At 35.1% G+C, this 57,671-nt stretch carries 50 protein-coding genes, 4 tRNA genes and 3 rRNA genes (2 of these 57 running past the window's edge); 7 read left to right on the top strand and 50 right to left on the bottom strand.

The window, feature by feature from the left end; all coding sequences use genetic code 11:
* Nucleotides 1-1,021: the beginning of a DNA helicase RecQ gene (gene recQ / locus LQ189_RS02610; RefSeq protein ID WP_230154128.1), read on the bottom strand. It extends 1,175 nt beyond the left edge of the window; the window shows 1,021 of its 2,196 coding nt (coding positions 1-1,021); it begins with the start codon at nt 1,019-1,021; its stop codon lies off the left edge, out of view.
* Between the two features lie 85 nt (nt 1,022-1,106).
* Here recQ and LQ189_RS02605 point away from each other — a divergent pair, with 85 nt between their 5' ends.
* From LQ189_RS02605 to lptB, 4 genes are all read left to right on the top strand, one after another.
* Nucleotides 1,107-2,072 (top strand): SIS domain-containing protein, encoded by a 966-nt coding sequence (locus LQ189_RS02605; RefSeq protein ID WP_230154127.1) that lies wholly within the window; start codon nt 1,107-1,109, stop codon nt 2,070-2,072.
* The gene (gene tatC, locus LQ189_RS02600) at nt 2,072-2,887 is read left to right on the top strand and encodes a twin-arginine translocase subunit TatC (protein ID WP_230154126.1); all 816 of its coding nucleotides are present in this window, start codon (nt 2,072-2,074) and stop codon (nt 2,885-2,887) included. The genes LQ189_RS02605 and tatC overlap by 1 nt, the downstream gene beginning before the upstream one ends.
* Nucleotides 2,880-3,233 (top strand): carboxymuconolactone decarboxylase family protein, encoded by a 354-nt coding sequence (locus tag LQ189_RS02595; RefSeq protein WP_158727947.1) that lies wholly within the window; start codon nt 2,880-2,882, stop codon nt 3,231-3,233. Before tatC ends, LQ189_RS02595 begins: the two co-directional genes overlap by 8 nt.
* Nucleotides 3,234-3,342: 109 nt before the next feature.
* Nucleotides 3,343-4,083 carry an LPS export ABC transporter ATP-binding protein gene (gene lptB, locus LQ189_RS02590; protein WP_086452666.1) on the top strand — a complete coding sequence of 247 codons (741 nt, stop codon included), beginning with the start codon at nt 3,343-3,345 and terminating at the stop codon, nt 4,081-4,083.
* Between the two features lie 31 nt (nt 4,084-4,114).
* Here lptB and LQ189_RS02585 read toward each other — a convergent pair whose 3' ends face one another.
* Nucleotides 4,115-4,981 (bottom strand): glycoside hydrolase family 25 protein, encoded by an 867-nt coding sequence (locus tag LQ189_RS02585; RefSeq protein ID WP_230154125.1) that lies wholly within the window; start codon nt 4,979-4,981, stop codon nt 4,115-4,117.
* Nucleotides 4,982-4,989: 8 nt separating this feature from the next.
* The gene (locus LQ189_RS02580; protein WP_221916445.1) at nt 4,990-5,706 is read right to left on the bottom strand and encodes a phosphatidylcholine/phosphatidylserine synthase; all 717 of its coding nucleotides are present in this window, start codon (nt 5,704-5,706) and stop codon (nt 4,990-4,992) included.
* Between the two features lie 320 nt (nt 5,707-6,026).
* On the opposite strand from LQ189_RS02580, the gene LQ189_RS02575 reads away from it, so the two are divergent.
* Both LQ189_RS02575 and LQ189_RS02570 read left to right on the top strand, forming a co-directional pair.
* Nucleotides 6,027-7,013 (top strand): PorV/PorQ family protein, encoded by a 987-nt coding sequence (locus tag LQ189_RS02575; protein ID WP_230158614.1) that lies wholly within the window; start codon nt 6,027-6,029, stop codon nt 7,011-7,013.
* Between the two features lie 126 nt (nt 7,014-7,139).
* Complete coding sequence (locus LQ189_RS02570) at nt 7,140-8,285, top strand: DUF4105 domain-containing protein (protein WP_230154124.1); 1,146 nt, start codon at nt 7,140-7,142, stop codon at nt 8,283-8,285.
* A gap of 21 nt (nt 8,286-8,306) precedes the next feature.
* On the opposite strand, the gene LQ189_RS02565 is transcribed toward LQ189_RS02570, so the two are convergent.
* The 47 genes from LQ189_RS02565 to LQ189_RS02335 all read right to left on the bottom strand — a co-directional run bounded on the left by LQ189_RS02565 (nt 8,307) and on the right by LQ189_RS02335 (nt 56,220).
* Complete coding sequence (locus LQ189_RS02565) at nt 8,307-9,701, bottom strand: exopolysaccharide biosynthesis polyprenyl glycosylphosphotransferase (protein WP_230154123.1); 1,395 nt, start codon at nt 9,699-9,701, stop codon at nt 8,307-8,309.
* Between the two features lie 167 nt (nt 9,702-9,868).
* Nucleotides 9,869-11,209, bottom strand: a complete 1,341-nt coding sequence (locus tag LQ189_RS02560) for an O-antigen ligase family protein (RefSeq protein WP_230154122.1) — start codon at nt 11,207-11,209, stop codon at nt 9,869-9,871.
* The gene (locus LQ189_RS02555; RefSeq protein WP_230154121.1) at nt 11,206-12,282 is read right to left on the bottom strand and encodes a glycosyltransferase; all 1,077 of its coding nucleotides are present in this window, start codon (nt 12,280-12,282) and stop codon (nt 11,206-11,208) included. The genes LQ189_RS02560 and LQ189_RS02555 overlap by 4 nt, the downstream gene beginning before the upstream one ends.
* Nucleotides 12,279-13,397, bottom strand: coding sequence for a glycosyltransferase family 4 protein (locus LQ189_RS02550; RefSeq protein ID WP_230154120.1), 1,119 nt, complete (start codon nt 13,395-13,397; stop codon nt 12,279-12,281). Before LQ189_RS02550 ends, LQ189_RS02555 begins: the two co-directional genes overlap by 4 nt.
* Nucleotides 13,394-14,323 (bottom strand): methyltransferase domain-containing protein, encoded by a 930-nt coding sequence (locus tag LQ189_RS02545; protein ID WP_230154119.1) that lies wholly within the window; start codon nt 14,321-14,323, stop codon nt 13,394-13,396. The genes LQ189_RS02550 and LQ189_RS02545 overlap by 4 nt, the downstream gene beginning before the upstream one ends.
* A gap of 86 nt (nt 14,324-14,409) precedes the next feature.
* Nucleotides 14,410-15,429 (bottom strand): glycosyltransferase family 2 protein, encoded by a 1,020-nt coding sequence (locus tag LQ189_RS02540; RefSeq protein WP_230154118.1) that lies wholly within the window; start codon nt 15,427-15,429, stop codon nt 14,410-14,412.
* Entirely contained in the window at nt 15,419-16,438 is a 1,020-nt protein-coding gene (locus LQ189_RS02535) for an exostosin family protein (RefSeq protein ID WP_230154117.1), read from the bottom strand. The genes LQ189_RS02540 and LQ189_RS02535 overlap by 11 nt, the downstream gene beginning before the upstream one ends.
* A 10-nt stretch (nt 16,439-16,448) precedes the next feature.
* Nucleotides 16,449-17,237 carry a glycosyltransferase family 2 protein gene (locus LQ189_RS02530; RefSeq protein ID WP_230154116.1) on the bottom strand — a complete coding sequence of 263 codons (789 nt, stop codon included), beginning with the start codon at nt 17,235-17,237 and terminating at the stop codon, nt 16,449-16,451.
* 3 nt (nt 17,238-17,240) lie between these two features.
* Nucleotides 17,241-18,770: a glycosyltransferase family 2 protein gene (locus LQ189_RS02525; protein WP_230154115.1), complete on the bottom strand. Its 1,530-nt coding sequence runs from the start codon at nt 18,768-18,770 to the stop codon at nt 17,241-17,243.
* Nucleotides 18,767-19,918, bottom strand: a complete 1,152-nt coding sequence (locus tag LQ189_RS02520) for a glycosyltransferase family 4 protein (RefSeq protein ID WP_230154114.1) — start codon at nt 19,916-19,918, stop codon at nt 18,767-18,769. The genes LQ189_RS02525 and LQ189_RS02520 overlap by 4 nt, the downstream gene beginning before the upstream one ends.
* 207 nt (nt 19,919-20,125) lie before the next feature.
* The gene (locus tag LQ189_RS02515) at nt 20,126-20,857 is read right to left on the bottom strand and encodes an FkbM family methyltransferase (protein WP_230154113.1); all 732 of its coding nucleotides are present in this window, start codon (nt 20,855-20,857) and stop codon (nt 20,126-20,128) included.
* A gap of 58 nt (nt 20,858-20,915) precedes the next feature.
* Nucleotides 20,916-21,794 carry a hypothetical protein gene (locus LQ189_RS02510; protein WP_230154112.1) on the bottom strand — a complete coding sequence of 293 codons (879 nt, stop codon included), beginning with the start codon at nt 21,792-21,794 and terminating at the stop codon, nt 20,916-20,918.
* 49 nt (nt 21,795-21,843) lie between these two features.
* Complete coding sequence (locus LQ189_RS02505; RefSeq protein WP_230154111.1) at nt 21,844-23,277, bottom strand: MBOAT family protein; 1,434 nt, start codon at nt 23,275-23,277, stop codon at nt 21,844-21,846.
* A 1-nt stretch (nt 23,278) separates the two neighbouring features.
* Entirely contained in the window at nt 23,279-24,676 is a 1,398-nt protein-coding gene (locus LQ189_RS02500) for a UDP-glycosyltransferase (RefSeq protein WP_230154110.1), read from the bottom strand.
* A gap of 362 nt (nt 24,677-25,038) precedes the next feature.
* On the bottom strand, nt 25,039-26,157 hold the full coding sequence (locus LQ189_RS02495; protein WP_230154109.1) for an acyltransferase: 1,119 nt from the start codon (nt 26,155-26,157) through the stop codon (nt 25,039-25,041).
* A gap of 51 nt (nt 26,158-26,208) precedes the next feature.
* The gene (locus tag LQ189_RS02490) at nt 26,209-27,090 is read right to left on the bottom strand and encodes an N-acetylneuraminate synthase family protein (protein WP_230154108.1); all 882 of its coding nucleotides are present in this window, start codon (nt 27,088-27,090) and stop codon (nt 26,209-26,211) included.
* Nucleotides 27,091-27,302: 212 nt separating this feature from the next.
* Nucleotides 27,303-28,463 (bottom strand): acylneuraminate cytidylyltransferase, encoded by a 1,161-nt coding sequence (locus tag LQ189_RS02485; protein WP_230154107.1) that lies wholly within the window; start codon nt 28,461-28,463, stop codon nt 27,303-27,305.
* Nucleotides 28,423-29,367, bottom strand: coding sequence for a DUF1574 domain-containing protein (locus LQ189_RS02480; protein ID WP_230154106.1), 945 nt, complete (start codon nt 29,365-29,367; stop codon nt 28,423-28,425). The genes LQ189_RS02485 and LQ189_RS02480 overlap by 41 nt, the downstream gene beginning before the upstream one ends.
* A 1-nt stretch (nt 29,368) precedes the next feature.
* Complete coding sequence (locus LQ189_RS02475) at nt 29,369-30,808, bottom strand: MBOAT family protein (RefSeq protein WP_230154105.1); 1,440 nt, start codon at nt 30,806-30,808, stop codon at nt 29,369-29,371.
* A 1-nt stretch (nt 30,809) separates the two neighbouring features.
* On the bottom strand, nt 30,810-31,688 hold the full coding sequence (locus LQ189_RS02470; protein ID WP_230154104.1) for a glycosyltransferase family 2 protein: 879 nt from the start codon (nt 31,686-31,688) through the stop codon (nt 30,810-30,812).
* Nucleotides 31,689-31,700: 12 nt separating this feature from the next.
* Nucleotides 31,701-32,846: a glycosyltransferase gene (locus LQ189_RS02465; protein ID WP_230154103.1), complete on the bottom strand. Its 1,146-nt coding sequence runs from the start codon at nt 32,844-32,846 to the stop codon at nt 31,701-31,703.
* 53 nt (nt 32,847-32,899) lie between these two features.
* Nucleotides 32,900-33,823 (bottom strand): glycosyltransferase, encoded by a 924-nt coding sequence (locus LQ189_RS02460; RefSeq protein WP_230154102.1) that lies wholly within the window; start codon nt 33,821-33,823, stop codon nt 32,900-32,902.
* The gene (locus LQ189_RS02455; RefSeq protein ID WP_230154101.1) at nt 33,823-34,647 is read right to left on the bottom strand and encodes a glycosyltransferase; all 825 of its coding nucleotides are present in this window, start codon (nt 34,645-34,647) and stop codon (nt 33,823-33,825) included. Before LQ189_RS02455 ends, LQ189_RS02460 begins: the two co-directional genes overlap by 1 nt.
* Nucleotides 34,631-35,461 carry an FkbM family methyltransferase gene (locus LQ189_RS02450; protein ID WP_230154100.1) on the bottom strand — a complete coding sequence of 277 codons (831 nt, stop codon included), beginning with the start codon at nt 35,459-35,461 and terminating at the stop codon, nt 34,631-34,633. The genes LQ189_RS02455 and LQ189_RS02450 overlap by 17 nt, the downstream gene beginning before the upstream one ends.
* Nucleotides 35,462-35,485: 24 nt before the next feature.
* Nucleotides 35,486-36,508, bottom strand: coding sequence for an acyltransferase (locus LQ189_RS02445; protein WP_230154099.1), 1,023 nt, complete (start codon nt 36,506-36,508; stop codon nt 35,486-35,488).
* Nucleotide 36,509: 1 nt separating this feature from the next.
* Nucleotides 36,510-37,295 (bottom strand): glycosyltransferase family 2 protein, encoded by a 786-nt coding sequence (locus LQ189_RS02440; protein WP_230154098.1) that lies wholly within the window; start codon nt 37,293-37,295, stop codon nt 36,510-36,512.
* Complete coding sequence (locus LQ189_RS02435) at nt 37,292-38,152, bottom strand: glycosyltransferase family A protein (RefSeq protein WP_230154097.1); 861 nt, start codon at nt 38,150-38,152, stop codon at nt 37,292-37,294. Before LQ189_RS02435 ends, LQ189_RS02440 begins: the two co-directional genes overlap by 4 nt.
* Nucleotides 38,149-38,991 (bottom strand): glycosyltransferase family 2 protein, encoded by an 843-nt coding sequence (locus LQ189_RS02430; protein WP_230154096.1) that lies wholly within the window; start codon nt 38,989-38,991, stop codon nt 38,149-38,151. The genes LQ189_RS02435 and LQ189_RS02430 overlap by 4 nt, the downstream gene beginning before the upstream one ends.
* Before the next feature lie 7 nt (nt 38,992-38,998).
* On the bottom strand, nt 38,999-39,958 hold the full coding sequence (locus LQ189_RS02425) for a glycosyltransferase family 2 protein (RefSeq protein WP_230154095.1): 960 nt from the start codon (nt 39,956-39,958) through the stop codon (nt 38,999-39,001).
* 28 nt (nt 39,959-39,986) lie between these two features.
* Complete coding sequence (locus tag LQ189_RS02420) at nt 39,987-40,940, bottom strand: glycosyltransferase family 2 protein (RefSeq protein WP_230154094.1); 954 nt, start codon at nt 40,938-40,940, stop codon at nt 39,987-39,989.
* A 3-nt stretch (nt 40,941-40,943) separates the two neighbouring features.
* Nucleotides 40,944-41,855 (bottom strand): glycosyltransferase family A protein, encoded by a 912-nt coding sequence (locus LQ189_RS02415; RefSeq protein ID WP_230154093.1) that lies wholly within the window; start codon nt 41,853-41,855, stop codon nt 40,944-40,946.
* Between the two features lie 24 nt (nt 41,856-41,879).
* Entirely contained in the window at nt 41,880-42,602 is a 723-nt protein-coding gene (locus LQ189_RS02410) for a DUF1796 family putative cysteine peptidase (protein WP_230154092.1), read from the bottom strand.
* A gap of 57 nt (nt 42,603-42,659) precedes the next feature.
* Nucleotides 42,660-43,586 (bottom strand): glycosyltransferase family 2 protein, encoded by a 927-nt coding sequence (locus LQ189_RS02405; protein ID WP_230154091.1) that lies wholly within the window; start codon nt 43,584-43,586, stop codon nt 42,660-42,662.
* Nucleotides 43,573-44,502 (bottom strand): glycosyltransferase, encoded by a 930-nt coding sequence (locus tag LQ189_RS02400; protein ID WP_230154090.1) that lies wholly within the window; start codon nt 44,500-44,502, stop codon nt 43,573-43,575. The genes LQ189_RS02405 and LQ189_RS02400 overlap by 14 nt, the downstream gene beginning before the upstream one ends.
* Nucleotides 44,499-45,152: an acetyltransferase gene (locus tag LQ189_RS02395; protein WP_230154089.1), complete on the bottom strand. Its 654-nt coding sequence runs from the start codon at nt 45,150-45,152 to the stop codon at nt 44,499-44,501. Before LQ189_RS02395 ends, LQ189_RS02400 begins: the two co-directional genes overlap by 4 nt.
* On the bottom strand, nt 45,146-46,222 hold the full coding sequence (locus LQ189_RS02390) for a DegT/DnrJ/EryC1/StrS aminotransferase family protein (RefSeq protein WP_230154088.1): 1,077 nt from the start codon (nt 46,220-46,222) through the stop codon (nt 45,146-45,148). The genes LQ189_RS02395 and LQ189_RS02390 overlap by 7 nt, the downstream gene beginning before the upstream one ends.
* A gap of 9 nt (nt 46,223-46,231) precedes the next feature.
* Nucleotides 46,232-47,455 (bottom strand): glycosyltransferase family 4 protein, encoded by a 1,224-nt coding sequence (locus LQ189_RS02385; protein WP_230154087.1) that lies wholly within the window; start codon nt 47,453-47,455, stop codon nt 46,232-46,234.
* Nucleotides 47,456-47,463: 8 nt separating this feature from the next.
* Nucleotides 47,464-48,726 carry an ABC transporter ATP-binding protein gene (locus tag LQ189_RS02380; RefSeq protein WP_230154086.1) on the bottom strand — a complete coding sequence of 421 codons (1,263 nt, stop codon included), beginning with the start codon at nt 48,724-48,726 and terminating at the stop codon, nt 47,464-47,466.
* Nucleotides 48,727-49,053: 327 nt separating this feature from the next.
* Nucleotides 49,054-49,923, bottom strand: a complete 870-nt coding sequence (locus tag LQ189_RS02375; RefSeq protein WP_230154085.1) for an ABC transporter permease — start codon at nt 49,921-49,923, stop codon at nt 49,054-49,056.
* Nucleotides 49,924-50,142: 219 nt separating this feature from the next.
* A complete protein-coding gene (locus LQ189_RS02370) occupies nt 50,143-50,619 on the bottom strand; it encodes a hypothetical protein (RefSeq protein WP_230154084.1) in 477 nt (158 codons plus the stop codon).
* A 141-nt stretch (nt 50,620-50,760) separates the two neighbouring features.
* A tRNA-Leu gene (locus tag LQ189_RS02365) sits at nt 50,761-50,846 on the bottom strand.
* A gap of 8 nt (nt 50,847-50,854) precedes the next feature.
* Nucleotides 50,855-50,927: transfer RNA gene (locus LQ189_RS02360), tRNA-Phe, on the bottom strand.
* 56 nt (nt 50,928-50,983) lie between these two features.
* Nucleotides 50,984-51,093 (bottom strand): 5S ribosomal RNA (gene rrf, locus LQ189_RS02355).
* A gap of 172 nt (nt 51,094-51,265) precedes the next feature.
* Nucleotides 51,266-54,151, bottom strand: a 23S ribosomal RNA gene (locus LQ189_RS02350).
* A 178-nt stretch (nt 54,152-54,329) separates the two neighbouring features.
* Nucleotides 54,330-54,403, bottom strand: a tRNA-Ala gene (locus tag LQ189_RS02345).
* A 97-nt stretch (nt 54,404-54,500) separates the two neighbouring features.
* Nucleotides 54,501-54,574: transfer RNA gene (locus LQ189_RS02340), tRNA-Ile, on the bottom strand.
* Between the two features lie 132 nt (nt 54,575-54,706).
* Nucleotides 54,707-56,220, bottom strand: a 16S ribosomal RNA gene (locus LQ189_RS02335).
* Together the 16S, 23S and 5S rRNA genes with 4 tRNA genes alongside form the textbook arrangement of a ribosomal RNA operon.
* Before the next feature lie 1,213 nt (nt 56,221-57,433).
* Here LQ189_RS02335 and LQ189_RS02330 point away from each other — a divergent pair.
* On the top strand, nt 57,434-57,671 hold the beginning of the coding sequence (locus tag LQ189_RS02330) for a tyrosine-protein phosphatase (RefSeq protein WP_086454872.1). Its footprint extends 500 nt past the window's final position; 238 of the gene's 738 nt are visible here — the first part of the coding sequence; its start codon is at nt 57,434-57,436; the stop codon falls past the right edge of the window.

Genomic DNA, 57,671 nt, shown 5'->3' with positions numbered 1-57,671 from the left:
AAGAATAGTAGGCTAGGCAGTGTCCTTCTCCTCCATCACGACCCGCACGACCCGTTTCTTGATAATAACTTTCAAGTGATTTAGGGATGTCATGGTGAATTACAAACCGAACATCGGGCTTATCAATACCCATCCCAAAAGCAATAGTTGCAACCACAACATCAACATCTTCCATTAAAAACATGTCTTGGTGTTTGGCTCTAGTTTTTGCATCTAGACCCGCATGGTAAGGAACAGCAGATATACCATTAACTTGCAAAACTTCGGCAATTGCTTCAACTTTTTTACGACTCAAGCAATAAATAATACCTGATTTTCCTTTGTGTTGTTTTATAAATCGAATGATATCCGACTCTATATTTTTTGTCTTTGTACGTACTTCGTAATATAAATTTGGTCTGTTGAACGAGGCTTTAAAAGTTGTCGCATCAGACATATCCAAATTTTTCAAGATATCCTCTTGTACTTTTGGCGTAGCCGTAGCCGTAAGTCCTATAATAGGTACATCACCCAATTGCTTGATAATGTGTTTTAAATTTCTATACTCGGGTCTAAAATCATGACCCCATTCTGAAATGCAGTGCGCTTCATCAATGGCAACAAATGAAATGGTGACACTTTTTAAAAAAGTCACATATTCTTCTTTTGTTAAAGACTCGGGAGCCACATACAAAAGCTTGGTTAAGCCTGATGAAATATCTTTTTTTACCTGAGTAATCTCCGTTTTATTTAACGATGAATTCAATACATGCGCAATACCATTCTCTGAAGAAAGGCTTCGTATAGCATCGACTTGGTTCTTCATTAATGCAATAAGAGGCGAAACCACAATTGCAGTTCCCTCTTGAATTAAAGCTGGTAATTGATAACAAAGTGATTTTCCTCCACCAGTAGGCATTATCACAAATGTATTTTGCTGATTAAGGATGCTCTTAATCACCTGCTCTTGCAATCCCTTAAATTGGCTAAAGCCAAAATACTTCTTTAATTCTTTGTGTATGTCAATTTCGTTTGAATTCATTCTTTATTACGTGGTATTTTGTATAAATTTGCAATATCTAAAGGTACAAATTTCTTTTACACTTACAAATTTTAATTATTCTGTTTTGAATTCAAAAGAAAATATATTGGCTAGTGCCAAAAAAACCATTTTATCTGAAAGTCAATCAATAGCAAAACTCACTGATTATCTGGATGAAAACTTTGTCAATGCAGTAACCGCAATCTTCAATTCTAAAGGAAGGCTGGTTGTTACAGGAATAGGTAAAAGTGCGATAATAGCACAAAAAATGGTTGCTTCCTTCAATTCTACTGGAACACCATCATTGTTTTTGCACGCCGCAGAAGCTATTCACGGTGATTTAGGCATGATACAACATGAGGATGTCATTATTTGTATTTCAAAAAGTGGCAATAGTCCTGAGATAAAAGTGCTCGTTCCATTACTAAAACGTTTTGGAAATACATTGATTGCAATCACTGGAAATACAGCATCATTCTTAGCAAAAGGTGCTGATTATGTTTTAGACACTACTGTTGATGCCGAATCTTGCCCTAATAATTTAGCTCCTACAAACAGTACAACCGCACAACTTGTAATGGGTGATGCACTTGTGGTATGCTTAATGGAACTCCGCGATTTTAAACCAGAGCATTTTGCAGTTTACCATCCTGGAGGCGCTCTAGGCAAAAAATTATTACTGCGCGTAAAAAATATGCTAGAACACAGCTTAAAACCTGCTGTAGCCCCCGATGCATCCATAAAAAAAGTTATTTTTGAAATATCAGAGAAAAGATTAGGGGTAACTGCTGTGGTAGAGAATGACATTGTCATAGGAATAATTACTGATGGTGATATCCGACGCATGTTGAGCGAAAGAGACACCTTTACAGAGCTGACTGCTAGTGATATTATGACTAAGAATCCTAAAATCACAACTTCTGATGCTATGGTGGTTGATGCCTTGAACACTATGGAAAATTTTACCATTACCCAGCTTGTTGTTGTTGATGAAGGAGTTTATAAAGGAGTGTTACATTTACATGATATTTTAAAAGAAGGAATAGTATAATGGCAAAAAAAAATCTAAACGAGATGTCGTTTTTAGACCATCTTGAAGAGTTGAGATGGTTATTGGTACGCAGCACTATAGCCGTATTAATTCTTGCTACGGTTGCATTTTTAATCAGTGATTATATATTTGATGTCATTATTTTTGGACCTACAAAAGCTGATTTTATAACGTATAGATTCTTTTGCGATTTATCCAGTCAGCTGGGAAATTCGGAATTGATCTGTGTTAAAGAAATGCCGTTTATTATCCAAAACACAAATATGGAAGGGCAAATAAATGTACTTATTTGGTCTTGCGTCACTGCGGGTTTCATCCTTTCTTTCCCTTTTATTCTTTGGGAAGTCTGGAAATTCATCAGTCCTGCCTTGTATGAATCAGAAAAAAAACATGCTAAATTGTTTATTTTTTCTTCTTCTATGCTGTTTTTTATAGGTGTTCTTTTTGGGTATTACGTAATAGTTCCAATGTCTGTCAACTTCTTTGCTACATTTACAGTAAGTAATGTAGTGATCAACCAGTTTAGTATAGATTCTTATATAGGCATGGTAAAAACTAGTGTTATAGCTTGTGGCTTATTTTTTGAGTTACCCATAATCATTTATTTCTTAACTAAGGTAGGTCTTGTGACTCCTGAGTTTTTAAGAAAATATTGGAAATACGCCGTAATTATTATTCTTTTTGTGGCAGCAATTGTGACACCGCCAGATGTAGTGAGTCAAATTATAGTAACCATACCTATGCTAATCATTTATGAAGCAAGTATCTTAATATCAAAAATAGTAGTAAAAAATCAAAACAAACAAAATGGCTGATATCATTCAAGAATTCAATGAGTACCGTTCAAAAATGAACGAAAAATTACTAGCAGATAACAATAAAATTGTAAAAAGAATTTTTAATCTTGATACCAATGCTTATGCTGCAGGCGCATTAGATGTAAAAACAAAAGAGCTACTAGGTCTTGTGGCATCAGCTGTATTACGTTGTGATGATTGCGTTAAATACCATTTAGAAACAAGCCACAAAGAAGGCGTTACTAAGGAAGAAATGATGGAAGCTATGGGAATTGCTACCCTTGTGGGAGGTACTATTGTTGTTCCTCATTTGCGTAGAGCTTATGAATTTTGGGAAGCATTAGAAGAAAACGAAGCTAAATAATAATTTCTTAAACAGCTTTTTTTTTAGAAATCAAAAAGAATAAATCAACTAAATAATTTGAAAGTACCCATTTCCAGTGGACTACAAACCCATTAAACGAATAATGTAAATGCAATTAAGAGCCGAAAATTTAATTAAAACCTATAAAGGTAGAAGCGTAGTAAAAGGGATTTCTGTAGAGGTAAATCAAGGCGAAATTGTGGGTTTACTGGGGCCAAATGGCGCTGGAAAAACCACTTCATTTTATATGATAGTAGGATTGGTTAAACCCAATTCGGGAAATATTTTTTTAGATGATTTAAACATAACAGATTATCCTATGTACAAGCGTGCGCAGCAAGGCATAGGATATCTTGCTCAAGAAGCTTCGGTTTTTAGAAAACTAAGTATTGAAGATAATATTCTCAGTGTTTTGCAATTGACTAAACTTTCTAAGGCAGAACAAGAAGCTAAAATGGAAAGTTTAATTGAAGAGTTTAGTCTAGAACACATTCGTACAAACCGTGGTGATTTACTTTCGGGTGGGGAACGACGCAGAACCGAAATTGCACGCTGTTTAGCCACCGACCCTAAATTTATTTTATTAGATGAACCTTTTGCAGGTGTAGATCCAGTGGCGGTAGAAGATATTCAAAGAATTGTGGCGCAATTGAAAAACAAAAATATTGGTATCTTAATAACTGATCATAACGTACAAGAAACTCTTGCCATTACTGACAAAACCTACTTAATGTTTGAAGGCGGTATTCTTAAAGCAGGAATTCCCGAAGAATTAGTAGAAGACGAAATGGTACGAAGAGTGTATCTTGGACAAAATTTTGAATTGAGAAAAAGAAAATTAGAATTTTAATTTATCACTAATTACAGTAAAATTCTTTTGGTTATTCCTCTAAGGTAATGTGTTGTAATTGTTGCAAATCTCCGTTGTAAATATTTACGTCTACATTGCCTTCTATTCCTGGTACCGAGGCTTTCTCTGTAAATTGCCAAAACAACCAATTGTCTTTCATTTCCTCTCTATAAAAATTGTAATTGGCTATCCAAAAAAGGTAATCACTAAATTCCTCTTTCAAAAAATCATCGTAATAACGTTCTCCAGTATAAATGATGGGTTTTACTTGATAATGCGCTTCAACCGCCTGCAACCACCTTCTCAAACCTAGTTTTAAATTTTGAATGGATTGATTTTTTGGGAGTTTTTCAAGGTCAACCACTGGAGGTAAATCTCCCTTTTGCAGGTTAACCGTCTTTATAAAAAGTCGGGCTTGCTCTATTGAATTTTCATTGGGACGGTAATAATGATAGGCTCCTCGAATCATTTTATTTTTTTTGGCGCCAGCCCAATTTTGATCAAATTTTCTATCCTTTCGATCTTTTCCCACCGTGGCTCTTATAAATACAAACTGAATAGGATATTGCTGCTCTAACGTATCAACATACGACCAACTTATTTTTCCTTGGTATTCAGAAACATCTATACCTACACTTTTTCCGTTACTTTTTTCAAGAACTTGAACGTTTCTTATATCAGAAATTCGCTTTTCTTCGGCAGTTTGGGAATTTGTTTTATTGGATTTAAATCCTAAATAATACGCAAGACCTCCTCTATAATGATAGCCCAGATATAAAATTAGACCAAAAAAACAAACAACTAAAAACCACCAAAAAAGATTGCTTTTAGAGCGCTTCGTTTTTCTAGTCGTCGTTCTATTGTACGAATGCTTTCTTGTGCTGACTTTTTTTTTCATTACAAAAATTACTTCTGTAAAAATTTATTTTGAATTACAGAAAGAAGGATATAAAAAGTAATTAACAACGGAATTCCTAGAAACCCGAAAAATAGCATAAGGCAAAGTGAAACTACAAGAAATACTATTTGTAATGCATTCTCTCTAAAGCTAAACTTTTTGATTTTCAATGAAAACAGTGGAATCTCAGCATTAAGCATAAAAGCACTCAATAGTGTGATTACTAATAAAAACCAATCATTAGTTATCAATTCAATTACAATTAATGAATCAGTACTTGCTAATACAAGAGGTAAACTTAAAATAAAAAGTGCATTTGCTGGAGTGGGAAGTCCTATAAAAGAATCAGATTGACGAGTGTCTATATTGAAATTAGCCAATCTATAGCAAGAACCTAGTGCAATTATAAAACCTAAATAAGGGAAATACTGCCATGGCGCAGCTGACGCAGTACTTAAATTACTAATCATCATGTGATACATAACCACTGCCGGAACTACACCGCTCGTAACCATATCTGCCAATGAATCAAGCTGTAAACCTAATGGACTCGATACCTTGAACAAACGAGCAAAAAAACCATCAAAAAAATCTAAAAAAATCCCTAGGCAAACAAAAAAGAAAGCCATTTTAAAATCTTGATGAAAAGCAAAAACAAGCGCAATACAACCAGAAAAAAGATTGAGTAATGTGATAATATTAGGAATGTGTTTTTTAAGCATCATCTGTGAAGCGTTATAAATTATTAGGACAAATTTAGTACAATATGTCTATGAAATACATGTTTTTTTTAAAAGAGTAGCTATAAATAATAACACTACACATTTATTAAAATTATTTTACCAATACCTGTCATACTATTACAAGTGCATTAACGTTATAATTCAGTTTACATATAGCATGCAGCTCATTAAAAAATTCTATTTTTGATAAAAAATAGCACTACATAAAAACCATATACTTGAAAAAAAGTCTTTTACTGCTGGTACTTTGCACAAGCGCCATTGTTAGCGGTCAAACAGTTCGAAAATATTCTAACGAGTTTATGAATATTGGTGTTGATGCTGCGGCACTAGGCCGATCAAATACGGTCGTAGCCTCTACAAAAGATGTAAACTCTGGATACTGGAATCCTGCTGGATTGATGGGTCTTGAAGATCATCAAGCCTCATTTATGCATGCTAATTATTTTGCCAATATAGCTCAATACGATTATCTTGCCTATGCCAGTCCTATTGATGAGCGCAGTGCATGGGGAATTTCTTTGATCCGTTTTGGGGTGGATGATATTTTAAACACCACTGAACTTATTGATAGCGAAGGAAATATTGACTACAATAGAATCAGCTTATTTTCAACAGCTGATTATGGTTTTACCTTTTCGTATGCTCGAAAGCTACCCGTACCCGGATTTCAATATGGGATTAATGCAAAAATAATTCGGCGTATTATAGGGAAATTTGCCAATTCTTGGGGATTTGGTTTTGATGCTGGAATACAATTTAAAAAAAACGATTGGCAATTTGGATTGATGGTTAGAGACATTACCACTACCTACAACGTATGGGATATCAATGAAAAAGAATACCAAAAAATTGCGAATGCTATTCCAGATGAAAACCAAGAATTGCCCGAAAGCGCCGAAATTACTGCACCAAAAGTCCAACTAGGACTTGCAAAAAAAGTAACATTTAGATACGATTACAGTATTGAAGCGGCGGTTAATATGAACATGCGGTTTGCTAAAACAAATGATTTGATTTCAACAGATGGCATTAGTATAGATCCTGCTGTAGGACTAGAATTTGGCTATACCGATTTGGTTTTTATCCGAACTGGAATGGGGAATTTTCAAAACGTGATGCAACTTGACGGCAGTGAAAAAGTAGGTTTTCAGCCTAATGTGGGATTAGGATTCAAGTACAAAGGCATTCAAATAGATTATGCTTTGACAGATATTGGCAATCAAAGCACGGCTTTGTATTCTAATATCTTTTCCTTAAAGGTTGACTTAAGCATGTTTAGAAATTAAAATTTCTTCACAGATTATTAATTTTGTAAAGGTTTTCAAGTTTGTTTTGAACAAAAATATAGAGGTCAAAGCTTATTATTTTTATATTTGTTTTCTGTTTCATTACTACAAATCCAACTAAACTACATGAACATGCTAGCATCAATGATTAAAAAAAATGCACTTTTACTTTGTTTTTTAATCGCGTCTCAATGGATTTTCAGTCAAAAAAATTTAATATCAAATAGTTCTAAAGTAAGTGTAATTACTTGTGGCACTGGAAACGAGTCGTATTCACTTTTTGGTCACACAGCATTGAGAATACAAGATCCTGCAAACGCATTGGATTTGGTTTATAATTATGGTGCATTTGATTTTCAAACCCCAAATTTTGTTATGAAATTTGTAAAAGGAGACTTGCAATATTTTGCTGCAGTCCATACATTTCCCGAATTTATATCTCAATATCAATATGAAGAAAGAGCTGTTTTTGAACAAGAATTACGACTTTCTACCACCCAAAAACAAGATTTATTTAATGCCTTGAACGAGTCCCTTACATCAGGATCTAGCTATTACACCTACAAATTTATAGATAAAAATTGCACCTCAATGGTGGTTGATTTGATCAATAAAACGCTCCAAACGAAACTAATTGTAAATAAATCCCACGAAGACGAGACATACAGAGCTATTTTGTTTCCCTATTTTCAAAATCACTTTTACGAAAAACTGGGAACAAGTATCATTTTTGGAACCAAAGTAGATCAACAAGGAACGCAGCTTTTTTTACCCTTTCAATTATTGGAAAGCTTGAAAAAAATTCAATATCAAAATAACCCAATTGTATCAGAAACTAAAACACTGCTTTCACTCAACAAGGAAGCTCCGTTTTCCTATTGGAACAATCCTTACACTTATTTCGCTTTACTTTTTTTTATAGTGGTACTCAACAAGCGATTTGTAAATATATTTTTCTTGAGTATAATGGCTTGTATTGGGTTATTTTTCTCTTTTGCATGGTTCTATTCCTTGCATCTTGAACTAGCAAATAATTATAATATTTTTCTATTTAATCCTACACTACTTGGATTTTTATTATTTTTTTGGAGAAAAAATAAAAGAGGGATCTATAGACTTGCTCTTTTTAACCTACTTTGTCTATTTGTTTATCTGGTAATAATGATCAACAAAGTGCATCTAATTCTTGTGTTGCCATTACTTGTAACTTCTGGAATCATTTTAGTGAGAATTGCCATTCAAAACAAACGTAGAATTCCAATTATTATCTAAGGCTTCAATCATAATTATAATTTACTGCCCGCGATAAAACAAAACGGTTGTAATGGTTTTAAACACTATATTAAGATCAAGATAGATACTACGGTGTTTGATGTAGTATAAGTCATATTGCAACTTTATAACACTATCTGATATGGTATCGCCATAGGAATAATTAACCTGTGCCCAACCCGTAAGGCCCGGTTTTATAATATGACGAGTATCATAGAATGGCATTATAGCTCCTATTTCTTTGACAAAAACAGGACGTTCCGGACGCGGACCTATAACTGACATATCGCCTTTTATAATGTTGACAAACTGCGGGAATTCATCAATTCTAGTTTTTCTTAAAAATTTTCCAAAAGCTGTTACGCGACAATCATTTACAGTTGTAAAAACAGCTCCATCTTTTTCGGCATTTTCAATCATTGTACGAAATTTCAAGATTTGAAAAACTACTCCATTTTTTCCAACTCGTTCTTGAAAATAAAATAAACTCCCTTTGTTACCCAAACTATTTCCAATCAACAAAAATGGAATCAAACACAAACCAATAAAAACACCTAACAAAGCAATTGCAATCTCACAGAATCTCACAATTAATAAATACAACTTGTTATGATTGCTTCGACTAAAAGGAAAGCAGCGGTAAAAATCTTTTTCCATGTACTGAATAGGAATACGCTGGGTTTTACTTTCGTATACTTGAGTGTATTCTCTAATTACTGTTCCCGACTCTAAAACATGAAGTAAATTTTGATACAAGATAGTATCCATACCCTCTTCATGATTTGTAGCCACAACAATTTCGGATACTTTATTTTCTTTGACAAATTGCAACAGATCATTGGCCGTGATTTCAGGCACATAGTTGTAATGTTTACTTTCTGTATCAGGTTGTGAAACATTAGCATACCCTAAAATTTTATAATGCGGGTCTATATCTTCAAGACCATCTATAAGTTCTTGAACTCGTTTTTGGTCACAAATTAAAACTGCATTTTGATAAAATCTAGTAGAAGCTAAAAAAACAACATACAAGATGCGCCAAGCATATAAAGAGAGGAAAGTAACACTGAAAAACAATAAGATTTGAAGCCTACTACTTGGTAAAACAGGCGAGAAAAAAGGTGTTAACAGATATACCAGCGCAGTAACAGAGGCGGTAATTAAAGTACTTTTTAAAACTTGAAATTGATTGCTTGCTACCTGCAAATTGTACATTTCGAAAATGGTACCAAAGAAATTGATATATACCGCAAGAACTATTGTCCAATAATAATTTGTTGCTGAAATGCTAAAATAATCGAACACAAAAAACTGACCCAATACGTATAAGGCCGTTAAAACAAACAGAACATCAAATAGGCGTAGAATTAACTTTCGCTCTGAAATTTCAAAATGTATTTTGCCAATAGAAAACATAAATCGTATTATGATTGGTACTGCAAGATAGCACTTTTAAGAGGAGATAAATTTAGAAAATCTTTGTTTTTTTTTAACAAATATAGCGACTCGAAAAAAGGAAGCGAAAACTATAATATTAAAGAATATCGCATAGAATATAAACTATGCTGCTAACATACACATTATTACGTTTCATCTCTTGACGAAGTGCGTAGTTGTACATTTAACAGTGCCAAAGAATAAATAAACGCAGGTGCCGCTGTACGCATAGCCGCGTGGTTGATTGTGAGAAACCAAAACACTACAAAACAAATTAAATACATGTTAAACTTGTTTTCAACAAATAAAACAAAAGGTGTTACTAGCAAAATTAATAATCCTACCAAACCTAAGGATCCATGCTCAGCAAGCATTCTAGTTATTTCATCATGTGACGCTATTTTAATGCCCATTTCCTGTTCCCGAATTTCTACTCCTTTTCCAACCCCAACGCCCAATATCGGATTTTTAAAAAACATATTAATTTCGTTTTGAGCCACATCTTCTCTTCCGGTAAACTGACTTTCTTTGGATCTTCCTGCAGCATCTTGATTGGCATAACGTTTATCAATAAGTCCACCCGTTTGATAGGACGAGTAAGACCAAATAGCCATCATAGCAAGTGATATAATAATAAATATATAACTCAATTTAACCTTTCCCGCTCCATTTGATTTGAAATATAAAAACAGAAGCAACATGATAATCATTAAAAACCCAGTAATCATACCTCCTCTTGAAAAAGTAACCATACCCCTGTAACTAATATTTAAGGCTACTATTAAATTAAGTATTACCAAAAAAGTGCTCTTTGACTCTAAAATAATTCTCGAAAAAAAGATAAACATTCCAAGGCCTAGAAAAGTAGCAACTTGATTAGGCCCAAAACCTCCTGATGTTTCAAAACTAGAAGCTGTACCTGTAATTACATCCCTAACATTAGGGGTATAAAAAATAAGATAAACCGTGCAACTCAAGATAGGTAATCCCACACAAAGAAGAATGGAATTCATTTGTTCCAAACTTATTTTTCTCCGATAGGTATATAAAGAGGCAAAAGCCAAACAAACAGGACCAGAAATGTTAAACGCAATAGCATTATTTATATTCGAATTAAAATTAAGAACAAAGGTGGCCATGATTACACCTGGAATGAGTAACAGTAAAAAAATCCAATACGGAAAAGCAGATCGTGAAAACCCCTTGAAATACATGCCTAAAAACAAAAAAATAATAACTTCATATTTTGAAAACTCATAGGATATATTACCTCCTGTCATTCTTAAAATGATTTCGCTACCCACAACATAAGCGGCAACTTTTAAGCATTCATTATTTACATTTTGAGTTTTGATAATGTAATAAGCACCTACTACAAAAATGGCAAAACCATAAATTTTAGCCACAAAAGGAAGCATAAATATCAGCATGCCAATTACAACATGCAAGACAATTAAAAACAAATAGGATCTATCTTCTTTTTTCATGTATTGCGCTTTTCCAACCAACTTAAATAACGTGAAATCACATGCTCCTCTGAGAATTTTGCATGAACAGTTTCTTTCAGCTTTGCGCCAAAAGTACTTCGTTTTACCGCATCCTGCATCAAAAGCAGTAGTTTTTCATAGATTTTTTTTGAATTTTGATCTGCGAGATACCCATTTTCACCATTGCTAACTACTGCTCCATTTTCCCCGACATCAGTTACAACGGTGGCCAAGCCTGCAATACCATACTCTAACAAAGCGAGAGGTAGCCCTTCAGAAGATGAAGTTAATATCCCAATTGTAGCTTGGTGTAAAACATTTGAAACATCACTTCTGGATCCATAGATAAAAACGGTTTGCTCAAGATTAAGAGCTACAATGTTTTTTTTTAAATCATTCGAATAATCATCATTAAAGTCTTTCCCAACAAGATGAAAGGTCCAGTTAGGATGGGAATTCTGGACTAATACTGCAACTTCTAAAAGTAGAGCATGGTTTTTTTGAAGCCGCAAATTAGCTAAGGATACTATTCGTTTTCCTACTTCACCATGTAACTCACCTGTGTTTTGCTCGAGCTTTTGGGGCGTAGTAAAATTTTCTAAATAAATAACATTAATACCAAACCCTTTAGTTTCAGCCCAATTTTTTAATTTTTGGTTTACTGCGATAATCCCACTAAAAAATGGCAAGGTTAACCGCAATGCCAGTGTGGGTCTAGCCTTTAAAAACTCACTATCTCCATAATGATCATGCCAAACCAACTGCAAAGAAGGACGTAACAGTTTTACCATAAAAGCTAAAAAGAAGGAAGTACTATGCGCATGAATGACTTCAATATTATGTTGAGTAACATATTGGCGCAAAGCCCAAATAGCTTTAAAATCAAGGGTTCTTTTTTTGTTTAAAAAAAAATAAGCGGTTTTAGATTCAATATGCTCTCGCAATGGTCCTTCCTGACGCGTGCATACAATCCCCGAAAAATCTATTCTTGTGTTGAGTGCATTAGCATAATTCACAGCCATTCGTTCAGCACCTCCAGCAGCAAGTGTATCTATGAGTTGTATGATTCTCATGGTTGTAAAAGCAATTGTATTTCGTTTTCAAAACGCTCTATTGTATATGCTCTGGACCAATCAGTTGCTGCTTTGCGTTGTATTTCTTGCTTAGTGGCATCTTGTAAAAGAGCAAAAATCTCTTTACTATCCTGCTCTAATTGCATGTTAAGCAAAACTCCTCTTTTACCATAATCTAACATAGTTGAAACACAAGATACAGCAGTTGCCAGTGGAATACAGCCCCAAAACATTCCTTCGGCGATTGCTTTGGGCCAACCCTCACTATTTGATGGTAATATCACAAAATGACTGGATTGATAGGCCTTTTTTACCACTTCACTACTTTGATTCCCCATTACGGTAATCCATTGAGACAAATTATTAGAATTAATATACTCTTCTAAAGAAACTTTTAAAGGTCCGTCACCATAGATTTTTAAAGTAACACTACAATCTTGATATAGTAATTTTTCGATAAGTTTTATGGCGTAAAGAGGATTTTTTCCCGGTACCAATGCACCCACAAAGACAAACGTAAAGGCAGCATTTGGGCTCCTTGGTTCAAGTGGAACTATTTCGTTTTCTGAATAACTAGCTGTAAAAAAAGGTTTGCAATTTAAACTGGCATTTTTCCATTCACCATACACCAAAATATTCATGTTCTTGGTCCAGAAAGTAGCATTCAAAATCCACTTTTGCAACCTATACGTCCAAGGTTGTTTTGCATTAGGATCCCAATTACCAGCATATTTAGCTGTTTTTGGGGTGTTAGGAAAAAATATTTGAACGATACAGCCTAGCATTCCTATATTTCCAGGACATCGTAAATGAATATGATCTGCCTTTTGCATTGCTTTAAAAAGCTGGATGCAAATCTTTGGAATTTTTAAAAAAGCCAGCAATACACTCTTAAAATGAAGCACATCAAAACGTGCTACAGGTACAAATTGTAATCTATTGTGTGCATAAAAAGTATCAATTACTGTATGCCTTTCGTTTTGTAAAGGAGCAATAAAAGTTACTGTATCACAATGTTTTAACCACAAATTCATTTCTTTTACATAAGGAGCATAGGCATAATAACGCCCGTCTTTATGAACATGAGGAACATGGGTAATAACGAGAAGTCTCATTTTTTTAATTGATAAAACTCCGTTAATAAGTCTTTTGAAGATCGGGGCTGAGAATCTTTTTGAAAAGTAAACGCATACCCTTTTGGCATTGAAACGGATCGTCTGGTAAGACTAACTTTCGGGCGGTCTAGATATTTCATCCATCCTAATGTCAATCTTGTAACAAACAACCATGCACTCCTTATCCACCTAGTAGAAGAAGTATTGATAAAAAAATTAGATACCGTAACCGCTACATTTGCTGCGTTCCCCTCAGTTATTTCAGAAGTAACAACGGCACATTCCCGAAACAAACTTCGCATACCAGTAAAAGTAAATCTAAAAAAATCATAGGGTTCAGCATGATATGGAAATGATTGTGGAGCTTCTATTTGCAAAAAACCATTTATTTTGGTAACCCTTTGTAATTCTTCACAAAAAAGCCACGGATGCAAAGTATGCTCTATAACTTGTGCCGCCAAAACAAGATCAAAACAAGCATTTTCAAACGGGATGTAATGCCCGTCAAAAATATAATCTGGTTTAAAAGTAGCATGAACATCAGTGGTTATAACCTCACAATCACTGAAAATATTTTTATAATAAGTAGCTTTTTCACCCACACCTACAATAAGCACTTTACTGCCTTTAGCCAACCTTTTTGCTAGTTCAGCATACCGCTGATCCATGTTAAAATCAGCACATAAAGCAGGCAACATTTTTCTACGGATGTAATTTTTCAGGTTTGAGGTGTCTAAATGAGCCCCATTTTGAGTAGTCACTTTGGCTTTGCAAATATCCTCGTAACAAAACATCGACTGTGTGCTAAAAAGAACTGGAATCCCATTAAAAACAGGCAACATGCTACCGTCTTCAAAATAAAAAAAATCTTTTGTAAATGATACTAATTTAGCATTTGAATCAGGATGAATAATGTGTTTTTGCATACAATAGGGTAAATTGTGACATTCAAATTTAATGTTTTTTTATTCTAAAAGCCAACGGAATTCTTAACGAATCTTTTCTGAATCTTTTAAAAGCCTCCACAGTCCTTATTTTGTATTTGCGGCGGAGAAAATAAAACCGATATCCAACCCACAACTCTTCCTATGGTTTCTAAAAATGCGGCTTTTTTATCATTGCCTCTCAAAGAATTTGTACCTCTGATGCACAATAACAAAACGGTAATTGCATGCCACTTGAGCCTATCCTTGATTTTAGGATTTGGATTCTTCACTCGCCACACGTACCAACCGTTTCGAACAACCATTTTACCATATTTATATTGATTTGGTCTACCATAAGGTTCGTGATAGTGGTGCAATTGAGCCTTTGTATTGATAACATTTCTACCATATTGTATGACTCTCAAACTGAAATCAGCATCTTCATATAAACCATATCCTTCAAAATAAGTAGAAAATTGTAACTCCTTAAAAACACTTGCCCGAAAGGACATTGACATGCCAATTAACAAATCTACATCATAGATTTTGCCTGTCAAGGGATAACCGCAAGTGCGACCATGGGAGAAATTAGGCATTTTTCCCGGATGTAATGGAGAAGACAAACCCAGATAATTACGAACTACATTACGTAATCCTTCGGGATAAACGTAATTTTCCCATTGATAAAAATAATGAGGATGATAAGAAATATTCTGTTTTTTTTCTTGCCATTTATTTTCGTTAGTGGCAACACCGCCAACCCCTGCGATATTTATATTACTTTTAAAAGTTTGTATAATCTCAAAAAAATACGTCGGAGTAAGAACAGTATCATCATCAAGGAAACAAATTACTTGAGAATTTTTATCTCTTTTTTGAATTCCAAAATTTCTTTGCTTTGTTAAACCTCTTTCTGATTCACGTACTTTGTAATAAGCCACCTTATCAAAATCATGTTGTGCAATAGCATTTTCCGTATCTTGGTTCTCACTCCCATCAATGATTAGAATTTCATCTGGATAAAGGGACTGCTTCGCAACAGATTGCAACAATTTGACCACGGCTTTTGGGCGCATGTACGTACATATAATGAGACTAAACTTCATTTATTTTATTTTTAAAAATACCATAGATAGTACTAAAATAAGCTTCTCGTTCTAAAAAATTCAACCATAAATTACGGTTGTCAATTTGCATTTGAATAAAATCTTTTGGTTCAATATCAGTGTGAAAAGCAACCAACTCTTGTATCATGTTTCCCTCAGATACCATCACGCAATGTTTACTCCAATCAATTTGATCATCTAGAGGCAATCGGATATCCGTGTTAACCACTACTGGAATCCTTCCCATGGCCAACGTTTCATAAAACCTAACCGAAAAATTTCCTGCTCCACGCATGCAAAACGTGTACGGATTAGCAGCAATATTATCAAAAAATTCCTGTCTTGCAATGGCTTTGTCCTGAACTGTTTTTGCACCAGCACTATAATTTTTTCTCAAAATAAAATTAGTTGCTACTTTTTTACTTTTTGATAATTGTTTTAAAAAATGATAACGTTTTGTACTAGAAGGATAAAAATTTTGAAAATCAGCTTGTTCCCGCTTTAAAATTATATCTAAATTATTTTTACAATACCCAATTAATTCTTTTAACTGTTTAGTAATTGAATTAGCTGCATGCCCCACAAACCCTATTTGAGGCATCGCAATTTTAGGAATAGCAACTACTCCTTGATCTTTATTTTGAAAGGGATCATTGATAAAAGACGGCAAAATAAAAGTAGTCCTTGGTAACTTAGAATGAAAACCACCGTTTCTAAATACATGAACAGCCGAGTCTAATGTTAGTCCAAAATCTCCACCTGAATACAGCCAAACTATTTTACGCCTTTTTTGAGCCTCAGAAATAAATTGATTTAATTCAGTTCGGCTACCAAACCGTCGCAAATTTACAGGAACTATTGCTACGTCACACGCTTCAATAGTTGATACCAGCTCGTAAAAGGAGTGCAAAATACTATTATCTGTATAACACAAATCAAACAACAACGGAAAAACTTCTTTCCGGTTTTCAGGGGTTATAAACAGATGATCGGTATAAATCTTCAGCATTAGTTTTATCTTAATTTCTGAAATTTCTGTACGTTTTTAAACCTCGATTTTTTTTATCATACAATAGCAATTCTGCATAAAGTCGAAATGCTCTCGCCCAATGGATCGCTTTTTTATTGAAAGAAAAAGATTTTGCAACGACTTTACTTTCATTAGCCAAAACTGATTGACTGCCGTCGATTGTAGAAGCATAAGCTTGTTTTGTAATTCCTATTTTGGCAGCCGACTTAAGAATTCGAATGGCGTACTCAGTCTCTCCGTATCGTCCTGAAGTTTCTTCCTGATAAAAGCCAAAAGTAGGATGAAAATCTTTAGTAGTTATAAAAGGATGGTCACTATATTGATAATAATTTTGTAAAAAATTACGAAATGCAAACTTTGGAATCCTACTGATGTTTGTACTTACACACGAAGTCGAGTTAAAATTCATATTGGATACAAAACGAATCAAATCAAGTTTTTTTGAAGCTAAGTGTTCTAAACACTCAGGTAAAATAATTGCCAATTTACTTGACAACATAAAATCTTCTTGACAATATATAATGTACTGTCCACGGCAAGCTTGCAAACCGCGATTGATATTTGCCGCTAAACCGCCATTTTTATCAGCCAATAATAGCTGGTCGATGGGATACTGTTGGATAATTTCCAAATGTTGTGCCTCACTAGCATCATCAGACACCACGATTTCATAGTCACAAAGATCTAAACCACGAATAGCGTTTAGGCACAGCAACAAATCGTTTGGCCTATTGTAATGAGTAATTAAAAAACTTATCATTGGTGGTGTATGATCCATATTTTATAATTTTTTAGACCAATATAAGCTGCTTTGCCATTTGCGTTCGTACTGATGTATAAATGAACCCCAGTTGCGCCATGGCTCTTTTTTAAGTAATTTAAAAAACGAAACTAATTTAAAACATAATAATTGTTCTCTTGTATAATGTTTTCTAAAAACGTACATGACCGTTGGCGATGGTTTTGGTACGACAAGATCGTTATCCCATTTTTGTTGCGTTTTGATTCGAAATCCGCCCATTGGTGCTTTTAAATGAGTGATGTACAAGCTTGGAAAATAAATAATATCGACACCTGATTGACGTAATTGCATCCCAAAATCGGTATCCTCACCGTAACCAAATTCTAAAGCAGCATCAAAACGAATGTGTTGCAAAGCGCTGGCTTTAACAAAGCTATTGCCTGAGCCAAAGATACCCGATTGATGAATGGTATTGAATATTTGAGTTTCATCCTGCTGCAAATAAGCAGTTGTACAAGCCTCTGTACCATACTGTTCTACTTTCTCAAAAACAGCTTCAATAAGGTTTGACCCAAAACGATTGTCATCATCATTTAAAAATACCCATTCACTACGCACCTCATTTAATGCTACATTTCGCGCGTTACAAGCACCTGCTTGATGGGTAAAAATATGTTTTATTTGAAAAGGCCAATTTGAAACTTGTAAAAAATCCAACTCGGAGACACTCGCTAGTTGTGGGTTTTGCTCCACAATAATCACTTTATTTGGCAAATGCGTTTGCAACGCCAAGTCTTTTAAAACATCATGTAAGTATGCTTTTCTGCCAATGGTTGGTATTATAACATCAATGCTTCTATTGCTTAGCACCTCTTTTCTAGATTGCACTGCAATAGTATCAAAACTAAGCTTTATTTTTTTTCTAGACTGGTAAGTAAAGGCAATAATTAACGGAAAAAATGCCAACTGCTTTTCAAAAACAATTAAATTTAAAAATAACAGTAGCAACCATCTTTTTTTGTAATGCTGCCTTACAAAACGAAACAAGACAAAATTATTTGCTTCAACTTCATTGTTCTTGTTTATATTCTTTTTCAGTAATCGGGGTTCTGAATAACACAAAAGCCCGTTCAACATCCCTATTTTAGCAGCAGAGTTCAGGAAAAAATCCAGATGATCATTAGTGGGAATTTTATGAGCTATCAAAAACAAAACATTGGCGTGAATAGCTCCCACTGTACTACTCATCAACCAGGTGGGATACAACACATTTTTTTTTACATCTAAAAAAGGAGATTCTTCTACATAACCTATTTTGCGACCCAAATAACTTTCTTGTGCTGTGCCATAGGAGATCATCATTTTTTGATGATGAAGCAAAGATGCAATTTCGTTTTCGTTTAAAGCTTCAGCGTATTCTTGTGCGCACCAAGCGATGATTTCCTCCTGATTTTTGCGTGCCAACTCCACCATAACAGCGGCAATAGCTTGACCTACAAAACCAATGATTTGCAATTGATTTTGCTTAACAGCAGTAACCTTATTTTTATGATGGAAAACAATGATCACGACTTTACAAGTATTGATTGGTAAAATACTAGATTTTGCTGGGCTATTTTTTTGATGTCAAAAAAAGTTTCTACACGTTTGCGTGCTTCATCTCCCATTGTTGCAGCCAGCGCATCGTTTTCGAGAATTGTAAAAATTTTTTCAGCATAGGTATTGTGGTTTGACGGATGCACCAAATAGCCACTAATTCCCTCTTCAATCAATTCTTGTGCCCATCCAATTGATGTATTTACCACAGGTTTGCGCAACGCCATGGACTCAATAGTCACCATACCAAGCGTTTCAGCATAACTAGGAAAAATACACACTTGCGCTTGTTTTATGTGTTTTTGGATTTCTTGATACGGTATTTTACCTAAGTACGTTACGTTTTTTGCGTCTTCACTGTCAAAACTTTGCTGCAATAACTCCCAAGTAGATGTTGATCCCGTTGCTATATCAGATGCGTCTCCGCCAATCAAAACCAGTTTGACCTCTGGGAATTTCGCACGCACGATATTAAAAATAGCAGGCAATTCCAGAACACCTTTTTTACGGATAATGGTGCCAATATACAAAATGGTCGCTCTATTGTATTGGATTGGTTTTTCATTTTCGAAATTTTCTAGCGCCAAGCCATAATGAATGGTTTGAATGCGCTTCCCTTTGATATGAAACAATTCTTTTGAAACCTTACCCGCATAAGTAGTTGGCGCTATGTAGGCCATTGCTTTATTGACTGCAAGCTTTTCGAACCAATAATTTTTCCATTTTTGTTTTCGTTGCTCTAAATGACAAAAATAAGTATCACTTCCGTGAAAACGAATAACCAATGGTACTTTCAAATTCATAAATGCCGTTATTCCTGTCCAATCAGGGGCCTCAACAACATCAATATTTTGATTCAAAATTAAACGATTTAAATAGGATTGTAGGTATTTGCGATGCAAAAACCATCCCATCATTTTATACTTTTTATGCTTAATCATATGTATAGAAACCCCATTTTCCTCTAGGATTAAATTCTCTTTTTGCCCATATACTATTACGGTTACTTTTACCTCAAGTTGTACCAATGCTACCACTAAATTTTTAATGCTAGTACCAATTCCGGCAGCATGAGCTACGCGTTCGTGTGGGTATTCCGAAGTTAAAAAAGCAAGGTGCATAACTGTATGTTTGGGTATGGTATTTTAAAATATTTTATTTTATCTTGCTGATTGCTTTTACAAAACACGAATTCTCGATACATTTTTATTCCGTTGCGCTCCACAAAAACACTCGAAGTGACAAATCACAGGTTACATTAGTTTGATCATTTGACATAAAAATGCAATCATTTTATTGCTCAAAATATATCGAGAAATAAACAATTTCTACTCAACTCTAGGTATAAATTTAACATAAACATCTCCAAATAGTGAATGTACAAATCTATTAGCTTTCACTTCGTTTAACATTTGATCGTATGAAACCCAATTTGGCAAAGCAAAATTTGTGTTTTCAGTAATACAATAATTGTATTGTGCTTGTTGTTGTGTCAAGTTATTTAGATACGATAAACAAGCTAAAAGTTCTTCAGAACGCTCCGGCACAGTATATTCTATTGATAACGTTTTAAATGTTTGAGTGAGACCTTGCAACACTTCTAGTTCAAAACCTTCTACGTCTATTTTTACAAAATCAGGCTTACCATAAGTTGCTATAAGATAATCTAAAGTTACCATCTCAATAGTTCTCGTTTTGTCCCATTCAATAGCACTGAACCTACCACTGTATTTTGTAGAATCAATCCAATCTTTCGAAAAAGAGGACAAAATATTAGCATTTGTGGCAATGTACATCAGTTTACTATCCATTGTTTTACCTACACCATTTTGTAAAACAGTAATTTTTTTACCAAATCGTTTTTGCAAAAAACGAACACATTCTATTTGTGGTTCAATGGCAATAATTTTTATTGGCTCGTTAACCAAGGGTTCAATCCTATTACCGTAATTGGCTCCAATGTCAAAAAACAAACTACCCTCTTTTAAAAACTGCATATAAAACGTCCTGCGATTTGCAATTTGCTTTTTATCCTTTGCGGTTTGAAATTTGGATTTCATGAACTTTATGGTGTTCATTCCCAATAGAGATTTGAGCATGTTTTTTAATCCCATCTTATTATTCTATGAAAAAATTATTAATCACCAATTGTGTAAACTTTCTAGCTCCTGCATCATTCAAATGTCCGCAAGATGAAAAATATTGATCTCCAATCACCACATTTTCATAATTATGAATTTCAGGATATAATTTCTTTACTTTTTCAAAATAATTCATGCCTTTGGTATTGCTACACATAGGCGTCATAATAGCAATAAAGTTAATGTTATTCTCTTTACAAAGCTGTTTTATTTCTTCAAAGTATTTGTTTTGCAAAGGCTTTAAGTTGGTCAAATCATTCTTCATATTTGCCTTTGGATTTTTGTACAAAGGATAATACCCTGAATTATCTAGTAAAGTCGTAGGCTTTTGTTGCACTACATTAAATAACTCTCTAAAACCTATTTTTGCATCAAATGCTACATACCTATAAAACGGTAGATAATACATGGATGCAAAATCAGTTTCATTCGAAAAATGATTTGCTATAGTTTGAGATTGATGCAAAAATGGCAGAAAATGTGATGAAACTCCTTCGTCACGCTTTTCATTGGAGAGATTCAAATCAGCTTCTAAAACTACATTTTTTATAACATACTTTTTTTCGATCATTAATTTTAATAGCAAGGAGGCTTCAAAAAGATGTCCACCACTCATTCCGTAATTAAAAGCGTGCAACCCTTTTTGTTCAAACAATGGAGTTACAAAATGATTATTGGCTCTTGAGGATCCCAAAATAACCACATCAAATTTTTGAGCTTTTGAGTTGTAAACCTGTTCTATCTTTCCTCTTGTGGAGGATTGCAAATAAACAGAGGTGTACAAAACATCCAAGATTACTGCTAACAAAAGGAGTATCAAGAGTGTTTTGCCAATAAAAATTAAAAACTGCTTCATTATTCGGGTTTTCGAGGTTGAATTTGAGGTTTTCTTATCTTATTTATTTTTAAAACTGAAAATAAATAAATTCTTTATAATCAGCATAAGTGCCTAAAGCTACAATAGCAACAAGACAAAGACTCAGCCTTAAATAACTGTATTTTCCAGAAATAGGTTCTACTTGCTGACGATTTTTCCATTCTACAAGAACAAAAGCTAATATCAGAAGTAAAATTTCATAGTTATACCTTTGATTCTCTAAATACTGTATTTCAAAAATACGATTCGAAAACATTCGTACGATGTACTCATAGGCAGCCTCAATAGATTTGGACCTAAAAAATATCCAAGCCAAACAGGTTAAAGCAAAAGTAGTCAGCATGCTAAAGAATACTTTAATACCGCTAAAATTCCAATTTAAACCAACCGTTTCCATATTCGAACGGTTGCGATTTAAAATCAACAAGGGCAAAAAGTACAAGGCATTGATAAAACCCCAAGCAACAAAAGTCCAATTGGCTCCATGCCAAAAACCACTAACCAAGAAAATGATAAAAGTATTTCTAATTTTCATAGCCATACCTCCTGAGCTACCTCCTAGCGGAATATACAAATAATCTTTGAACCAAGAAGAAAGCGAAATGTGCCAACGCCTCCAAAACTCAGCTATATCTCTTGAAAAATAGGGGTAATTAAAATTCCTTAACAAATCAATCCCAAACAATTTTGACATTCCCAATGCCATATCAGAGTAGCCCGAAAAGTCACCGTAAATTTGGAACGCAAAATACACAGCACCCAAAACAAGTGATAAGGTATTCATAGACGGGTAATTATCAAAAATAGCATTCGCATAAGTTGCGCAAGTATCCGCAATGACTACTTTTTTGACTAATCCCCACACGAACTGAAATACACCTTCTTTAGCTTTTTGATAATCAAAACTGCGCTTTACTTTTACTTGTGGTAATAAATGGGTCGCTCTCTCAATAGGACCAGCCACAAGCAAAGGAAAGTAACTCACAAACAACGAATAATCTACAAAATTATATTCGGCTTTGATGCGCTTGTAATAAATATCAATCACGTAAGATAATCCGTGAAAGGTGTAAAAAGAAATTCCTACCGGCAACACCACATTAAGTAACAATGGACTGGTTTTAAAACCAAAACCATTTACCAATTGAGAAAACGAATCAGCAAAGAAATTGTAGTACTTAAATACTCCTAAAAATCCTAAATTGATTGCTATACTAAGCCAAAACCAAAATTTGCGCGCCGTTTTACTACTGCTTTTTTCTATTTGAATCCCCGTGTAATAATCTAAAAACGTGGAGAAAATTAACAAAAATAAAAAACGCCAGTCCCAACACGAATAAAAATAATAGCTCGCTACAATAAGAAGTGCATTTTGATAGGACTTGTTTTTATTACAAACAAACCAATACAAGATAAAAACAATGGGCAAAAATACCGCAAAGGCAAGTGAATTGAAAAACATATTAGTTTTTTAAAATAGTTTCTATGGTATCCCAAATAGTTTTAGACGCAACTGATGGATGATTTGATGCAACAATATCAAACCATTTTTTCCCTACTGAAACATTGGATACTTTTTCTTCTAAAATTTGCTCAACCAAGAATTCTAAATCTTTTTTATGGGTACAAAAAACGGCAGCATATGGGCTGGGCATACTCCTAAAATGAACATAGTTATAGTTTTGACCTATATCCCGAATGCCTTTTTTTAATTGAGGTTGCTCGTAATTAAAATACAAACAGGATTTATTGTGCAAAACAAAATCAAAAACAGTTGAGGAACACACATTGGCCACAAATTCTGAATGTTCACATACATTATACAACAAACCTAAATCAGCTTTTGTGGGTAAAATTTCATTCCATTGTGTTCCTTTGGAGGTCCACAAAGGGTCTATCACAGCAATAATATCTTGGTATTGCTGTACTATTTTTTCATATCTCGTGGTAGTATCTACGGGGCATTTCCTGTAAATTATTCCCAGATTATGTCCTTTACTGTTTAAACTTCGTACGGCTTGCGCCAAATCCTCTAAATAAAACTGATCCAGTGGCGAGGTCGTTTCATCATCGCCCGAAAAACAGATGTACTTTTTATGATAATCCAAATTATGTTGGTTACAAAAATCCATTCTGCTTTGTGCCAAACGCGTATCAAAATGAGGTTCAAACTGTGGAGTTCCAGTTACAGAAACTTGATTTTCTTTGATAAACGGATAATAAGTCAATACTTCTTTTTTCATCAGATCACTCCAAACACAATAAAAATCTGTTTCTATGAGTTGCATCGCCTTTGGAACATTATCCCAAGAATAGACAAAACCTACTGTAGGAATTCCTAAATCTTGGGCAGCAAGCAATGCGCTTATAGATTGTGTGGCACGCTGTGTGGTACAAAAAACAAGATCTGGTTTATGGGCTTGAAGCTGGGCTTTGCAATACTGGTATTTTTTTGTAGAACGTTCTAAACTATTGATTCGTTTTCTAATGCGAATTATACCTGCCTCAGAGGAGTTCAAGCCAATGAGTATTTGGGTAAAGACACTCTTTAAAATATTTTTGATTCCTTTGTAACTAAAGGGAAATTTATAGGTGGCGTAAACGGGGTCCTTGAATTTTTTTTGAGATACATTCAGTTCAACATGCTTTCTAGCTCGAGTGTACAAAGGTGTTAGTGGATGTATTTTATGATTTTTGAGTGGTAATTCCTTATAACCCAATTCTTTTTCAAGTGAAAATACCGTGTTATTCCAGTATACAATAGTATTACCGCGTTCCTCTCCCAATTCCTTAAACTGAGTAAATGCAAAATTGCGCAACCCTACTCCATCTGGAAAAAAAACAAAAACTTTTTTATTCATGCATGCTTGGTTTTAATCTTTACAAAAGTAGATCCATATCGTTTTGAATCGTACAAACCTACTGCTTTTTCTGTTGAAGTTTGTTGATTCAATTAAGAAATTAAAATACAGCTTCGTGAATTTCTGTTGCAAAATGTAAAGTAATCGTAGATACGGTTATCCAATACGACTTTTCGATACATTTTTACTTCGTTACTCTGCCTAAAACACTTGAAGCAATGGAAGTAAAACTTATATAATATGATCGTAATAAAATAAAATAGAGGCAATTCACACTTAACAAAAACCATGAAAATCAACACATTCCACTAAAAGTTTTAAAAGCAATATTTAACAATATATTTCTATTCTTCTATTTTTTATTATTTATCTTTTCTCAATTTCATGATGGGAAGCTCAAAAAATTTATACATCAAAAATGCCAAAGAAATAGTGCAAATCCAATATAACAAATATCTTACTCCGTAATAAAAATGACCATCGTTTTTAAACCCACTTATTAGATCAAACAATTTTAAAATCCAATCTTGTACAAGCGTTAAATTTATTAAATACATTGAATAAGATATCAAACTTATGAGTGTACAACATTTAAAAAGAAATCCACTACCAGTTTTTATAGAACATAAGTAAGGTAACAATAATAAAGTGCCTATTGATGCAGTTGAAAACGAAAAAACACATTCATATAAATCAAAGGAACTAATATTAAAAGTTCTAAACTGTACAAAAAACAATATGACCAATCCAATTATAAAATAAAATTGTTTTTGCCTTTCCCAAAGACGTTGATGATAAAATGAAAGATAGGAACCAAATACACCAAACATTAAACTATCTAATCTTGTTGACACTTGTTTTCTAAATAATAAATCCCAATCATTCAAACTACTAACCTCAAGATTAGTATAAAGATAAAATCTAAATAAATTGATCGTAGCAATTATAGTTAGTGTTAAAATAAGGAATGAATGTTTTGTAGAAAATTTTAGAATATTTATGAAAAAAACTAATAAGATTGGCAATATAAGATAAACCCATTCTTCAATACTTAAACTCCAAGCTTCAGGAAAAAAGTATGGATGTGCTGAAAACAAGTTTTGTGAAAATATGTAATATTTTAAATATGCAAAGCTAAAACTATGTTTCACAATTAAATTTAATGAGACAAGCACTGTAAGTACTAAAAAATAAACAGGTAAGGTTCTTAGCCATCTTTTCTTCCAAAAACCAACCAAAAGGGTAAAAGTCAATTTATTTTTATCTAACAATTTTATTAAAATCCCGCCAATTAGATAGCCACTAAGAACAAAAAAGATACTAACACCATCAAAAATCAAATAAGACAAAATTTCACAGTCCATGAATGGCAAAAGATTATTGCCATGACTAGCTACAACGAAAAGAATTGCAAAACACCGAAGAATATCCAGCCCATAAATCCTATCTGTTTTAATACCAAATTTAAATATATCTTTCATATTCACTTTAACAGGACTCAATCCTTATCACCTCGATTTAGTAATAATTGATTAAGCGTTAGTCTTCCTATTCTTCAATTTATCTCTTTGCACTTGTTCAATTGGCAAAATATCAGTTGCCTTCGTTGACAACGCTTGGTACACTGCTTTTAAATCTCGTGTCAACTTGCGCATACCCATAGGCTCAAGAGAGGCAGCATGATCAGTGCCTTTCCAAGTTCTATCCAAAGTATAATGGCGTTCAATAATAGCTGCGCCTAAGGTATAGGCAGCTACATCCACAGCAATTCCTAAATGATGACCTGAAAAACCAATTTGCTTTACTAGTCCACCATATTTACTTTGCAAAGCATTAACTTCTAACAAACAAACACTGTCAAAAGGAACTGGGTATCCTGAAGTACAATTGTATAAAACCAAATCTTGATTGCGTTCTTTTTTCACGAAAAAGTCCACAATATCTTTCGTTTCATCTTGCGTTGTCATTCCAGTCGAAATATGAATTTCCCCTTTGTAATGGTCGCATAACCATTCAAGCATGGCATAATTATTATTACATGCCGATGGAATTTTTATGAATTCAGGTTTTAAAGAGGCTATTTCTTGAGCTGAAGTTACATCCCAAACTGATGTAGAATATACTAATCCAACTGATTCACAATATTCTTTTAACTCAGCATGTTGTTCCACTGTGAATTCTAGAAACTCACGGTGCGCTCCATAGGTATCGCCATACGAATTATCTCTATTGGGATGAGGGGAATTGTACTGCTCTGGAGTAAGTAACTCTTTATTGTTGCGTTTTTGAAATTTTACGGCATCTACATTACAAAAAATCTTTGCAATATGAATCAATTCCTTTGCAATAACCATATCTCCTTTATGGTTACATCCTATTTCAGCTATTACATAAGGTGCTTTGTATGCCTTCATTTTTTTTAATTTTAGTAAGCAAAGAAAATTATTTTTTTCCTAAAAACGATTACTTTGCCATATTAATATTTGGCTAAAAACAACTCCTCAACACTATTGCTTTCACAACATACATCGAACTTTACAAAAACATTCGACTTTACAAATGCCATCTCATTATTTGTATTTCTTTTCGTATTGTAGCATAATGCAGTTTGAGTAGCTGCTTATTTTTAAGAGTAGCGCAGGTTGTATTTCATAATGCGCTCACACACTTCCCTAATGGCGCCTTGAGCAGATGCTTGGGTCAAAACATAATCTGTATGTTGTTTCACAATTTCGGTTCCATTAGCTGGACAAAAAGACCAACCGACACTACAAATGTTGGCCAAATCATTCACATCATCACCTACATACGCTACTTGTGAGTAAGAAGCTCCCTCATTTTTTAAAAATTGTTCCAGAAATGAATATTTGTCTTTGACTCCCATAAAACAATGTTCTATCTGCAATTTTTTCATGCGGGTTTTTACCAATTCGGAGTTTTCAGAGGTCATAATTACAACTTCTACTTGATTTTGTCTTATTATTTCAAGTCCCATACCATCACGCATGTCAAAATACTTCATCAATTCCCCATCAGCTCCATAGTATACCCCTCCATTGGTAAAAACACCATCAACATCAAGAACCAAATAGGATATTTTATCATGCATTTTACTTTTTTGCAAGCGATGAGCCAGCAAGTGTGTTACAATTTCCCAATCTGAAGTTGAATCAATTTCCGTGTAAGACTCTTCATCCATCTCTACAAGTCCTATCTTGCCGCTTATTCTGTTTTTTGAATGTGCAAAAGCGGCTTTGGTAGTGGCATATACGGCACCGTTCTCAACCAAAAGTCCTTCAAAATCTTGGCGTCTAGGCCTGTTGTAGATGTCATAATTTTTTGGTTTACCCGATGCATCCCAAATAAAACGGTGTGTTTTAACCACTGTAAGTGCTGCATCATAAGCTTCCTGCTCTACTTTGGCTAAAATGGCATTAATTGCAACTCGTTGCGTAAAAGGTGATGTTGCCTGAAGCAAGCACAAAACATCATAATCTTGAGCTATAAGCTGAGTAAACTCATTCATAACACTTTCGGTTGAGGCTGTATCCGTTGCATTCTCATCACTTCGCAAGAGTACTTTTACTTTTGAACTCCAATGGTATTCTTTTTCAATGTAATGAATGATTTCTGTATCATCTGTAAACACAAATACTTCATCTAAATTTGAAAAAATAGCTTCACTCAAAATCCAAGAAAATAAGGGTCTCCCCAACATTTTTTTCTTATTTTTTCCTGGTATTCCTTTAGAGTTTTTGCGTAGCGGAATCAAACCTATTTTTTTCATTTGAGGTAATTTTATTTTGTATAAAGGTACTTATTTCATTTGTAAAAACTTGGGCGGCTTTTTGTTGTAAATGGGATTCGTCATGAAAACTAGCTTCTTTTTGATAAATCGTATTCAAGGTATTGTAAACCATAACATCATGTGCAGGCACCATTTTTAAAAACCGCTTGTAAAATTGTTTGTCGAATGCCCCATAACTGGGAGGAAAAACATAAACTATTTGTATTTTATTTTTCAAACACAATTGTTGTAACGCCTTAAAAGCGGTGAGTTTTTCTGTATTTTCTAAAGATCTATTGTACAATTGAACCGAATTTTTTTTACCAATAAAAGAAGCTTTTCTGTTATAAAAAGGCATAGAACCCCAAGCATCAATTTTTCCGTCAAGCGGAATAGCTACTTTTGATACCGAAAAATTAGATCGATTGAGACGCGCCAAACAAAAAACCCACGAAAGCACATTTTTTTCTTTTTGACGGATCAACTCTTGTGTGATATAATTGTATTTAGCTAATGGATACAAACGATCAAAACGAAAATTAAGTGTTTTTTCATTTACAAATTCATGCGGATTATCAATGGTTAAGACTACCATTTTTGGCTTTTTATTATATTTCAATACTGATTTTAATACAAAATAATGAAACCTAACATCTGATCCAGGATAGGAAAGATTGTATGTACTGTGCCTTGTTTTGCTTTCTATTTGTCCTGCCAAAATATTATTTGCGCCTCTTGAAGACCCTAAAATCAACAACTCTTTGTTCATCTTTCCCTCTAATATTTGTTCTAAACGCGTGTCGTACTCCAGTGTAGGCGCATGATGTAAGAAAAAATAAAACATCTTATCCACCACAAAAAAAGTAGCTAAAAAAAGGACACTATGAAGGATAAAACGCCGCATATTAAAATTGAAAATAGATGAATTGTTGTTCTACAGGACTACTAAACACGAAAATGAGAATTAAAATAAAACTTATAAAAAACCATCTAACTACTCTATTTCCTTGTAAATTAAAGTTTTCTAATGCAAATGCATTCCTACGACCAAACCATTCTACAGTGATACAAAATAAAATCAGAACTAAAACATTTGTTGGACGTACACTGGGTATTGTAAATAAAGAAATTGAAAAAATACCCGAAATATAATCAATAGCAGCAGACAAAGAATTGGCCCTAAAAAAAATCCACGCTAGGGTTGTCATTAAAAAAGTAGTACCCATTTGAAAAACCTCCTTAGCACTAGGCCATGTATTTGAAAAAGCTACTATCTCAATATGCTTTCGATTTTTTTGCGCCAATAACAAGGGCACAAAATACAAAGCATGTAAAAGTCCCCAAACAATAAACGTCCAATTGGCTCCATGCCAAAAACCGCTCAATAAAAAAATGATACAAACATTTCGGATTTTTAAAAAACGAGAGCCTGCACTACCTCCCAGTGGGATGTACACATAATCTTTGAACCAAGAGGATAATGATATGTGCCAACGACGCCAAAACTCCGCAATATCTCTGGAAAAATAGGGGAATGAAAAATTTTGAAGCAACTCTATTCCAAAAAGTTTTGAGGTTCCTAAAGCAATATCTGAGTAACCACTAAAGTCGCCATAAATTTGGAACGCAAAAAATAAAGCTCCCATAAATAAGGTGCTTCCGGATTCCTGTGGTACATTATTAAAAATTGCATTGGCGTAAAGCGCACACTGATCAGCAATCACAATTTTTTTAAACAATCCCCACACTATTTGGTACAATCCATTTACTGCTTGCTGGTATGAAAATGTTCTGTTTTTTTTGAGTTGGGGTAATAAATGGGTGGCTCGCTCAATAGGACCAGCAACCAAAAGGGGAAAATAAGATACAAACAAAGCATAAGCTATGGGGTCTTGCTCTGGAACCAGTCTTTTTTTATAGATATCAATCACGTAAGACAGTCCGTGAAAAGTGTAAAATGAAATTCCGACTGGTAAAATAATTTCCAACACGAACAAATCAATATCCCAACCCAACACCTGCAGTGCTGACTGCATAGAAACTGCAAAAAAGTTATAATATTTAAAAATTCCGAGGAAAGAAATGTTAATTCCGATGCTTGTCCAGAACCATATCTTTCGGACTTGTTCTGATTTTGAATTTTGCATTTGTAACGCCGATATATAATCTAAAGCAGTTGAAAACAACAACAATCCAAGAAACCGCACATCCCAACAGGAATAAAAATAGTAACTACACAACAACAAAAAAATATTTTGAGCCTTGCTTGATTTACCCAAAACATACCAATACACCACAAAAACTATGGGTACAAATAAGGCGTACATGAGGGTGTTAAAAAGCATATTAGTAAGGCATATTTTTTAATTTTTGAATTGATTTAAGTGTTTTCTTTTGAATAGGAGATCTGTATTTTAAGGTATCAAATAAAGTAAATATCATTTGTCCTACAGCGCGCCAGTACAGTTTAAAAAAAACAAAATCAGTACAAGCATAACGCTTGAAATTATGAAAAAGCAAGCGCGCTATTACAGGCAAAGGATTAGGATAATAGACCAGATAGAGTTTGAAACTATTGCGTAACTGTCGTTCAAATCGGAAGTAATTCTTGCCTTGCAATTTTCTTTTTTCGATGTCAATTCTATGATTGACTACAATATCATGTGCAAAAAATATAGTATAGCCAGTATCCAGAACCTCAAAAGCCACGCAAGGTTCCTCCCCATAAATATCGATCCACGTAGGGAACCCATTGGTAATGGCGTATACTTTTTTGGCTATAGCAAAACCACAACCTACAAAATCATTCGTATAAAAAGATGTTTTATTTTTTGCTTGAAGCAAAGCTAAATCATCTGCTGGGTAAACTCCTTTAACTTCCTGAAAAGCCAATATTCCCAGCTGAGGATTAGTCTCAAAATGCTGTTGTACCTTTGGGATAAAATCAGCACTAATAGGATGTGCATCATCATCAAGACCAATGAATATAGTACCCACCGCTTTTTGATACAAAATAGCTCTTGCCGGAGAAGCACTAATACTATGATCCCAAACGGTCCATTTGACCCAACCAAATTCTGTAACCAATGCCTGCGTAGCCACACACCCATCAATAAATACTAAAACTTCATGCTTATCAATTGTCACAAGATTTTGCAACCGAGATAGCGTATACCGCAATTCATCCGGTCGGTTTTTAGTAACAATTAAAAATGAGATATCCATAATATAGTAAAGCTAAACCGTAATTGAGTCGTACAAATGTACTATTTGTGATTGCAATACTGCTCTATCATAGTTTTTATTACAAAAGGCAACATTGTATTCTTGTGCTTTTTCCCTGAGGGCAGTGTGCTGCAAAGCAGTTGTTATATGATGCGCAATCTCCGTAACATCCAACGGATTTGCAATCAAAAGCCCATTTTTTTGATGTTCAATAATTTCAGAGGTAGCTCCGCCAGGATTAGACTGAATGGGAAAAGCGCCCATACCCATAGCTTCCAGTAAACTATTGGGCATACCATCTGACAGGCTGTTACCAAGGTACAATATGCTTTGCCCCATTTGTTTCAACAGAATTTCATTTGGGACAAATTGATTCCTAGGTTGTATTTCAACATCGTAGTTTTGGAGTTTTTTTGAATTTTTAAAAAAAGCCTTCACCACTGCATCAGCACTAAAAACAATAATTTTTTTATCCGAAAGCAACACAGGATCAACCAGTTCTAGTGCTTTACCTATTTCCAGTGCTTTCCCTACCTCATCATCATATCCTTTTATAATAATGCAGTTTCTTTTGTGCCAAGGCAGTATCTCTCTTTTAGGATATGCAATTCCACCATTTCCTGGATAAACGCCTAGAAAAAAATTTCGAAACTGATTTTGTAGTGCAAGCGTGTAATCTCTATGGCAATCCGTGATTAAATAATCCACTCGTTTTAAAAAGCGATGCACGTTTTGTGATGACAGACCCATTTCTTTATGATAAAACAAATCACTCCCCCAGGAACTATAAATCAAAGGGATATTGGAATATTCTTCCATTACTTCAAGAATAGGTATTCCCGCAAGTTGCATTTCAAAACACTGCACTACATCAGGTTTGATTTGCTGCAACTGTTTTTCAAAAACTTCAGCAAGCTTGCGTTCGTTAATTTTTTGAATTTGGCTATACCCTTTCGGGAATCGAGACTTGATGAAGTGTCTAAACGGAAAATCCCACCTCAACTTCCAACCTTTAATTTGGTGTACCCATTGAATTTTCTCAACTATACCTCCGCCATCAGTACTATCAAACCAAAATACGTCATGCCCACTATCTTTCAATTGGTTCACCCATTGAAAAAAATGATGATTGGGAATGGCTACCATGAGTATTTTCATGAGGTAAATTTAAATCCGTTATTTATAAAACAAATAAAAATTGGAGCATCTTATTAATATTGCTTACTCCAACGTTTGTTTAAGGAATAAAAATACATTTTTACCACGTGCCAATTCGATTTTAACTGCAAAATATTTTTCAGGAAGCATACGAATCCTTTTCTAAATTGCCCCTCCATGTTGTAACTCGTCATCCGATTCACTTTAAGGCGACTCAAACTGTTTGCTATGGTTTTTTGATGTGACGCAAAAGAGTGATCCTGTACCATACATTCTAAAATTCCTATGTTAACCTCAAGAAGTGAACTACTTGTGGCAATTATGGGTGACGAAACTCCAATACCAAGCCTGTACATGGCAGTATAATCTTGTAGAAAGTAAAGTTTACCTCCGTTTCTTAAAATCCATAAATAAGTAGGCCAATCGCCGTATGGAAATTGCAAGATCCACTGAGGCAATGGATCAAATTGTAAATGATTCCGAAAAAGCACTGTAGCCGAAGTTATTAAATTATCATACACTAGATCCTCAAAAGTAAACTCCTTTTTATGACGTAATTTTTTAACTTGCTCTACATCACCATTAGGATGCAGCAAGTCATAATTTGTAGCAACAATCGAAAAATCTGGATTTGCTTCAAGAAAATCAACTTGTTTTTGCAATTTGAAAGCATCAGTCCAATAATCATCTCCATCACAAATGGCAATATAGGTACCATCACAGGCTGCAACAGTTCGCATATAATTAGTAATTAATCCTTGATTATAACCTAAATTTGGTAAAATTTTAATAGTATCAGGAAACTTTTTGGCGTAGTGCTCACAAATTTCTCGAGTATTATCAGTGCTGCAATCCTCTCCAATAACCAACTGGTATGTAAAACTTGTTTTTTGCATCAACACACTTTCAATAGTCTGGCCTATAAAAGCTTCTTGATTGTAGGTGAGCATAAAAATACTGACGGTGTAACCTTTCATTACTTGGTTGATTTTAGAATAGAAAAACCAAAAAATGTTTTGCAAAAGGCATTTAACACAAACCTTTTATTGGTTAATTTGCTTGCTAAATTATCATGCTCTCTTACAAATTTACAATACTGAAACTGATACAAGTCACTGTATTTCTTGGCGATATAGGATCTGGAAGCCAATTTCATTTCAGGTGTAAACTTTTTAATCATTGAATTTTTTGAAACACGGTATTGAAATGTAATCGAATCCATAAAATAGAACTGTGCCTGAATAGTTCCAAAAGCCAACCATAAATCCCAATCTTCGAGTCCATCATAAGGTAAATTCTCTTCATAACCGCCTACTTTCTCCCATGTTGATTTTCTAAATATGGCACAAGCATCAATGTAATTGTCCAAAAGCATTTTCTCAATATTATAGGCACCGATGTTCCAAACACCCGTTTTTTCACCAATAAATAAAGCATTCCCATGAACCACATCGATATCGTTTTGTGCTTCTAGAATTCCAACTGCATTTTTTGCAAAATCTGGCATCACTAGATTGTCTGCATCTAAAGGCAATATGTATTTGCCTTGCGCTCTTGTAATTCCATAATTTCTAGTTTTACCCAAACCCTCGTTGGGTTTTGAAAAATAGTGAAATCTACTATCGTTCTTAACCCATTGCAAAGCAATATCTTCTGTATTATCTGTGGATCCATCATTCACAATTATTGCTTCCCAATTTTGAAAATCCTGGGCAAAGACAGATTGCAACGTTTCCTCTAAAGTAACTGCTGCATTATAACAAGGAATAATGATACTTAACTTATTATCCAACTCTGTCATTCGAAAAAATATTTTTATTTAACCCAATTGTTGTTTCACTGACCTCAAAAAGAAAGAATCCATTACTTTGCAATACTGTGTAAATTTCATCTCGGATATTATACTCATCGTGAATTTCTATAGCAACTACTTGTGTTATCTTTAAAAACGATACATCTTGTCCTCTTTTAAATATAAACCGTTCTGCCCCTTCGATATCAATTTTTAATAGCGAAATATATTCCAAATTATTTTCGCTTATAATTTCATTGATGGTAATACCTTTTATTTCACCGCCTTCATCTTCTTTCGTAGTAATAGCCCAATCCTTTTTGTCGCCATATTCCCTCTCAATGATATATTTACTATTTGCCTTTTCACTTAGTGCTCGGTTATAAATAGTAACATTCTCACTGTTAGACAAAAGGCTGACATTTTTTTGATACATGTCAAAATTAGACTTTGATGGCTCGATACCGTAAATTTTAACGTTCCTTAAATATTGAGAGAAAAAAACAGATGTATATCCCACATTAGCTCCTGCATCGATTATTATCTTTTCTTTTTGGACATTTAAATTAAAATCTATGAGATTCAAGACAACATTGTATTCCTTAAAATTAAATATTTGCTTAAAGACTTCGTAATCGCTATGCTCTTGACCTCTAAGCAATAGTGTAAATGAGTTAGCGACTTTTATCACATAGAAATATCCCTTTTTTTCAAAATGGGTAATGAGATTATTGGATCTTAATAAACTCTCAAATCGCTGCTCTTCAGTCTGCTTTAAAGGAATAAGGATGCGGTATATCTGCCTTAATTTTTTTAAATTCATTTTACATTTTCTATTGCGAATTTTTTAATATTTATTTTTTAGTTCTAATGCCTTTTTCTCTATACAATGCCAAGAAAGAAATCCCAAAATAATTGAAATTAAAAGGGAAAACGTCATCAAAGAATACACTTTGGGTTTAAAGAGATGCACCAACACCTGCTGCACCGGGAAGCTGTAAATATAAATTCCATACGATAAGTCTCCATATTTACCAAATGTACTAAAAAAACGAAGAGGAATAAATCCCAACGATAAAACCACAACTGGAAAAACGATATGTTTTACAGTGCTATAAATCTCAAAGTAAAGGGCTAAAAATAATATTACAACACTAATAAACAGTATTGCAACAGAAACCTTTTTTTCAAATTGAATAGAAGCCAGCAAACTCCCCATGACAAAAAAACTTCCTAAATTTAAAAAATGATATCCTTGTAGGTATAACAATTGCATCCCTGCCACCCGTTCTATAAAAAAATTATAAACAACATACAGTAGCACCATTACAACCGCAAGTATAACTGAAATTAATTTTTGATGCGCTCGAAAACAAAATAATAGTGCAATCAATACATACAAACTAAACTCATATTGTATGGTCCAAAGTGAACCATTGATAGCGTGGTAAGAATTAGTATCAAAAACACCTTTTACTGTAGATTGAAAACCGTACAACGTCATGTTTCTAGGAACATAGGTGTAATAATCCCATTGTGTAAATATCATAAAGCCTTTAACATAAAGGAACGGAATCAAGAGCAGTGTAACACATAATACGCCAAGCAAACCGGGAAAAATACGTAGAATTCTGTTTTTAAAATATACTTTTAAGCTACTAGCCCGCTGCAAACTCATAAAAATAAAATACCCACTTATGACAAAAAAACCACTTAAACCTATTTGAGAAAAAGACAGTTGTCCCGCCGTAATTTGCCACATCCATTCTGCTGATTCTGGCGTTCCTGATAAAGCATAGGAGTGCGTTATGACTACAAATAAGGCAAATAGGAATCGTAGAAAATCAAAATTGTTTACGTTTGCTTTCAATTCACTCCATTTTTTTTGGTTTATTACTCCAGAAACGCAATAAAAAAAACAACTTCAAAAAAGTGTACTTTATATTTCGAAAAAAAGAGGTGACAGTGGACCACAAATTCCCTACAAAACTTTTAAAAATTGATTTAAAGGTAACATCCTCACCCCACAATTGATAATTCCCAACTACATCATTTCGGAATCTAAAAAACAACTGTTTGGATGTTCGTTTGATTTCGTAGGCAAAAACAACAGGAGCAAACTCAATGTCATAGCCTGCTTTCAAAACCCGTTTGGTCCATTCCTTATCCTCAAAAGTAGCTACATCTTCTCTAAAAGGATGTTGTTCCCAGACCGCTTTGCTAAAAGCTGATCCTGCAAAAATTAATCCTGACTTATTAGGATCAACCGAGGCAGGGATGGCGTTGATATAATTTCTATAATCATTGGGTTGATGCAAACATCTTACTCCTGCTAAATTAGGATTTTGGTCAAATTGATTTTGAATAACCTTAAAAAAATCAGGACTTACGGGATAAGAATGTGCACTAAAAATAACAACAATATCATTTTTAGCTTCAGAAGCACATACATTGGCGCTACCGCCAAAACTAAAATTGGTAATTGTTACAAATCGAGCTCCAAAATGCGCTGCTACTGTTTCACTATCATCAGTCGAGAGATTATCTACAACAATAATCTCATTAACATCCGTGGCATAACGATTTGTTAAGTTTTTTAACAAAAAAGACAAAGCAGGAGCTTGATTTTTATTTCTAATGACTACTGATATGTTCATGTCTTTTTTGATTTTAAGATCAATTTTGTTAACCAACGGTAAGGTTGTAAAATTAATTTTCCAATTCTATATTCTTGACTGTTTTTATAGGTATCATGACCTATACGTTGAACTTTTAACTCAAAGAATAGCACTTCCATACAATTCTCAAAATTACGGATGTACAACTCTTTATGCTTGATAAATAAAAATTGTTTCACCTCTTCTGCATGATGTTGGATTGTATTAGTCAGCATTGACTTCTTAGCCTTTCGGTAATAAAATAAAAATTCAGGAATTATTTTGTACGTCCAGCCTTGTTTGGTAGAACTTAGCCAAAAGTCCCAATCTTCAAAACCTCTTTTCATTGTTTCATCATATCCGCCTACTTGTTCCCAGCACATTTTTCTGAACAAAGAAGTGGCTACTAATTGATTGACAAACAGTAACGAAGTTACATTATCTCCAATTGGTTTCAATTGATTAACAATGTTATTTATAGTACCCGAGAAAAAAGTACTATAGCAACTTACTATTCCTAATGCTGGGTGATCCCTCAAAACGGGAACCGTTTTGTTTAAATAGTCTGGATGCAATACATCATCAGCATCTAGCGGTAAAATAAATTCTCCCTTGCTATGTTTTATTCCAGTATTACGAGCACTAGACAAACCTGCGTTGTCTTGATATACATACTTAAACCGGATGTCTTTAGCACACCATTCTTGTGCAACAATTGCTGTATTATCAGGACTACCATCATTAACAATAATACACTCCCAATGTATATAAGTTTGATCTAAAACGGATTGTAAAGACTCCCCTAAAAAATGAGCTTGACGATAGCATGGGACAATTATGGATACTAATAGACTCATCTGGATACTATTTTTTTCAAAAACCGAAATGGAGCCAGCAATAAATTCCCTAGCTGAAACTCTTTGGATTCTTTAGCATTAAGCAAACTGTTTCGCAAAATTGAATTTTGACGCAGCAAAGCACTTGCATAAAATTCAAAATGAGTCTGATACATTTCTTTATGCTTATTAAAAATATACATGCGTAACTCATAATCATGATGTACAATTGCAGTGCGGTCCCGCGAAGTATTCTTAATTCGGTAGTGAGACAATATTTCGGGAATAATGTGTATACGCCAATTATTTTTAGTGATGGCAAGCCAAAACTCCCAATCTTCATAGCCTGCTTTCATGTTTACATCAAATCCACCTACAGCTTGCCAACATTCTTTTCTAAACATGGCGTTAGCTCTACCATTGTTTATCACCATAAAATCAGTAACACCTCCACCTAATGGCCTTACAATAGAGATCTTTTTTTTCTCAGAAAAAGTCCAACAGTGGGAACTAACTACTCCAATAGTAGTATCGGTATCTAAAATCTGTACGGCTTTTTCAATAAAAGTAGGTTCATAATAATCATCGGCATCAAGATTAACAATATATTCTGTTTGCGCTAAACTAATAGCATAATTTCTCGCAACACTAACACCTTGATTTTCTTGGTAAACAAGGTGAACCAATGGATTATTAATTGTAGCTAATTCTTTTTTTGTCTCTGCCTGTGAACCATCATCAACAATGATTATCTTTTCTGGCAATACTGTTTGATTGTATATAGATTCTAATGCTTCCATAATGTATGCCCCGTCATTATAACAGGGTATGATTACGGTAACATTACTAGATGGTTTCATTATAAATTCAAGGATGTCTTAGTGAATACAAAAATGGGAAAAGTTTTTGCCTAAGCCTAATTATAGGCATGTATTTCAAACTGTATTTAGAAAATAAAATTGTTGGATTCCTTATTAGATAACACATCCAATAAATGGTTTCCTCTCCTATTGTCTTATTTTCCCGATAACGAATGATCCAATAATATTTAAAAATTGAATCAATAGTACAAAATGCTATTTTATTTTTTAAACACCAGCGCACTAGTTCTTCATATAAAACAGGATTGTATTTGGTATACAAATCCTTTTTATCAAAAATATTTTGCTCGTGAATACCTCTTTTTGCAACTAATGTAGAAATATTGCTAGCTTCTAGTTTACATGACAAAGATAATCTAAAGATAAAATCAGAGTCCTCAGCCACCACTAAAGCTTCATTAAAAAAACCAACATCATCAAAAACTTTCCTTTTAACTGTAAGCCCATTCAAATGTAGATAGCCATATTTACACGAAATTAAAGCTTCGAAAAGTTTATCAGCAGGTACTGTTTGAGTTAACGTATTGTCCTTTAAAAAATTCACTTCTCCGGCTACTATAGTCCTATAGAATTCATATCCTACTGCATTGTAAACTCCCTGAATTGTAGAATCTTTACTAAGAATTTCTTGGTCTTGACCGAAACGATTATCAAGATAAAAATCATCTGCATCTAGAAAGGCAATATAATTTCCGGTCGCTCTTTGTATTCCTAAATTTCTGCTGGCAGACCTACCTAAATTTTTCCCTTTGTCATGTTGAAAAACTTTAACTCGGGAATCCTTTTTTTGTAAATTCAGTGCAAGTTTCAAAGTCTCGTCGGTACTTCCGTCATCAACAACAAGTACTTCAAATACTTCTGTTTGCTGCAAAGCCGAAAAAACAGCCTTGGATACAAAAGCAGCAACGTTGTAAGCTGGTATAACTACTGAAACCGTGAAATTCATTTTGGGATTTTCAAGCAAATTAAGTACACTATTTTTGATACAAAAATGAGAAAAGCTTTTGTCTATACCTAATGATTGGAAAATATTTAATACTCAGTGAACTGAACATCAAGTTGTGGTGACGCAAGAATAAATTGAACCAGTACTTGATATCCTGCATTAAGGAGTTTTCTTGTTTTTGTTTTAGAATCCAAATATGCTTTAAAATCAAATCCAATCTTGTAGTACGCACGCCGTGGTTAGCTGACCAACGCAAAACGGAATCTAAAATACGTAATTTATTTTCTTGGTATAAGAAAGGATTGTCAAACACATTTGCATCATGAACCCCTCTAATAGCTACTGGATTCTCAATAGCGCCTGCATAAAGATTGGCTACAAGAGCCATACGCCACATATAATCTGTATCTTCTCCTACCACTAAATGCGTGTTGAAAAAACCAACTTTGTCAATTAAACTTCTTTTTAAAGTAAGTCCATCAATTGAAAAATGTCCCTTGCCTCCAAGCAACAAATTTTCAAATAAGTCTTGTGGTTTTATGCGCTCAGTTATGGTGTACAAAGCTAGTTCTTGTTGTTGCTCCAGAGTTGCATCTCTATAAAAATGAACTCCAATAGCATTATAAACACCATCACAATCAAGTTGAGATTCAAAAATAAACAAATCACCTGAAAAACGATTTTCAAGATAGTAATCATCCGCATCTAAAAAAGCAATATAAGTTCCCCTTGCGTGTTGCAATCCTAAATTCCTGCTGGCTGACCGACCTTTGTTAATTCTTTGTGGGTGAAACAGAAGAGTAACACGAGTTGTAGTAGACGCTATACTTTGTAAAATTTCATCTGAGCCATCAGTACTACCATCATTAACAATTAATACTTCCAAAACTTCAGGTTGTTGCAATGCTGATGTTATCGCTTTTTCAATGTATAAAGCAGCATTATAAACTGGAATGATTATCGATATTGAAGGATTTATCATTTTTTATTTATTTTGTTTGGCACGAATCATCCTTCGTAGAAAACGCATTCCATTGTAAAAACTAAAATAGCTTATAAATTGAAAAAAAATCTTTAAAACCTCAATAAATTCTATTTTATTTTGGACTTTGATTACTTCCCCATAAGCAAATAAAATTTCGTTTTTTTGAGAAGTGTTAAAATTCAGTTTTGTATCGAAAATTACATTTCTTAAAAACATTCTTTTTGCTTCATTCTTGACTGCTTCATTTTCAAAAGTACCCGTAATACTTAGTTCAGAAACCCTGACATGCACTAATGAAGTGTTAATAGTCAAAATTGGTTTTTTATTAGCAAATTTCAACCAAGCAAAATCATCTGTATGCCATGCTAGAGGATAATTTTGAAAACCAAATTGAGTATAAGAATCTCTGGCAAAAACATATTCAGAAAGAGAACTTCGGGTTTCTCCAATCCATTTTCTAAAAAAAGCATCTTCTGCTTTTTCTTCTTTTGGATGAAAATAATCATCAAAACCTTCAAGCCTTGTACCCAAGGCATTTATAAACCTTGAGGCAAACCGAATAAGTGCGTACTTCCTTTCAAGGTCTTGTTCAACATAACTATAAAAATCTTGTACCACATTAGGGGTCAAGATATCATCATCCCCAAGAATCATAATCCATGGCTCTTCATGGGTTAATGCGATGCATCGATCCCATTGTTTTGATAGTGCCACACTTCCATAATTTTCATTATAACGATGGTACATCATGTTCATTTGACACTTGTACTGATCTATTAAGATGCTAGGATCTTCGGGACTTGCATCGTCACCTATATAGACTTTAAAACGCTGATCTGTTTGCAAGGCTAATGATTGCAAAGTAGCTTCAAAAAAAGTAAGTTTGTAGTACGGTATGACAATGGCCAGCATAAAGGAGAAGGATATAAGTAAAATCTATTTTTTATTTTTTTCAAGCTTGATTTTAGGCATTACTTGATAATAATCTACTTTTAAATCAGTTACTAAAGTACGATATTTCTGTTCGTTTCCCCAAATTCCGTACTCCGCTGATTCTAATACAAAAGTGGTGACGTGTACCTGAGATAAAACTTTTATTTTCTCAAGTAATTGGTAACAAAATTGCTGATTTTCCTCTTCTGAATCTTCAAATCTTAGGTAGACTAGCAAGTCGTCACTTGGTTTCAATATAGTTGTAAAACGTAGCAGGGATTGAAAATACGTTTGGACTGCTTTTTCTGAATTTACATGCAAGCTAGGAATTACAAATAAATAAGAAACTGGTTTTGTTTTGATCTTGAGCATGGCAATGCTACATCTTTTATTTATTTTTTCCCGTAACGGAGCATTTTTTATCAAATCTTTGTAATGGTAAAATGCGGCTTCAGGATATTTTTTTGCAAAAACATTTCCCGCTTGGTCCACCGCTAAATCACGCATAAAATATTGAAATTCCTCTTGAATATTTGAGTAAGCAAAATCTAAAGCTTTAATAGGATCTGTCAACATCCAATCAAAAGGAAAACTCTGCTTTCGCAAAGTAGTTTTTTGAAGTACGTAAGCAGGATGGCAATCATATCCCACTGGGATAATAACTTTCTTTGATTTAAATTTTCGGGTAACCCGAATAAAATAGCCAAAGGGTAAATTAAATTTCATTTCAATTTTCTTAAATTAACAATACAGCGCTGTTCCTTCAATAAAAAGTAAATAGTGCTATTTTTGCTTCAGTTTTAATATCTTTTTGGCTATTCCCAAGATTTTAGTTTTTTTTAAAAAACTTCTCAATGTATATCCTAATTTATACGTATTTGAATCCTTTATGTTTCTAAAATTATTCTTTTCAAAAGCCACTTTTTGCTCTAACACTACTGTTTTTGCTTGCAACCGATTGATTTTATGACCCAATAAAACTTTATAATCTTCGTTACTCAATACCTCTTTAAGATAAACTAATGCATTAACTACATTTTCATTCATCAATTCTTGATTTTGAGTCATACTCATTTCATGTAATCGATACAGAACTAAAGCTTCTGAAATAAATATAGTTTTGGGATTTGATTTAAATAATGAAAGCCACATAATCCAATCTTCTTTGGCGGCTAAGTCCAAGGGAAATCTAAAATCCTGAAAAAAAACAGATTGAAATAGTCCACAATGAATTGGTATTGAAAATAAATGATCCCAATTTAAAAGTATACTGTTGTAATTGAAATAGTCCGACTTCAACACACAGAAAGGGGGACTAGTTTTAGAAACATCTGAATCAAACATTTTAAAATTAGTAAGAACAAGAGTTGCATCTTGCGTTTGAAAAGTGAATATGGACTTTTCTAGTTTTTGATTCGTTAAAAAATCATCAGCATCCAAAAATTGTATGAAACTACCACGAGAAACATTCAAACCTGCATTCCTTGCACTACTCAAACCACCATTTTCTTGATAAATATATTTAAATCGGAAATCTTTCTTAGTCCATTCTTTTGCAATAACATCAGTATTATCTGGACTGCCATCATTTACAATAATGCACTCCCAGTTGCTATAGGTTTGGTCAAATACTGATTGTAACGCTTCATCAAGATATTGCGCCTGATTGTAGCACGGTACTATAATAGAAATTAAACTATTTTGCATCATGATTCATTATAAAATACTGTTTTATAAAACTTAAATAAACCCGAATACGCCTTAGCTTTTTTATCAAAATCAAATTTTTGAAACCGTAACATATAGCTTTTGTATATTCTTCTCTCCGGAAATAATATTTAAAAAGATGCAAGCAGTAAGTGTCAATTTTGTCAACATCATCTTTCGTGTATTGAACTTTGATGCATTTTTGAATTGCTTGTATCTGCTTAAGTTGTGTCACAAAATGATCTTCTAATGTAACTAGTGTTTGCATGATCCCACCTTGATGTAGCCTATAATTAGCAAAAATATCCGAAGATACATAAGCCATAGTATTTGTATTTTGTGATATTACTTGCACATAAAGCATCCAATCTCCAAATACTATATTTTTAAAATACTTTTGCAAAAGCGAAGTGTTTCTGAACAAAACGGTACAAGATATCAAATTATTTTGTGTAAAAAAATCAGAAAGTATATAATCCTGTTTTGCCAATGGATCCCCAATTAATTCTTCGATTACTCCATCTTTAATAATTTCTGCCTTACCACTATGGATGCTGTATTCTTCATTCTCCTCTAAAAAATCAACTTGCTTTTGCAATTTTAGGGGATCTGTCCAGTAATCATCCCCTTCACACAAAGCAATATATTTCCCTTGGGCTTTTTGCAACGTATGCAGGAAATTCGGTATCATCCCCAAGTTATTTTCATGCTTGATGTAGTTAGCCCAACTCCCATTAGAATGCGTATTGATTGTGTTTCTAATTACTTCATCAGTTCCATCCGGTGAACAATCATTACTGATTATAAATTCAACTTCAAATGCACACTGCTGCATCAACACGCCTTCTATCGCTTGACGAATAAACATTTCGTGACCATAGGTGATCATGCATACACTAACCATGGGTTTTTGCATCATTTATTGAATTGTAGTGGTGTTAATTGTTTGCTTATTCTTGCTGGGTTACCCACTACTACACAATCATTGGGCACATCTTTTGTAACAATCGCTCCAGCTCCTACTATTACATTTTGACCAATTTTTATATCTGGCAATACTGTTGCATTTGCTCCTATTCGAGAATAGGAGCCTACACTGCTTCGCCCAAGTAAAATAGCATTTGGTGATATTTCGACAAAATCCCCAATAACACAATCGTGTGTGATTATGGAACTGTAATATACAATGCACCCCATACCAATTGAAACCGAATTAGACAAAATTGCGTGAGGTAATACCACACTTCCTGTGCCTATAACTATATCATAACTCCCTACAGTAGCTCGAGGACTCACAATTGTAGTTAACTCTCCTCCTAAAGCGCTACATGTATCAAACATTTTTTTTCGAAGAACGGGATTTCCAATACCAATAGTAAAACGATTGTCTACTGTTTTAAAATAATGACTGGCTTCTTGAGGACTCTTTAAAACTCGAAAGGTATCAAAAAGTAAGTCAGGTGAATCCAAATTAATATCATCGTAAAAAACTAAATTTTGCAATTGATTGTTTTCATGCATCACTTCCAAAACTTCTTTGGCAAATCCCTTAGCTCCTACTATCAACATATATTTTCATGAATTAGTGACACAATTAAACTCAAATCTTCAGTACTTAAACCTACATATAAGGGAAGGCATAACACTCGTTCCGAAATACTTTCAGATACTGGCATAGCAATTCTTTCTAAATATGGCAAAGTATTGAGCGAAGGATAAAAATACCGTCTTGGAAAAATTTGATGCTCGTTTAATTTTTTTTGAATGGATAACAACTGAGCCTCAGTTTTAAAAATTACAGGATAATAACTATAATTCCACTCCGTATTTGCTCGTATTTTTAACGTTTGAATTTGCGATAAATCCAAATTTTCATTGTAAAAATCGACTACTCTCTTTCGATCCGCAATAATGGTTTCTAAATAAGGAAAAACTGCTAATCCCATAGCAGCCTGCAACTCAGACATTTTTCCATTAATTCCCAAACCATGAAAAGCCAAAGGACCATCATGACCAAAGTTATGATGGTAGAACAACTGCTGCTGTACTATTGCATTTGTTGTAAATAAAGCACCTCCTTCGCCTGAATGAAACAACTTTGTTGCATGAAAACTACACGTACTCAAATCTCCATATTCAAAAATAGAACGGTTTTTATAGCGCACCCCAAAGGAATGTGCTCCGTCATAAATAACTACTAAATTGTACTTTTTGGCTATAGCCTCTATAACATCTGTAGCACATGGATTTCCAAAAACATGAGTAGCTAAAATAGCGGTTGTTTTATCTGTAATTACAGCTTCAATTTGAGTTTCATCAATAGTCAAATACTCCGGGTGAATATCTACAAATACGGGTTTGCAATGCTCCCAAACAATAGATGCAGTAGTAGCTACATATGAGAACGGTGTAGTAATGACTTCGCCTCCCTTACCCATCATCTTTAAAGCAATCTGTAAAGGGATAGTTCCGTTAGTCATTGCAGTAACATAGGGAACTTCTAAATATTTTTTTAATTTATGTTCTAGTTCCAAGACTAACTCCCCACGATTGGTCAACCATTGATTGTCCCAAGCACGTTGCACCAGATCTGTATATTCAGCAATTGGAGGTAAGAAAGTTTTGGTTACGTTGATCATCTACTTGTTTTAAATGTATTTTTTTAACACTGCAATTCTTGGGGTCATTTGTGTTTCGTTAGAATATACTTTTCTAAACTTTTGTAAACTATTTTCTTTAATACGTTTAGCAAGTTGGTCATTTGTCATTAATCGTTCTACTGCTTCAACAATAGATGCTGCAGTACTTTGTATTAATATAAAATCTACATCTGGAATAAATGTTTCATTTTGCTCCAACTCATCGGTCATTAATACCACAACATTATTCAAAGCTGCTTCTATAACTGTACCCAATGGAAAACCATCAAAAGCCCCTTTATGAAGTAAAAATGCTTTGTTTGGAGACACAATTACATCCATCCTATCAAAAATAGTTTTCAAAGATTCATGATTTTGATATCCATAAAAAATAGTTTTATCTTTTATTCTTGTTACATCAATATCATCAACATCAAAGCCACCAATAACATGAAATCGAATTTGATTGTGTTTTTTGCTGAGACTCAGTGCGGCTTCTATAAAAACGTCATATCCTTTATCTAAACCTTTAGGCATGTATTTCGCTGCACAAAAACATACATTAAACGTATCTTGCTCTTTATGCTCCTCTTTTATTTCAGCAACAGTAGTTACAAGAGAATGCTGAGGCACCACACCACCAAAAACAAACGTTATATTTTCTTCACTACAAAAACCATTAGTAACCAAATAATCACGAGTGATTTTTTGCGTGACAATTACTTGTCTAAACTGGGGCGAACTCAATACTTTTCTTAATTTAAAGTCACATTCAATATCATTCAACTTAAAACCTCCTCCAGGATACAAGGTAAAAACAAACGGTATTTTATATTTTTCTAGCCAATGTAAATTATTAAAAATGTTATGTATAAAAATACAGTAAAAAAGTTTTGTATTGATATTCACAAACTTCTTATTTATCCTAACTTTTGATTTTAAATTTGGGAATTGCTTGACAAATAAAGAACAATCCCGACTATGATCCGTTATTTTTGAATTTACTACAACGTAAGCAGTAGGCGCAACTACTATCTTTGATTTTTCAAAACGTTGTAGTAAAACCGTAAACTCTTCCAATCTAAAACCAGAAACGGGATGCGGAAATATATCATCAAAAATGAGTAAATCAACCGAACGAAATCCTCTATATAGTACTGATTTCTTAGTAAAAAAAAACAACTTCGAATATTTATGAATTTTCTTTATAGCACTTTTAATTTCATATTTCATGACGATGACTATCCTATTTTTTGATTGCTCCAATTTAAGTAAGGTCGAACGATACCACCCCAATATCCAAAATAATTCTTCCTGTGTATTCCCTTTTCCCCAATTTCAACAGAAACAATCTTGTCCAATTGTGTAATTATTTCAAAATTATTTCCAACCAAAATTACTGTAAAATAGTACGTTCCCGTGTTTAATAAATTTGCGGGAATCGTACAAACACTTTTATAATGACCAACCTCCTGAGCGCTTCGCTCCAAATGAGGCGTTGCCAAAACATATTGATCCGAATCACTCATAATCGATACCGAAACATTTAAGGTATGAGCATCTAACAAGTTGGCATACTTTATTTCAATTTTAAAATCGTTCTCAATTACAAATTCATCATTTTCTGCAATCAATTCAATTGACGTAACTTTTGCGTTTAAATTCCCAGGCGCAACAGCAATTGGCCACGAAACGAAAGAACCAATTAAGGCATTATCATTATTGTAGCGTTCCACTGCTTGGTCAATACCTCCATCAAATACTATTGTTCCATTCTCTAATAAAATCCCTCTCGAGCAGAGCTGTTTTACTGCTACCATATTATGACTCACAAACAAAACCGTTCTGCCCCCTGTCTTGGATATATCTTGCATTTTTCCAATGGCTTTTTTTTGGAATTCGGCATCACCTACTGCTAAGACCTCGTCAACAATCAATATTTCAGGCTCCAAAAAAGCAGCTACTGCAAAGGCCAAACGTACGTACATCCCACTGCTGTAGCGTTTCACCGGAGTATCAATATACCGCAGGCAACCAGAAAATTCAATTATTTCGTCGAGCTTGGCCGTAATTTCTTTTTTAGTCATACCTAAAATAGCACCATTCAAATAGATGTTTTCTCGTCCGGTCATTTCGCCATTAAAACCAGTGCCAACCTCCAATAATGAAGCTACTCGCCCGCCAAACTTAATACTGCCGGTTGTAGGTCCCGTAACACGAGATAAAATTTTAAGTAACGTAGATTTTCCAGCGCCGTTTTTACCAATAATCCCAATTACTTCACCACGCTCAATTTCAAAATTAATATCTTGTAGCGCCCAAACATAATCACTTTCAGCCTTGGTCAAACGGTCATTGGTATCCCCAATTTTCAAATACGGATCATCCTTACCACGAATTTGGTGCCACCAACGATTCAAATCATGAACCAATGAACCCGTTCCAACAGTACCCAAACGATATTGCTTTGAAATATTTTCTGCTTTTAGTATTATGTCTTTCATTTTTCTTTCCAGAGATAAATCTTGTGTAATGAATTACAAATGGTGAATGATCACTATTTACTACTCTTTTACAGTTCACCCGTCATCGCCCACTGTTAACTATTTTCTATTTAATGTTTTCTAATTAATCCTTATTATCGGCTACATCTTTCTCACTGTTTACTTACTTACTTACTTACTTACTTACTTACTTACTTACTTACTTACTTACTTACTTACTTACTTACTTACTTACTTACTTACTTACTTACTTACTTACTTACTTACTTACTTACTTACTTACTTACTTACTGCTAACTGTATACTATAAACTGCACACTATTCACTTTATACGGTATCAATAAACTTTTTCTCTGTATGATTGAACAATAACAATCCAATAAATAAAACTGCGATAGAAAAGAATAACGTATACACTATTCCCCAAAAAGGAAATGAACCTGTACTGAGAAGCATATACCGTGTTGCTTCAATACAATACGCCAAAGGATTATATTGTACAAGCCAAGCATATTTTGGCATTTTAACAGCAATTAAATCCAGCGGAAAAAAAACGGCAGAAATATACATTAACAATTGTATTCCAAAACCAATTAAATAAGTTAAATCTCTGTACTTAGTGACAAGTGCAGAAATAATCATTCCAAAACCCAAACCTAAAATTCCCAAGAGAATAATGACAAAAGGAAAAAAAAAGGTCCATGAATTGAAAGATACTAAAGCATCTTGACTGTAGTAATAAATAAAAAAGCAAAGAAAAATAAAGAGTTGGATAAAAAATTTAATCAAATTAGATAAAACAACAGTCAAAGGAGCTATGATCCGAGGAAAATAAACTTTGCCAAAAATACCAGCATTTGAGGCAAAAGTATTAGAAGTACCATTCAAGCAAGCAGTAAAATAATTCCAAACAGTTATACTAGCAAGATTAAACAAAAATGGAGGAACAGATCCAGTACTTATTCCTGCTAAATTATTAAAAACAATAGTAAAAGTTAGACTAGTTAATAAGGGCTGAATAAAATACCATAAGGGCCCTAAAATAGTTTGCTTATAAACCGTCACAATATCTCTTTTAACAAAAAGAAACAAAAGATCACGATACACCCACACTTCTTTGAGATGCAGTGAGAAAAATTTATTTTTTGGTGTTATTTCAAACAACCACGTGGCATTGGTTGATTCTTTCAAATTCATTGTAGACAAAGAATTAAAATAGGTAAAAAAATTATTGGGACAATATTATAAAAAAATAAGTACATCATAATTCAAATTTCAATTCCCTTAAAAAAACGAATAAAAAATTAACTTGTAAAGTGTACTAGCTTCACAAACAGGGAAATTAAAAATGAAGAAATAATGATTTCAATCGAGTCTCATCTATTAGAAATAAATCAACGTGAACTCTATTAAAAATTACTTACAATCTACAACTGAAAATTTAAATTTAACTCGATCAAAATCTATAGGCTCTCCTTTTACAAAATAAGTAGCACCCATGGTCGTTTGCATTTTACCATTACCAAGCACTAACGAATCACCACGCTTTAAAAAAGCCATAGGATTTTTAAAAGTAACTTTTGTATTATCCCCTTCAATAAAAGTATAACTTACAAAAATAGTATCGCCACTCGTATTACCAGATACAGTACCTTTTTTTACTGCAGCATTGTTAAAACTCATCACCATATCCCCACTAATCTTCCCATCTTTTAATGAGTTCAGTTGTAGACTTATAGAATCTTTATCATAAATAGACTTGTAACAGGTAACAGAAATAGGTTTTTCTTGTTTAGCTGCATCATTCTTAAGTTTCTTCTCAGATGTTGAGTTTTGACAGCTTTGTAAACCAATACAAGCAAACAGAAAACTCCCAATGATATATTTTTTCATAATATGTTTTTTTTTTAATAGCTTAGCTAAAATACGAATAAAATAAAGAATGAAGGATATAAAAGGAAAAGATATCAATTAATAACAAATTCTCTAAACGAGAAACCCTCCAACACTTTAGTGTTGAAGGGTTTTACTAAGTACTCAGAGCGGGACTTGAACCCGCACGAACATTGCTGTTCACTGGATTTTAAGTCCAGCGTGTCTACCAATTTCACCATCCGAGCTTTGGTTGTGGTACCTCCAGGGATCGAACCAGGGACACATGGATTTTCAGTCCATTGCTCTACCATCTGAGCTAAGGTACCTTACTTAAATAAGTAAATTAAAAAAAAAGCCCATCTTTTCAGATAGGCTTCTCAAAGAAAGGCGACGACATACTCTCCCACATAACTGCAGTACCATCTGCGCTGGCGGGCTTAACTACTCTGTTCGGGATGGGAAGAGGTGAGCCCCGCCGCAATAACCACCTTAAGGTTGTTAGTCTAAAGTCGAAGATCTTAAAGTCTAAAGTTACCTTTTGGACTTGTGACTTTCGTCTTTGGACTGCTCTTGCGTCGAGCAAATATCTTAACATACTGAGATAAAGAATATAAAAAGTGTATTAGAAAGTTTCTCCCTCCCGATTACTCGGGAGGAAAAGGGTGTACATAAGCTTACGGGTTATTAGTACTACTCGACTATGACATTACTGCCTTTACATCTATAGCCTATCAACGTGGTCATCTCCCACGACCCTTAAAAGAAATCTCATCTTGTGGTGGGTTTCGCGCTTATATGCTTTCAGCGCTTATCCCTTCCAAACGTAGCTACTCTGCGGTGCCACTGGCGTGACAACAGATACACTAGAGGTTTGTCCAATTCGGTCCTCTCGTACTAGAATCAGATCCACTCAAATTTCTTGCGCCCACAGTAGATAGAGACCGAACTGTCTCACGACGTTCTGAACCCAGCTCGCGTGCCACTTTAATGGGCGAACAGCCCAACCCTTGGGACCTTCTCCAGCCCCAGGATGTGACGAGCCGACATCGAGGTGCCAAACCCCCCCGTCGATATGAGCTCTTGGGGGAGATCAGCCTGTTATCCCCGGCGTACCTTTTATCCTTTGAGCGATGGCCCTTCCATGCGGAACCACCGGATCACTATGCTCTACTTTCGTACCTGATCGACCTGTATGTCTCTCAGTCAAGCTCCCTTATGCCATTGCACTCTACGCACGGTTACCAAGCGTACTGAGGGAACCTTTAGAAGCCTCCGTTACTCTTTTGGAGGCGACCACCCCAGTCAAACTACCCACCAAGCAATGTCCCCCACATTATGGGGTTAGGCCTCAGATAAACAAAGGGTTGTATTTCAACAATGACTCCACAACGCCTAGCGACGCCACTTCACAGTCTCCAACCTATCCTACACATCATTTATCCAAGGTCAATACTAAGCTATAGTAAAGGTGCACAGGGTCTTTTCGTCCCACTGCGGGTAAGCGGCATCTTCACCGCTACTACAATTTCACCGAGCTCATGGCTGAGACAGTGTCCAGATCGTTACACCATTCGTGCAGGTCGGAACTTACCCGACAAGGAATTTCGCTACCTTAGGACCGTTATAGTTACGGCCGCCGTTTACTGGGGCTTCAATTCAATGCTTCTCCGAAGATAACATCTCCTCTTAACCTTCCAGCACCGGGCAGGTGTCAGGCCCTATACTTCATCTTACGATTTTGCAGAGCCCTGTGTTTTTGATAAACAGTCGCCTGGACCTCTTCACTGCGGCCCCGATTGCTCGGGGCGACCCTTCTCCCGAAGTTACGGGTCTATTTTGCCTAATTCCTTAGCCATGAATCTCTCGAGCACCTTAGGATTCTCTCCTCGACTACCTGTGTCGGTTTGCGGTACGGGTACTTATTACCTGAAGTTTAGAGGTTTTTCTTGGAAGCCCTTAGGCGCACTATCTCTTCTACCGAAGTATCCGAGTACTATCGTATTTCCCCAAAACCCGTGGATTTGCCTGCGGGTCTTATAGGTAGGTACTTCAACGAACTATTCCGTCAGTTCGCGGCGCTTTCATCACTCCGTCACCCCATCACAGTAATAACTAGTACGGGAATATTAACCCGTTGTCCATCGACTGTCCCTTTCGGGTTCGCCTTAGGTCCCGACTAACCCACAGCTGATTAGCATAGCTGTGGAAACCTTAGTCTTTCGGTGTGCGGGTTTCTCGCCCGCATTATCGTTACTTATGCCTACATTTTCTTTTCTAACCAGTCCAGCATGCCTTACGACACACCTTCAACCCTGTTAGAATGCTCCCCTACCACTCCATAATTTAATATGAAATCCATAGCTTCGGTAATACGCTTATGCCCGATTATTATCCATGCTCGTCCGCTCGACTAGTGAGCTGTTACGCACTCTTTAAATGAATGGCTGCTTCCAAGCCAACATCCTAGCTGTCTGGGCAGACAAACCTCGTTCTTTCAACTTAGCGTATATTTGGGGACCTTAGCTGATGGTCTGGGTTCTTTCCCTCTCGGACTTGGACCTTAGCACCCAAGCCCTCACTGCACGGAAACATTATATAGCATTCGGAGTTTGTCAGGAATTGGTAGGCGGTGAAGCCCCCGCATCCAATCAGTAGCTCTACCTCTATATAACTTTATGCCGTGCGCTGCACCTAAATGCATTTCGGGGAGTACGAGCTATTTCCGAGTTTGATTGGCCTTTCACCCCTACCCACAGGTCATCCGAAGACTTTTCAACGTCAACCGGTTCGGACCTCCACACTGTGTTACCAGCGCTTCATCCTGCCCATGGGTAGATCACACGGTTTCGCGTCTAACACTACTGACTAAAGCGCCCTATTCAGACTCGCTTTCGCTACGGATCCGTGGCTTAACCACTTATCCTTGCCAGCAACGTTAACTCGTAGGCTCATTATGCAAAAGGCACGCCGTCACCCAACGAATGGGCTCCGACCGCTTGTAAGCGTATGGTTTCAGGATCTATTTCACTCCGTTATTCACGGTTCTTTTCACCTTTCCCTCACGGTACTGGTTCACTATCGGTCTCTCAGGAGTATTTAGCCTTAGCGGATGGTCCCGCCAAATTCAGACAGGGTTTCACGTGCCCCGCCCTACTCAGGATACCACTATTTATTATACTCGTTACCCATACGGGACTATCACCCTCTATGGTGTCACTTTCCAGTAACTTCCGGTTCCTTGTACATAAAATGTCGTGGTCCTACAACCCCAACATTGCCGTAACAACATTGGTTTGGGCTAATCCGCGTTCGCTCGCCACTACTTACGGAATCACTTTTGTTTTCTTCTCCTCCGCCTACTTAGATGTTTCAGTTCAGCGGGTTTGCCCACCTATCGGTGTACTATGTCTTCAACATAGTGGGTTGCCCCATTCAGGTATCTACGGATCGTACGATGTGTGCTCGTCCCCGTAGCTTTTCGCAGCTTATCACGCCTTTCATCGCCTCTGAGAGCCTAGGCATCCCCCATACGCCCTTAGTTTGCTTATTGTACAGACACGATTAATCGTGTCTCTACGTTTATGATAAATCACAAACGTGTTCTTTCTACTTTTTATTATTTCTTATCTCAATATGTCAATGAACTTTATTTAGGTCGAAAGTTATAAAGTCTAAGGTCATAAAGTCATACTTTTGACTTTCAGACTTTAGTCTTTCGACTAAATTTGTGGAGAATAACGGAGTCGAACCGTTGACCTCCTGCGTGCAAGGCAGGCGCTCTAGCCAGCTGAGCTAATCCCCCTTTTTAATTAAAAATTAAAAATTACGAATTAAAAATTATGAACTTCTTGATCCTTAATCTCTCAACTTCTAAAATTTCCTTCTCTAAGAGTAAATAGTTGTCTCGGACAGACTCGAACTGTCGACCCCTACATTATCAGTGTAGTACTCTAACCAGCTGAGCTACGAGACACTCTTATTCTTAAATTTTTATTCTTTTTTTTTTAAATTAACAGCAAGAGTAATAAAATGTTGGTATCTGTTTCCAACTTGAACTTTCGTCTTCTTTCCCTAGCGTGTATCTCTACTAACACTAAGGCTCTAGAAAGGAGGTGTTCCAGCCGCACCTTCCGGTACGGCTACCTTGTTACGACTTAGCCCTAGTTACCAGTTTTACCCTAGGCAGCTCCTTGCGGTCACCGACTTCAGGCACCCCCAGCTTCCATGGCTTGACGGGCGGTGTGTACAAGGCCCGGGAACGTATTCACCGGATCATGGCTGATATCCGATTACTAGCGATTCCAGCTTCACGGAGTCGAGTTGCAGACTCCGATCCGAACTGTGACCGGTTTTATAGATTCGCTCCTGGTCGCCCAGTGGCTGCTCTCTGTACCGGCCATTGTAGCACGTGTGTAGCCCAAGGCGTAAGGGCCGTGATGATTTGACGTCATCCCCACCTTCCTCACAGTTTGCACTGGCAGTCTTGTTAGAGTTCCCGACTTGACTCGCTGGCAACTAACAACAGGGGTTGCGCTCGTTATAGGACTTAACCTGACACCTCACGGCACGAGCTGACGACAACCATGCAGCACCTTGTAAATTGTCTTGCGAAAAGTCTGTTTCCAAACCGGTCAATCTACATTTAAGCCTTGGTAAGGTTCCTCGCGTATCATCGAATTAAACCACATGCTCCACCGCTTGTGCGGGCCCCCGTCAATTCCTTTGAGTTTCATTCTTGCGAACGTACTCCCCAGGTGGGATACTTATCACTTTCGCTTAGCCACTGAAATTGCTCCCAACAGCTAGTATCCATCGTTTACGGCGTGGACTACCAGGGTATCTAATCCTGTTCGCTACCCACGCTTTCGTCCATCAGCGTCAATCCATTAGTAGTAACCTGCCTTCGCAATTGGTATTCCATGTAATCTCTAAGCATTTCACCGCTACACTACATATTCTAGTTACTTCCTAATAATTCAAGTTTAGCAGTATCAATGGCCGTTCCACCGTTGAGCGATGGGCTTTCACCACTGACTTACTAAACCGCCTACGGACCCTTTAAACCCAATGATTCCGGATAACGCTTGGATCCTCCGTATTACCGCGGCTGCTGGCACGGAGTTAGCCGATCCTTATTCTTACAGTACCGTCAAGCTCCCTCACGAGGGAGTGTTTCTTCCTGTACAAAAGCAGTTTACAATCCATAGGACCGTCATCCTGCACGCGGCATGGCTGGATCAGGCTTGCGCCCATTGTCCAATATTCCTCACTGCTGCCTCCCGTAGGAGTCTGGTCCGTGTCTCAGTACCAGTGTGGGGGATCTCCCTCTCAGGACCCCTACCCATCGTTGCCTTGGTAAGCCGTTACCTTACCAACTAGCTAATGGGACGCATGCTCATCTTTCACCGTTGTGACTTTAATAGTGGTTTCATGCGAAACTGCTATACTATGAGGTATTAATCCAAATTTCTCTGGGCTATCCCTCTGTGAAAGGTAGATTGCATACGCGTTACGCACCCGTGCGCCGGTCTCTAGATCCGAAAACCTATACCCCTCGACTTGCATGTGTTAAGCCTGCCGCTAGCGTTCATCCTGAGCCAGGATCAAACTCTTCATCGTATATTGTTTGTTCGCCGTGGCGAACTATTGTTATTCGACTCTGTTCTAGTGGTTTTTTCAAATCTTCCGATTCTATTACTCTTATTCTTTATGTTCTGTTCTTGCGAACAAAACGGCTGTCAATTCAATATGTCTAGGAACGTATTCTTACTATTTTTTCGCCTTTCGTTTGTTTCTCAAAGCGGGTGCAAAAGTAGTTATTCTTTTTTTAACTGGCAAGAAAATTTTAAAGTTTTTTTGAGATAATTTTTATCTCGTTTACTTCTCTTTTTCTTATCAATTTTTCAATGAACTTCCAGCGTTTTGCGGGGTGCAAAGATAACTTTCGTTTTTAAATCTCACAAGCTTTTTTTAAAGTTTTTTTTAAAGAGTAAATCTCTATTCACTTTGTTTTTCTTGCCAATCATTTAAAGAACGTCTGCGCTATTGCGGGTGCAAAACTACAACCTTTATTCGCTTTTACAAGCTTTTTTTGAACCTTTTTTTATTCTTTTCTTAAAATAGATTATAAGTAATTGAAAATGTTTTGTTTAAAAACAAACTATCTATTTCTTTATTTCAAAAAGTAGGAATTACCGATGTCAAAAGCTCACATCCTGTCATGTTTTATTACTCTTAGCAACTTTCTTACCTTAGAAAACCGCTACTATCTTACTACGGGCATCCTATTCATAGCGAACTAAACGATACAGCTATTGAAATCCATACGCTATACCTTATATATAGGTGGCAAATATCTATCAACTTTTTTTCTCCTAGCCCTGATAGCAGTGGAAATACTATCCCACGGTACCGCTTGTTGCGGTACCGTGGGATAGATTGCAACGAATAGCAGGAAATAGCTCCTAGAAAATAAACTATTGGATCAAGCTTGAGGGATGAACTATATTATATATAGGTTGCGTTTACGATTTACAAACTCAATCTGCATCACGACCGACTAACAATAATATGGCCGCTGATCAAACATCGCAAAGCTACCTTAGTTACTGTGCCGGTTAAGGCCATTTATATACAGTCAATCCAAAAGAATAGTAAGCCTACAAATAACAAAAGGCAAGCTAGACAAAGAAACACTATTATATCAAATTAACACTTTATATTCCCTATGTTCCCGCTATTGCAACTTCTACTATAAAAATTAACTTTTGTTTATAAATTCATTCTGTTTTGACATGCTTCTTTTAGACTGAGTTTTATTTATATTTGCAACATGTTTACATTTTTTAAATCGAAGCCTCTATTACGAGAGCTCATTCCGCAAAACCACATCGACATCCATTCGCATTTGCTTCCAGGTATTGACGATGGTGCCCAAACGTTCAAAGACACGCTTGCTCTAACCACTGCATTACAAAACATGGGGGTTACCGAGTTTATCACAACCCCTCACATTATACAACATGTTTGGGAAAACACTCACGAACAAATCGTAAAAAAACAAAACGAAA

Source organism: Flavobacterium sp. CECT 9288 (assembly GCF_918731615.1).
Lineage (GTDB): Bacteria > Bacteroidota > Bacteroidia > Flavobacteriales > Flavobacteriaceae > Flavobacterium.
Note: the sequence above shows the minus strand (reverse complement) of the source record. Positions and strands in the feature narration are given on the sequence as shown.

Excerpts from the sequence above, each read along its gene's own strand:
- tatC (WP_230154126.1), top strand. The coding sequence starts at position 2,072 with ATGGCAAAAAAAAATCTAAACGAGATGTCGTTTTTAGACCATCTTGAA.
- LQ189_RS02595 (WP_158727947.1), top strand. The coding sequence starts at position 2,880 with ATGGCTGATATCATTCAAGAATTCAATGAGTACCGTTCAAAAATGAAC.
- lptB (WP_086452666.1), top strand. The coding sequence starts at position 3,343 with ATGCAATTAAGAGCCGAAAATTTAATTAAAACCTATAAAGGTAGAAGC.
- LQ189_RS02585 (WP_230154125.1), bottom strand. The coding sequence starts at position 4,981 with ATGAAAAAAAAAGTCAGCACAAGAAAGCATTCGTACAATAGAACGACG.
- LQ189_RS02580 (WP_221916445.1), bottom strand. The coding sequence starts at position 5,706 with ATGATGCTTAAAAAACACATTCCTAATATTATCACATTACTCAATCTT.
- LQ189_RS02575 (WP_230158614.1), top strand. The coding sequence starts at position 6,027 with ATGAATATTGGTGTTGATGCTGCGGCACTAGGCCGATCAAATACGGTC.
- LQ189_RS02570 (WP_230154124.1), top strand. The coding sequence starts at position 7,140 with ATGAACATGCTAGCATCAATGATTAAAAAAAATGCACTTTTACTTTGT.
- LQ189_RS02565 (WP_230154123.1), bottom strand. The coding sequence starts at position 9,701 with ATGTTTTCTATTGGCAAAATACATTTTGAAATTTCAGAGCGAAAGTTA.
- LQ189_RS02560 (WP_230154122.1), bottom strand. The coding sequence starts at position 11,209 with ATGAAAAAAGAAGATAGATCCTATTTGTTTTTAATTGTCTTGCATGTT.
- LQ189_RS02555 (WP_230154121.1), bottom strand. The coding sequence starts at position 12,282 with ATGAGAATCATACAACTCATAGATACACTTGCTGCTGGAGGTGCTGAA.
- LQ189_RS02550 (WP_230154120.1), bottom strand. The coding sequence starts at position 13,397 with ATGAGACTTCTCGTTATTACCCATGTTCCTCATGTTCATAAAGACGGG.
- LQ189_RS02545 (WP_230154119.1), bottom strand. The coding sequence starts at position 14,323 with ATGCAAAAACACATTATTCATCCTGATTCAAATGCTAAATTAGTATCA.
- LQ189_RS02540 (WP_230154118.1), bottom strand. The coding sequence starts at position 15,429 with ATGAAGTTTAGTCTCATTATATGTACGTACATGCGCCCAAAAGCCGTG.
- LQ189_RS02535 (WP_230154117.1), bottom strand. The coding sequence starts at position 16,438 with ATGCTGAAGATTTATACCGATCATCTGTTTATAACCCCTGAAAACCGG.
- LQ189_RS02530 (WP_230154116.1), bottom strand. The coding sequence starts at position 17,237 with ATGGATCATACACCACCAATGATAAGTTTTTTAATTACTCATTACAAT.
- LQ189_RS02520 (WP_230154114.1), bottom strand. The coding sequence starts at position 19,918 with ATGCACCTTGCTTTTTTAACTTCGGAATACCCACACGAACGCGTAGCT.
- LQ189_RS02515 (WP_230154113.1), bottom strand. The coding sequence starts at position 20,857 with ATGAAATCCAAATTTCAAACCGCAAAGGATAAAAAGCAAATTGCAAAT.
- LQ189_RS02510 (WP_230154112.1), bottom strand. The coding sequence starts at position 21,794 with ATGAAGCAGTTTTTAATTTTTATTGGCAAAACACTCTTGATACTCCTT.
- LQ189_RS02505 (WP_230154111.1), bottom strand. The coding sequence starts at position 23,277 with ATGTTTTTCAATTCACTTGCCTTTGCGGTATTTTTGCCCATTGTTTTT.
- LQ189_RS02500 (WP_230154110.1), bottom strand. The coding sequence starts at position 24,676 with ATGAATAAAAAAGTTTTTGTTTTTTTTCCAGATGGAGTAGGGTTGCGC.
- LQ189_RS02495 (WP_230154109.1), bottom strand. The coding sequence starts at position 26,157 with ATGAAAGATATATTTAAATTTGGTATTAAAACAGATAGGATTTATGGG.
- LQ189_RS02490 (WP_230154108.1), bottom strand. The coding sequence starts at position 27,090 with ATGAAGGCATACAAAGCACCTTATGTAATAGCTGAAATAGGATGTAAC.
- LQ189_RS02485 (WP_230154107.1), bottom strand. The coding sequence starts at position 28,463 with ATGAAAAAAATAGGTTTGATTCCGCTACGCAAAAACTCTAAAGGAATA.
- LQ189_RS02480 (WP_230154106.1), bottom strand. The coding sequence starts at position 29,367 with ATGCGGCGTTTTATCCTTCATAGTGTCCTTTTTTTAGCTACTTTTTTT.
- LQ189_RS02475 (WP_230154105.1), bottom strand. The coding sequence starts at position 30,808 with ATGCTTTTTAACACCCTCATGTACGCCTTATTTGTACCCATAGTTTTT.
- LQ189_RS02470 (WP_230154104.1), bottom strand. The coding sequence starts at position 31,688 with ATGGATATCTCATTTTTAATTGTTACTAAAAACCGACCGGATGAATTG.
- LQ189_RS02465 (WP_230154103.1), bottom strand. The coding sequence starts at position 32,846 with ATGAAAATACTCATGGTAGCCATTCCCAATCATCATTTTTTTCAATGG.
- LQ189_RS02460 (WP_230154102.1), bottom strand. The coding sequence starts at position 33,823 with ATGAAAGGTTACACCGTCAGTATTTTTATGCTCACCTACAATCAAGAA.
- LQ189_RS02455 (WP_230154101.1), bottom strand. The coding sequence starts at position 34,647 with ATGACAGAGTTGGATAATAAGTTAAGTATCATTATTCCTTGTTATAAT.
- LQ189_RS02450 (WP_230154100.1), bottom strand. The coding sequence starts at position 35,461 with ATGAATTTAAAAAAATTAAGGCAGATATACCGCATCCTTATTCCTTTA.
- LQ189_RS02440 (WP_230154098.1), bottom strand. The coding sequence starts at position 37,295 with ATGAACATATCAGTAGTCATTAGAAATAAAAATCAAGCTCCTGCTTTG.
- LQ189_RS02435 (WP_230154097.1), bottom strand. The coding sequence starts at position 38,152 with ATGAGTCTATTAGTATCCATAATTGTCCCATGCTATCGTCAAGCTCAT.
- LQ189_RS02430 (WP_230154096.1), bottom strand. The coding sequence starts at position 38,991 with ATGAAACCATCTAGTAATGTTACCGTAATCATACCCTGTTATAATGAC.
- LQ189_RS02425 (WP_230154095.1), bottom strand. The coding sequence starts at position 39,958 with ATGAATTTCACGGTTTCAGTAGTTATACCAGCTTACAACGTTGCTGCT.
- LQ189_RS02420 (WP_230154094.1), bottom strand. The coding sequence starts at position 40,940 with ATGATAAATCCTTCAATATCGATAATCATTCCAGTTTATAATGCTGCT.
- LQ189_RS02415 (WP_230154093.1), bottom strand. The coding sequence starts at position 41,855 with ATGCTGGCCATTGTCATACCGTACTACAAACTTACTTTTTTTGAAGCT.
- LQ189_RS02410 (WP_230154092.1), bottom strand. The coding sequence starts at position 42,602 with ATGAAATTTAATTTACCCTTTGGCTATTTTATTCGGGTTACCCGAAAA.
- LQ189_RS02405 (WP_230154091.1), bottom strand. The coding sequence starts at position 43,586 with ATGATGCAAAATAGTTTAATTTCTATTATAGTACCGTGCTACAATCAG.
- LQ189_RS02400 (WP_230154090.1), bottom strand. The coding sequence starts at position 44,502 with ATGATGCAAAAACCCATGGTTAGTGTATGCATGATCACCTATGGTCAC.
- LQ189_RS02395 (WP_230154089.1), bottom strand. The coding sequence starts at position 45,152 with ATGTTGATAGTAGGAGCTAAGGGATTTGCCAAAGAAGTTTTGGAAGTG.
- LQ189_RS02390 (WP_230154088.1), bottom strand. The coding sequence starts at position 46,222 with ATGATCAACGTAACCAAAACTTTCTTACCTCCAATTGCTGAATATACA.
- LQ189_RS02385 (WP_230154087.1), bottom strand. The coding sequence starts at position 47,455 with ATGAAATATGAAATTAAAAGTGCTATAAAGAAAATTCATAAATATTCG.
- LQ189_RS02380 (WP_230154086.1), bottom strand. The coding sequence starts at position 48,726 with ATGAAAGACATAATACTAAAAGCAGAAAATATTTCAAAGCAATATCGT.
- LQ189_RS02375 (WP_230154085.1), bottom strand. The coding sequence starts at position 49,923 with ATGAATTTGAAAGAATCAACCAATGCCACGTGGTTGTTTGAAATAACA.
- LQ189_RS02370 (WP_230154084.1), bottom strand. The coding sequence starts at position 50,619 with ATGAAAAAATATATCATTGGGAGTTTTCTGTTTGCTTGTATTGGTTTA.